The sequence below is a fragment of the Paenibacillus sp. sgz302114 genome, assembly GCF_056120345.1.
On sequence record NZ_JBVYOI010000020.1, the window covers coordinates 1 to 57548 of the forward strand.

A 57548-nucleotide genomic window follows, 5' to 3' on the forward strand; every position below is an offset into this window, starting at 1 on the left:
ATCTAAGCGTGAAGCCCCCCTCAAGATGAGATTTCCCAGTATGTAAGACCCCTGAAAGACGATCAGGTTGATAGGTTCGAGGTGGAAGCGCGGCAACGTGTGCAGCTGACGAATACTAATCGGTCGAGGGCTTATCCTAAACAAGTGAAATCCAGCTAAGCAAGAAACCTTCGCAAAGGTTCGTATCCAGTTTTCAAGGCGTAAGGCCTTGTATATAGAGTCTCGCTAACGCGGCTCACCGTTTGGTGGCGATGGCGGAGGGGAACCACGCGTACCCATCCCGAACACGACCGTTAAGCCCTCCAGCGCCGATGGTACTTGGACCGCAGGGTCCTGGAAGAGTAGGACGTCGCCAAGCACAGATAACCGACCATATCAATATGGTCGGTTTTTTGTTGTCTGTACTTAATTGCGGGTTGTCTTTTTCACCCAGAGCTGGTCATATCTCCTTCACAACTGTGCGAGCAAGCGGGCACATACTACTGACAACGCAGTCATTCTTTGTGACGGAGGTGGTAACGAGTGATGGTGGACGGTGTGAGAACAAAGGCATTTGCTATAATGACAGCGCTTCTTGTATGTACGGGCTGTGGGAGCTCGACGCAGCTGCAAGAAGCGAGCTTACCTCCATTAAAAAATCAGATGAAGCCACCAAATTTCAATGCACATGTAAATGTTCCACATACTTTTTCTGCCGCGATTAAGTCACAGCAGTCACAACCACGAACTGCCAGAGTACGTAGACCGTCTGTGCCTAAAGAGCCTGTAAAAGGCATCTACGTGTCCGGTTGGGTAGCAGGCAGCAAGAAGCGGCTTGATCGGCTCATCCAGCTTGTTGACCTTACTGACCTCAATGCGATGGTCATCGATGTGAAGAACGAATATGGCCAGCTTACCTACAAGTCTTCGCTGCCTGAAGTAAACGCCATTGGTGCGGACAGGCACGCAGCGATAGGTGACGTACAGGCGCTGCTGCGCAGGCTGAAGGATAAGCATATTTATGTGATCGGGCGTATTGTGACTTTCAAAGACCCGTTATACGCTAAATCACATCCGAGCCTAGCTCTTCAGCGGAAAAGTGGAGGGGTATGGCGGGATGTGCAAGGTAAAGTGTGGCTGGATCCTTTTCAGCAGCAGGTTCGTGTTTATAATGCAGCTATTGCGCAAGAAGCGGCTGCAATTGGCTTTGATGAGATTCAATTTGATTATGTACGATTTCCGGATAACGGGTCGAAGGTTGATCGAGAAGTTCAGTACAGCAGCAGCCGGGGTGGAAAATCAAAGTCACAAGTTATCGCCCAGTTTCTTAAAGAAGCTAAAGGAGGCGTACATGCAGCAGGTGCAAGGGTATCGGCAGATGTCTTTGGACTCGTGACCTCATCAACGAATGACATGGGTATTGGCCAATCATGGCGTTCCATATCGAACGCTGTTGATGTCATCTCCCCGATGACCTATCCTTCTCATTATTCTACAGGCATGTATGGGGTAAAGCAGCCAGATCTTAGCCCTTACGCAATTATCCGCCATGCCATGATGGATGCGAATCACCGTAATAATTTGATTAGTAGCGGAAGTGATCAGAAACCTGCGACTATTCGACCATGGCTGCAAAGCTTCACTGCGAAGTGGGTGCACCCACATCAGCAGTACGGGGCAGAACAGGTGAATAAGCAAATCCAAGCAGCCAAGGAACAGGGGGTTCATGAGTTTCTACTGTGGAGCTCGAATTGCAAGTATGATTATCGTTCTTAATATCGACAAAATCCCCCTGCCGTCGTTATCTTGACAGCCCTATACCCCTCTGATACTATTGCAATAATATACGCGGACCTCTTGATTTTACTGGGATTTTTACGATAATTCCGACAATTCAAGGGAGAAGCAAATCGTTTGGGGAGGAACAAATCTGTGTGGGAAAATAAATTCGCCAAAGAAGGCTTAACCTTCGATGACGTACTGCTCGTGCCTCGTAAATCGGAAGTATTGCCTAGGGAAGTTGATGTTTCGATCACACTAAGTCCTAGCGTCAAACTTAACATTCCACTCATCAGTGCAGGTATGGATACTGTTACGGAAGCTAAGCTCGCGATCGCTATGGCACGTGAGGGCGGCATCGGCATCATTCACAAGAACATGTCCATCGCTCAGCAAGCGGAAGAGGTAGACCGTGTTAAGCGTTCGGAAAGCGGCGTTATTACGAACCCGTTCTCGCTTACAGCTGACCACCACGTGTATGACGCTGAGGAATTGATGGGCAAATACCGGATTTCTGGCGTTCCAGTTGTGGATGGCGATAAGAAGCTTGTCGGTATCATTACGAACCGCGATCTTCGCTTCATCCATGATTATTCGATGAAAATCAGCGAAGTCATGACGAAGGACAATCTCGTCACAGCCCCGGTAGGTACAACTTTGCAGCAGGCAGAGGTTGTTCTCCAGAAGCATAAGATCGAGAAGCTGCCGCTCGTTGATGACACGAATACACTTAAAGGTCTTATTACGATTAAAGACATCGAGAAAGCAATCCAGTTCCCGAGTGCGGCGAAAGACCCTCAAGGCCGTCTGCTTTGCGGCGCTGCAGTCGGTATTGCGAAGGATACTCCAGAGCGTGCGGAAGCGCTGGTTAACGCAGGCGTTGACGTACTCGTCATTGATACGGCTCACGGACATCAGAAGAACGTAATAGAGATGGTTCGATTGCTGCGCAACAATTACCCGGATCTTACAATTATTGCGGGTAACGTAGCGACTGGTGAAGGTACACGCGAGCTGATCCAAGCCGGCGCGTCCGTTATCAAAGTCGGTATGGGTCCCGGTTCGATCTGTACAACTCGTATTATTGCTGGTATCGGCGTACCGCAAATTACAGCGATTTATGACTGTGCTTCGGTTGCGCGTGAATACAATGTTCCAATTATCGCTGACGGTGGTATCAAGTACTCCGGCGATGTTACGAAGGCGATCGCTTCTGGCGCAAGTGCGATTATGATCGGCAGCTTGTTCGCAGGCACGGAAGAGAGCCCGGGCGAGTCGGAAATTTACCAAGGTCGCCGCTTCAAGGTTTACCGCGGTATGGGCTCCATCGGCGCAATGAAGGAAGGCAGCAAGGACCGTTACTTCCAAGAGAACGAGAACAAGCTCGTTCCGGAAGGCATTGAAGGCCGTGTTGCTTACAAAGGACCGCTTGCAGATACCGTGCATCAGCTAATCGGCGGCTTACGTTCCGGTATGGGATATTGTGGTACGGCAAGTATCGAAGAGCTGAAGAACGATACGCAATTCGTTCGTATTACAAATGCGGGTCTGCGCGAAAGCCATCCGCATGATGTTCAAATTACGAAAGAAGCGCCAAACTACTCGCTGTAATCATTACTAATGCTGCAGCATAAATGAAATAATGACGGACCTGGCAGGAAGATGGTGGGAATCACCGTTTTCCTGTCTTTCTTTTTTTAGAAACGATGTGCTTTGTGTTACAATAACTAGAGTAGATGATAGAAGAGGAGAGAGAATGTTGAAACGGAAAAAGGGACTGGTACGCTTCGTACCGACCATCTGTGCAGCTGTTATTGCAACGATGCTTACAACGACTCTAGGCACTTATAAGGCTCATGCGGATTCGTCAGAATTCACACCGAACTCGCTAGGAATTGAGGTGCGTTCAGCAGTTTTAATAGATGCAGATACCGGCCAGGTTCTCTATGCGGTCAATGCCGACAAAGCTTATCCGCCGGCAAGCATGACAAAGCTGATGACCGAGTACCTTGTGCTTGAAGAGGTTACTGCTGGACGTTTGAAAATGACGGATGTGGTTACTGTTTCGAAGGAAGCAGCTGATATTCCTCCTGACGGCTCCGCAATCTATCTGGCAGAGGGCGACAAGCATACGGTTAAAGATTTGTACATGGCGATGGCGGTTCAATCGGCTAATGACGCAACTATCGCGTTGGCAGATGCAGTTGCTGGCACGGAGCAGGGTTTCGTTGAGAAGATGAACGAAACGGCGAAGGCGCTCGGCTTGACATCGGCTCACTTCACAAGTGCGACCGGCCTTGCGGAAACGACGGTTATATCGGCAGGCGATATGGCGAAATTCGCTCGCGTGCTGATCAAGAAGCACCCTGAGTTTCTTGAGTTCGCAAGCACGCCAAGCTACAAATTCCGTGAGCGCGATAAGACGCCAATGATTAACTTGAACTGGATGCTGGAGACGAACAAGTCGATCCCATCCTTGAAGAAATATGCATATACCGGCGTTGACGGCATGAAGACGGGCTACATCGGTGCAGCGGGCTACTGTTTCACAGGAACAGCGAAGCAAGGCGATATGCGTCTGATCTCGGTCGTTATGGATGCCTCTTCGAAATCCTCGCGGTTCATCCAAACAGCGAAGCTGTTCGACTACGGCTTCCAAAATTTCGAGAAAAAGACGGTTGTAGCGCCGAAGACTGTTGTAGAAAGCGCAAAGACGGTAAAAATAAAGAAAGGCAAATCGAAAGAAGTGCCTATCATGACAGCAACAGATGTGACGTTCCTCGTGAAGAAAGGCGCTGCTCCAGACGTTAAGCTGACGAAGGTCGACGTGAAGAAGGATAACGAGCTGGTAGCTCCAATTCCAAGCGGCACTGAAGTAGGCTCGGCGACATATTCCTACAAGGATCCGGAAACCGGTCAATCCATTGATAAAACGGTTAAGCTGATCACATCCGAAGAAGTGAAGAAAGCAAGCTGGTGGCGCTTGATGTTCCGTGGACTTGGCGGCTTTATTTCGGGATTATTCCATGGGATTATGGATTTATTTTAAATAAACGGGTGGCGACAGCTATTTATGAGGTGTAAATAGTTGTCGATTAGACCGCTATGCTGTAAAATTATTGGTTAGAGTTAGTCCGGCGATTTACATGTTGGAGAAACTGCGAAAAACTTTTTGGGAGGATTTACGAACATGGAAACAGGAACTTCGCGCGTAAAACGCGGTATGGCTGAAATGCAAAAAGGCGGCGTCATTATGGACGTTATGAACGCCGAGCAAGCTAAAATTGCTGAAGCGGCTGGCGCAACAGCGGTTATGGCGCTTGAGCGTGTACCTTCTGATATTCGTGCAGCAGGCGGCGTAGCCCGTATGGCTGACCCGACAGTGCTTGAAGAAGTAATGAAGGTTGTTTCGATTCCGGTTATGGCGAAAGCACGTATCGGTCACTATGTAGAAGCACGCGTGCTCGAAGCTCTGGGTGCGGACTACATCGACGAAAGCGAAGTACTCACGCCTGCTGATGAAGTGTTCCATATCTCGAAGCGCGACTTCACAGTTCCATTCGTGTGTGGTGCGAAAGATCTTGGCGAAGCGCTCCGTCGTATTCAAGAAGGCGCTGCAATGCTTCGTACGAAAGGCGAGCCAGGAACAGGCAACATCGTTGAGGCTGTTCGCCATATGCGTCTGATTACGGGTCAAATCCGTAAAGTACAGAACCTTTCCAAGGACGAGCTTTATCATGAAGCAAAGAACCTCGGCGTACCTTACGATTTGCTTCTGGACGTTCACGAAACAGGCAAGCTTCCTGTCGTTAACTTTGCGGCCGGCGGCGTAGCAACGCCTTCCGATGCAGCGTTGATGATGCACCTGGGCGCTGACGGCGTATTCGTTGGTTCGGGTATTTTCAAATCCGAATATCCAGAGCGTTTCGCTCGTGCAATCGTTGAAGCAACAACGCACTACACAGATTACAAGCTGATCGCAGAAGTATCCAAAAACCTGGGTACACCGATGAAAGGCATTGAAATTTCGAAGCTGGCGCCTTCCGAGCGCATGCAGGACCGCGGCTTCTAGGAAGGCGGTAAAGCGATGAAGATTGGCGTACTGGCGCTGCAAGGCGCTGTAGCAGAGCATATACGTAGCATTGAAGCGGCTGGCGGAGAAGGCATTGCTGTTAAGCGGGTCGAAGAGCTGGGCGCGCTTGACGGGCTTATCATTCCCGGCGGCGAGAGCACGACGATCGGCAAGCTCATGCGCAAGTATGGCTTCATCGATGCGATTCGTGACTTCTCGCAGCAAGGCAAGCCGATCTTCGGTACTTGCGCAGGGCTGATCGTCCTGGCTGAACGTATAGAAGGCCAAGAGGATGCGCATCTGCAGCTGATGGATATGACCGTCGCGCGAAACGCATTCGGCCGTCAGCGTGAAAGCTTCGAGACGGACCTGCCGATAAAAGGCATTGATGAGCCGGTGCGTGCAGTATTCATCCGAGCACCTCTTATTAAAGAGGTAGCGCCGAGCGTCGATGTACTCTCTACGTACAACGGCGAAATCGTAACTGCAAGGCAAGGCCATCTGCTTGCTTCGTCTTATCACCCAGAGCTTACGGACGATTACCGTCTGCATGCTTATTTCCTGGACATGGCGAAGGAAGCGGCTGCGGCTAAAGCATAGCTGCATAGCATAAAAGACTGCGTAAGCAGTCTTTTTGCCGTTGTTGATGCTGGGTGGGGCACTCCGATAGTGCTCGCATTCACCGACATTCTGATGGTCTCTCCCGTGGTGCTTCGCACCAAAGTCGTTCCCATTCAGAATGTCGGTTTTTCGCTCAACTTCGTCGTGTTTTTATAAATTTTCAAAAAAAGAAGGGGGCGTTCCTTTCGTGTTGGATGTTAAATTGTTGCGTAATGATTACGCTAAAGTAGAGCAAGCTTTGCTGAACCGTGGCAAGTCGCTGGAGCTCATCTCGAACTTCCCGGCGCTCGATGGCAAATGGCGGGACATGCTTCAAGAGACAGAGCAGCTGAAGAACCGTCGTAATACCGTTTCGCAGGAGGTTGCGAAGCTGAAGAAGAGCGGCGGGGACGCAGAAGCGCTGATTCTGGAGATGCGTGAGGTAGGCGACCGCATTAAAGTGCTTGATGAGGAGATTCGCGTCGTTGAAGCAGAGACTGCAGAGCTGATGCTGGCGATTCCGAACGTGCCGAACGAGTCGGTTCCTGTTGGCTCTTCTGAAGACGATAACGTGGAGATTCGCCGTCATGGCGAGGTGCCGTCGTTCGCATTTGAACCGAAGGCGCATTTTGAAGTGGCACAGGATTTGGGCATTCTTGATTTCGAGCGTGCTGCGAAAGTAACTGGCTCGCGCTTCGTGTTCTATCGTGGCCTTGGCGCGCGTCTGGAGCGTGCGCTTATTAACTTTATGATGGATCTACATAGCGATGAGCATGGCTATGAAGAGATGCTCCCGCCGTACATCGTTAATCGCGACAGCCTGATCGGAACGGGTCAGCTGCCGAAGTTCGAAGAGGACCTGTTCAAAATAGCGGACACGGAGTACTATCTTATTCCGACTGCGGAAGTGCCGGTGACGAACTTTCATCGTGAAGAGATTCTGTCGGCGGAAGAGCTGCCAAAGAATTTCGTTGCATACAGCGCATGCTTCCGTTCAGAAGCGGGATCTGCCGGCCGTGACACGCGCGGATTGATCCGCCAGCACCAATTCAACAAGATTGAGCTGGTGAAGCTGGTGAAGCCGGAGGATTCGTATGCAGAGCTCGAGAAGCTCACTGCTAACGCCGAGAAGGTATTGCAGCTGCTTGGCTTGCCTTATCGCGTTCTAACGCTCTGTACGGGCGATATGGGCTTCACATCCGCGAAGACGTATGATCTTGAAGTGTGGATTCCAAGCGGCGGTACGTACCGTGAAATCTCGTCCTGTTCGAATTTCGAGGATTTCCAAGCTCGCCGTGCGAATATTCGCTTCCGTCCGGAACCGAAGAGCAAGCCAGAATTCGTTCATACATTGAACGGTTCAGGCCTTGCAGTAGGTCGTACGGTTGCTGCGATTCTGGAGAACTTCCAGCAAGCTGACGGTTCAGTCGTTGTACCGGAAGTGCTGCGTCCTTACATGGGCGGCCTTGAGGTTATAAGCGCTCGATAAATAATGTTGTGGCCATAGGGTGAATTTGGAGTTGCGAATCTGAATTCCCCTGTGGTATAATACATCTTGTGACCTTTGGAAAAGGGTCGTTTCATCATTCGGAGAGGTACCGAAGCGGTCATAACGGGGCGGTCTTGAAAACCGTTAGGGGGCAACTCCACGTGGGTTCGAATCCCACCCTCTCCGCCATATAATAAACTACAAGCCGCTTCCCGAATGGGTAGTGGCTTTTTTGTGCAATGGCGGAGATGGGATTCGAACGGGCCGTTAAGCAAACACATCGTGTTTGTAGGCCCCGGCGTGATAGTCGCCCTAACAGCGTCCGAATGGACGCTGTGCGACGGAGCGAATCCCACCCTCTCCGCCATAAAACAAACTACAAGCCGTTTCCTGAATGGGAAACGGCTTTTCTGTGCCATGACGGAGATGGGATCCGCCACTAATTCTCATAACGGCGCTCAAGCGAACAATCGCTTGGGTGCTTTTTTGCATTCGCTTTGCGTCACGGCAGCCGCATAAAAACACCGCCAAAACCGCATATTATCGGCATGGAGGTGGTAAGCGATGAGCAAGCACGATGAGCTCGCAATTGATCAGCAACAGCTGACGTTAGCGTGGCAGCAAACACTGCCAACGACGATTAATGAAGCCGATCGCGCGCAGGTGCTGGCTGATGAAGCGGATCCGTCAGCTCTGCGCATTACGATACATGCGGCTGGGCACCAGATGTATGATTTTGATTTTAAGGTCGCCTATGTGGATGGCCGTGAAGTGCAAACGACACTAATTGATGTGGAGAAGGACGGCCGCTCGATCGACGAGAGGACGGAGATCGTTCAGGAGCTGGTGCAGGATTACACACGTCATATTCATGAATGCGCACAAGCGCTGCACGATCTGACACATCCATAGCTCCCGCCGTTATAGCTGTAGCCGTACACACGTATAAGGAAAGGCAGGCGAAGCTAAATTTATGACAAAGGTTAAAGAAACTGCGGATAAGAACTTGAGCAATGTCGTAGAGGATCTGGATAAAAATCCAGTGAACAGCCATCATGCCCAGCAACTGCAGCAGGATACGAATGATCGCCGACATCAGGATGATCTGAATCACGACGAGCCGTCAGATTTGTTCCATTCGCGCAGTTAGTGAATTTCTAATAAAGAGGTGTATTGAGTATGGGCGGCAAGTCCAAGAGCGTTCCTGTATCCAATCCGGATGAGCAGCGTGCCAGATCGCGTTCGGATAATGATTCGCATCAACCGGTAGCTCACTCGGGCTCGAAGAAAACGAAACAGGCCAATCATGTGAGTCATAATAACCCGCAAGGATAAGCATAATTGGAGTATGAAGCAAGCCCTCTGAGATGGAGCAGCATCCGTCGACAGGGGGCTTTTTTGGCATAGGGCTATGGAACTGAAGATGAAAGTGCCATCATTTAATTCTTCCGATTGATCCGAGGATCAGGTAAAATGAAAGGTGCTCGCTTCATTGTGGGCTCGTTTCGTTAAAGGGAGAGGAGTTTTTTTATAATGAAATTCGTGAAGCTAAGCACAATTCTGCTGCTCGTTGCAGCATTAGTCGTCTTAAGCGGCTGCAGCAGCTCCAAAACTGCGAAGGAAACGATGCTGGACGCAATGGCTAACAATCAAGATGCAAAAAGCATGGCATATACAGGAAAAATTACGCTAGGTGAGCTGTCGCTGCCTCAAAAGGAATTAGCGGATGGCAAAGTGCCGGCTGTGGCTCCGCTTATTTTGTCGATGTTGAAAGGTGCGGTTATTAACTTCCACGGTAAGGTGCAGAAGTCGCCTGCGCGTGCTGAGCTTGTGATGGATATGACACTTGGCAGCGGTGATGTGAAGCTGAATGTATCGCTCCCGATGATTATTACAGCAGATAAAGTATGGATAAAGGTACCACATATACCAGGCTACCCGATGCTTGATGCGCTCTCGGGAAAATTCGTGGAAATGGATGCGAAGAAATTGGCGCAGGAGCAAGGCGTCGGTGATCTTACCGCTTCGCAGAACATCGGTCAAGATCTGCTTAAAGCGCTGCTAGATAGTCTGGATGAGAAAACGTTCTTCTCCGAGCCGAAGGCTGCAGATATTAATGGACTGCCGGAAGGGCAGGAGGCTGACAAGTTCGTACGCTTCGCTGTGGATGGGTCGAACAAAGATGCTGCGCTGACGGCGGTGATGGAGAAGGGAGCGCCGCAAATCATTGATATCTTGCTTAGCAATGAGTCGTATATGAAGACTCTTCAGCTGAAAAAAGAACAGCTGGAGGCGGCGAAAAAACAACTCGCCGGCGGTAACACGGGCAAAGCGAAGGATGCAGTTGATACGTTCAAGAAGAGTGTGAAGATTGGCCAGCTCGAGGTAACCGGCGGCATTAAGGATGATTACTTGACGTACGGAGGGCTGAACGTGAAGCTTGAGTCTACTGACGCTGCTGCTGGCGGGCTTAAGTTAGACATGCATTACGAGATGTCGATCTCGGATATTAATAAAGATGTGAAGTTCGAATATGAATTGCCGAAGGATGCGATTCCAGTCGAGCAGCTGCAAGGAATGCTCGGGCTGCCAAGCGGATCATAATCATAAAGAAGAAGAAGCGTCCACTCCGCGATGGAGGGACGCTTCTTTGCATGATCAAGAAGGTTAGAACTTGAAGCTTGCTGCCGATTGCGTCAAGTTGTTCGCCAAGCTGTACAGTGCTTGTGAATTGGCTGCTGTCTGCTCTGAGCCTGCAGAGGCTTCTTGACTGAACGCGGCGATCCCTTCTATGGAGTTCAGCACATCCTTGGTCTGGATGGACTGCTGCTCGCTCGCAGAGGCGATATCGGTAACTTGCTTGGTCATTTCGTTGATTTTGTGCGTAATGGTCTGGAACGATTGCTCGGTGCGCTTGGAATATTCCATGGCGCTCGTCGCGGCTTGGACGCTTTCTGTGCTGTAATTCTGCATATCGTGAATGATGCGTGTAATTTGCATGGCAGCTTCACTGCTGCGCTCAGCCAGTCTGCGTACTTCGTCTGCTACGACAGAGAAGCCGCGGCCCTGCTCGCCTGCGCGGGCTGCTTCAATGGCTGCATTAAGCGCCAGCAGGTTGGTTTGCTGAGCAATCTCGTCGATGACCTCGATGATCTCTCCAATTCGCATTGAGGCGTCTTGCAAGGTCGTCATTTTGCTGCTTAGGGCGATCATACTGTCGATGGAGAGCTGAACAACCCGGCTGCTCTCATCGGAAATTTGCTTCGTATCCATGCAGAGATGCGACGTATTCTCCGCATTGCGAGCGACGAGATTGATTGCGGCAGCCTGCTGCATGAGCAGCTCGTTCATCTCCAGTGTGGAGCGGGCTTGCTCGCTGCTTCCCCTTGCAATCTCTTCTGTACTCTGAGAAATATCCTTGGACGCATTGGAGACGGAGACGGCGCTCTCTTTCATATGGCTGATTACGGTTCGTAAGCTTGCGACCATATGGTTGAAGGATTTGGTGAAGGCGCCGATCTCGTCCCGAGGCGCATAATCGCTCGTGACGGATAGGTCTCCGCTCGCGATGGAACGCGATAACTTCTCCAGATTGGTCAGCGCGCTGACAGTCGAGATGCAGAAGGCAATGGCGAGATAGAGAGCGAGCGCCAGCAAAGCTGCGATGAAGATAATGGCTTGGTAGAGCTGGGAAGTGAAGCTGCCGATACGCTCGTGCAGCAGCTGATCCAGAACAGGCGCTGCTTGATCAGATAGCTTGTAGATGGATGCGGTCGCCGCTCTGGACAGACTTGTGAAATTGGCTGAGGTAGACGAAATTTGACCGCCTTCGCCTAGCAGTTGTTCATTGAATTGCTTCTCTAGCTGCTGGATAAGGCTTGAAGTCTCCGCCAGCTGATTGCTAAGGAGCGGCTTGATCGCCGGATTGCTGGTGAAGGCGGTCTGAAGATCGGATTGCGCGGTGTCCATGTCATATTGAAGCAGCGTCATGTAGCGCAGCAGCTGTGTACGAGCTTCGAGCGAGAGCTGGTTACTGCGGCTTGCTTCCTCCGCAATCGTAAGGGATAAGCTGAGCAAGTTCGACACGGCAGGAAGCTTCACTTGCGTGATGTCCATAATATAATAGCTGTCGAGATCGGGGTCGAGGATCAGATTCGAATTGTTGGCGACAAGCTCTGTCAGCTTGAGAAGGTCTTCGACGAGCGTCAGATGTTTATTATATTGGGGATCAGTGGTGCTTGATTGCAGCACTGTACTCTTATTGGACTGCCATTCAGACTTGATGCGGCTCCAAGCCTCGCTCGTCCCGAGTGTCTTGCCTAGATCAGCGTCGAGCTTATCTTGCGCTGCGATTGCAGTGTCCATCTGCTGCTGCAAGCGTGTAATTGCGATCGATGCAGTAGCATCACCGTGGCTGCTGCGGTATGTATTAGTCTGTTCACGCAGCTCCTCTGCAGTGCGCAGCAGCTTGGTAACGCCGGCATTATACTGACTGCCGAGCAGTTCTTGTTTGCCGAAATGAATGCCGACATTCTTCGATGAAATGTAGAAATACATAAGAAACACGATGGGAATGACGAGGACGATGCCGATCAGCATAAATTTCTTCGCATAGTTCTGACGGTCAAGCAGCTTGATGGCGAGGGAGAAGAAAGGCATTTTCATAGGTAGCACGTTCCCTTCATAGATGTTAGATAACCTAACAAATGAGTTCGGCAAAATATGTTAAAACCCTTCTTGTGTGAGTCGTTATACCTAAAATAAAAAGAACCGCGCCCAAGGACGCGGTTCTCCTGTGTGAGGTTAGCTCTGTTGATGCAGCGCTCGCCATTCGCTCAAGTATGGAGCATAACCGAGATCTTGCGGCTCATCTGGCAGCCAGGCGATAAACTCCAGCTCATTGCCGTCCGGATCGTTGAAGTAAACGGCAGCTGCAGGCATCCACGTGTGGACAATCGGTTCGATTGGCTCGCGGCCAAGCACAGGAACTGGGGATAACCCTCTGGCGCGCAGCCATTCGATGGATTTCTCTAATTGTGCTAGATCCGTACCGAACGCAAAATGCCTTGTGCGAACTTCAGTGCCCGCAGGTACTTCCCATACGCCCAGCATCTGCCGATCTTTGCCTATATAGAAAAAAGCGACGCGGCGCTCCTCAACGACAAGGGACAATTCTAATCCAAGGTCCTTGTAGAAAGCGATGGAGGCTTGCAGATCTTGCACTTGAATATGAGTTTCGTATAGATTCTGAATCATCATCCCGACCATCCTCCTGATATAAAGAATAAACCCTTGAGTATCAAGGGTTTGCAGTGCATCCGTTTAATTGTGTTCGGATATAATGGCGAAGATCTGATGGTCTTCCCATTGTCCATTAATCTGTACACCTTTTCGTTCGATGCCTTCCTTATGAAGGCCTGCTTTCTCAAGTACACGCATGGAGCCTCCATTGCTTAGCATAACGCCTGCATCAATGCGATGCAGCCGTAATTCATTAAACGCATATGCGACAGCTAGGGAGACGGCCTCCGTCGTTAATCCTCTACCGTTATATTGCGCATCCAATTGATAACCAATCATGCCCCGTTGAAGCGGGCCCCGATAGATGTGGTTCAGAGATACACTGCCAATCAGCTTGGCGTTCTCTCTCAAAAAGATGCCAAAGCTATATTTCTTATCGTCATCGCGCTGCTGGAGTGCATCGCTTATATACTTGCGTTTCGACTCAAGCGTGTAAAAGTCATCTGCAATAGTAGGCGAGTACTTCTGAAATAACTCGCGGTTGTCCACATGCAAATCGAGTAATGCTTCTGCATCTTCATCCTCAAAGAAGCGGATATATACATTGTCTCCTGTCATAATCATGTCCATTATGCCTCCGTTAAAAAACAAAAAACCTTGCCATAACAAGGTTTGTAATCAAATGGCGCGCCCGATACGATTCGAACGTACGACCTGCAGTTTAGGAAACTGTCGCTCTATCCTGCTGAGCTACGGGCGCCCGGTAAGGATAATAATAGCATGTTTGGCGCGATTGGCGCAACGTAGCAATGTGGATATCGTGGGGATGATGTGGGTAGATCGCAGTCAATAAGATATCCACATCTGAATAACTACTGAGAGAGACCAAAGACCTATTCGAATACTTATCAACTGTGAATAAAGGACTGGAAACGACTGTTTTGTGCAGAGTGTTGTCGAAAGTTTAAGCGCATTCACGGTCATATTGTCGACAAGGTATTACAAACAGATTCGAACTTAGCGTATATAATAATAGATGACTTATTAAACTTCCTTTAACAATTAGACATCCACGATTCCCGCACATATCGTTGCACCCTTAACCCTAATTGAATGTGATAGGAGCTGTCTCTAAGCCGCCATGAATGACAAAATGATTCTTCTCCATGAGCTGCAGATGCTTCGAATAAAGCTGTTTGAAATAGCTGAAGCCCGCGGCAGTTTAACCGACCCAGAAGTCATCGCCATAAGTGAAGCTGCTGACGAAGTCATTGTGACGCTGCAACAGCTCCATAAGGAAGAACAGGCGAAATATAGTACTAGGTGCGCCCTCGCAATCGACGGAAGAATTGAGTCAGCAGCTGTGCACACTCTTGCTGCAGAAGGCCTCCGAGCAGCTCCGTTTCGTGATTGAAGCGCGGCTCCTGCAGCAAATTCATCAACGTTCCGGCACAGCCCGCCTTCGGGTCGGTTGTGCCGAAGACGACTTTTTGAATTCTCCCCTGCACGAGCGCTCCCGCGCACATCGGACAAGGCTCCAGCGTCACGTACAGCGTACAGCCGAGCAAGCGCCATGCGCCGAGATGCTGGCTTGCTTCCCGAATAGCGATCATCTCCGCGTGTGCGGTCGGATCCAGGTTCGTCTCCCTCAGATTGTACCCTCGACCAATGATTTCACCGTCCTTCACGATAACAGCGCCAATTGGCACTTCCCCAATCTCTTCTGCTTTCCGCGCTTCGGCAATCGCCTCTTGCATCCACTTATAATCTTCCTCGCGAAAATAATCCGTTTCTGTCGTTATCATCTTAATACGCCTCCAGTCCCAGTAAATCCGGTTTTATGCAGCTGCGACATGAATCGACTGTCGAATTGTGCCACGAACAAATATTCGTTGTTAACAGGTTGTGCATAGAATTGTGGATAAGTAGGATTTACTCACAGTTATGTACACAAATTATTCAATCGCCCTGTGAATATGGGGAAAATCCTGTGTATAAGTTGTGAGCCATCCTCCATCTATCAGATGTAACTTCGGTTTCCTCCATAATATTGGTGCTGCAGATTGCTTTCATTTTATGACAATTATGATATGATCCAAGTAAGATGTCCACAAGCTGCCTTAAAGGGTGTGTCACATATTGTCGGTCAAGACGAAGTTGTCTTTTATGATCTCATTGCTTGTATTTATCATGCTTGCATTTCATGTAATTTTGAGTGAATATTCGACACGCGTCAATTTACGCTCTGACGTAGAGGCGAATATGATGGCCATTAGCCAGCAAATTGCAGTTAATGTCATGCAGAATTCAAGGGAACATACATTTATACATACGATGCTGACGGAGAAGCTGAAGGCGGTTTCGCTCGAGGCAGCGGACCAGCTTCCAGAATCCTCGCTTCTCGTTACGGATCAGAAATTGGCGTATTTAGCAGATAAGCTTGGCGTTACTCGAATATCCACGATGATCCTTGATGGATCCAATTATATTACTGTTCATTCATCTGATCCCTCAGAGATCGGGCTGGAGCGGGATGCATTGCAGTTCTTGCTTTCGGGCAACACGTTCTGGACGCCGCCATTTGTCGCATCTCTCAATGACAAAGAAACGATGGGGGAAGGCAGCTACTTTGCAGTGAGCGGGCGCAATTATGTCATTCATTGTTATATGCAAAGCGATCAGCTAAGCGATTATGAGGAAATCGCGCATACGACATCATTTTTGACGGAAATGAAAGCAGGCAACCCCACCATACTCGAAGTGACGGGGTTTGACCCGGCAACATTTGCAAAAATACCGGAGTCGCAAGCGCCGGATTACGTCAACAGCACGGAGTCCATGAGCAATTCAATCCCGTTCGGCAGTTATGGCTACCGAGAAATCGAGCAAGATAAGAAGAGCGTGAAGGAAGCGCTGAAGGGCAAGCAGGTGTTCCGCTATACGGATATAAACAACAGATCGGTAATCAAGAGCTTTGTCGCAGTAAACCAGCCTCTCCCTTACGTCATTGGGCTTGTATTCGATAAGAGACCGATGCTCGAGCTGATGGCGGAGCAGCGCAACAATCAGATTATGATTTCCGTATTGCTGCTCGTATTCGTCATCTTCTGCAGCTACTGGCTCTCGGGCCTCCTTTTCCGACCGGTAAGCTCGATTCTATGGAAAATAAACGAAGTATCCTTCGGCCGATTCGACAATTCAATTGAAGTAAAGCGCAAGGATGAGCTGGGTCAGCTGGCGCAGCGAGTGAATGCGATGTCGAAGAACCTCGGCATCTACATGACGAAGCTGAAGATGGCGTTTGAAGAGAACCGATCTATGAAAGAATATTTGGAATCATTCATTAATCATACAACCGATGCGATCCATGTTGTCGACCTGGAAGGACGTACGACGCAAGTGAACCGTGCGTTCGAGCAGTTGTTCGGCTATGAGGCGGAAGTCGCAGTCGGTCAGGTCCTGCCGCTCGTACCGGAGCATTTGATCGAGGAAGAGCAGAAGTACTTGGAGCAGCTGCGAAGCGGCAAGACGCTGACTGCACGCGAAACGCTGCTGGTAACGAGCGAAGGCGAGTGGATCGCGGTTAGTGCGACAACGTCGCCAATACGCGACAAACACGGCGAGATTCGTGCGATTGCGACCATTACGCGGGATATGACAAGCCGCAATAAGATGGATGAGCTGCTCCGCAGGTCTGAGAAGCTGACGACAGTTGGCCAGCTTGCTGCCGGCGTCGCGCACGAAATTCGTAATCCGCTGACGACGCTTCGCGGATTTCTGCAGCTGCAGCTCGAGACGTCTAAGCTGAATACGATGCATGTCGATCTCATGCTGTCGGAGATTGACCGGATCAATCTCATTGTCGGTGAGTTTCTAATTCTGGCGAAGCCGCAAGCGGCACGGTTCGAAGAGAAGGATGTCCGCTTCATTCTCGGCGATGTCATCTCGCTCCTCGACAGCCAGGCGCATCTATGCAATATTGAATTTCTTACCGCATTCGAGCAAGCGGAGTGCATCATTTCCTGTGAGGAGAATCAGCTGAAGCAAGTATTTATTAATGTAATCAAAAATGCGATCGAAGCGATGCCGGAAGGCGGACAAATAACGATCGAGGTCAAGCGTGATATGCCACATCACGTAAAAGTCGTGATTATTGATGATGGGATTGGCATTCCGGAGGATCGCATTCCAATGCTCGGCAACCCGTTCTATACCGATAAAGATAAAGGAACGGGACTCGGCATCATGGTGAGCCAGCGCATTATTCAGAGCCATCAAGGAGCGCTCGAGATAAAGAGCAAGGTTGGGGTAGGTACGAAAGTGATGATCACGCTCCCATTATTGAAATCATAACGGCATCATGTACAATACATACCGAGGAGTGACCGGACATGAATGAAGCAAGCCGCGGCTATCGCTCGTTGGTGCTTGGTGCTACAGGGCTGGTCGGCTCGGCGTTGCTTGGGCAGCTGCTCGCTGATCCGCAGTGTACGGCGGTGACGATTCTGGCGCGCAGGCCGCTGCGTCCATCGCCGGATATGCTGCAAGCCTATGGCAGCAAGCTTACTGTTCTAACCGCCGACCTCGATCGGATGGAAGAGGCGCTAACCGGAGTGGAAGTCGATATCGTGTTCTGCACGCTCGGCACCACGATTAAGAAGGCCGGCTCACAGGAGGCTTTTCGCGTGGTCGATCTAGAGTACCCGGTAAGGCTTGGGGAATGGGCGAAGACGCATGGCGCATCCAAATATATTGTGGTCTCCGCGATGGGCGCCAATGCGTCGTCCTCGATCTTCTACAACCGGGTCAAAGGGGAAATGGAAGCCCGCCTAACGGAAATTGGCTTGCCGGAGCTGCATATCCTTCGTCCCTCGCTGCTGCTCGGGAAGCGTGAAGAATTCCGCCTAGGCGAGAAGGCGGCGATTCTGCTAAGTCCGCTCATGAAGCTGTTGATGGTTGGTCGGCTGCGTATGTACCGTCCCGTACAGGCTGCCGCAGTGGCCGCTAAGATGGTGAAATGCGCCCATGCGGGGCAAGTGGCCTTGGGCGGGCGCCCGATCACGCAGATATATGAGAATGATGCAATTACTGCTACAATAATAGATGAATAACGATAGGTGCGGGGTGAACAAGTCAGTTGAGGATTAACAAGTTTATTAGCGAAACCGGCTATTGCTCAAGACGCGAGGCGGACAAACTGGTTGAATCGGGCCGCGTATCTATTAACGGCGTAACAGCCGAGCTTGGCAGCCAAGCGGAGCTTAGCGATGACGTTCGCGTCGATGGCCGCCGAATTGGAGAGCAGCGTTCCCACGTCTACATCGTGCTGAACAAGCCTATAGGCATCACGAGCACGACCGAATCGCATGTTGGCGGCAATATTGTAGATTACATCGGACATTCGGAGCGGATTTTTCCGATTGGACGCTTGGACAAGGATTCGGAAGGGCTCATTCTGCTGACCAATGACGGAGATATTGTGAACCGGATATTGCGTGCGGAGGGCAAGCATGAGAAGGAGTACGTCGTTACGGTTGATCGTCCAGTGACACCGCGTTTTCTTCAGGCGATGAGCGAAGGCGTTCGTATCTTGGGCGCGATGACCTTGCCGTGCAAGGTGGTGCGGGAAGGCGACCGGGTATTCCGGATTACGCTGACGGAAGGGAAGAATCGTCAAATTCGACGTATGTGCCAAACATTCGGCTACAACGTGAACAAGCTGCGCCGTGTTCGGATTATGAATATTCATCTCGGACAGCTTGGTTACGGGAAGTGGCGGGATCTGACGAAGGACGAGCTGAGCGAATTGTTTACGATGCTCGACTATAAGTAGTAAGCAGGGACGAGGCTTCAAGAGGAGCTTTTCCCGGGAAATAATACAATAGCAGTAAAGCGAAAGATCAGAGAGAATCGGCTTTAATGAGGCGCCTCTGATCTTTTTGCATGGAAAACAAACATTTGTAATCCTAGAAAACATGAAGTAAAATTATAAAGGATTGTAGGCACTTTGCATAGAGGAAACTGTAAAATAATTGCGTTTAAGCAGGACGCCGCAACGGGTAATGAGTTGGACAAGCCCGGCAGCGCTAGCTGCGAGTTAGTGGACATCCACATCATTTCATGGGCGGAAGGGACTTATTCCATGACTAAATTACGAGAGCTGCTCCAAGAGACAGCTATTATCGATACTTATCAGGCAGCCGTAGATTCTATGATGATCTCCGGCATTGCTTATCATTCGGGTAAAGTGCAAGAGGGTAACCTCTTCGTCTGTATTACCGGTTACGCGACCGATGGGCACAAGTATTTGCGCGACGCTGTGGCGAAAGGTGCGGTAGCGGCAATCGTGGAGCGCGTGCAAGACGATGTCAACGTGCCGCAATATGTCGTGCCGAACAGCCGGATTGCCCTTGCCCAGCTTGGCAGCGCGTATTATGGTCATCCGTCAGAGAAGCTGAAGATGATCGGCATTACGGCGACGAATGGTAAAACGACGACGACCTATATGACCAACGCGATTCTAGAGCAGCATGGGCTGAAGACAGGGCTCATCGGTACAGTTGTTATTAAGATCGACGATTCGGAGATCCCATCGGAGCTGACGACACCGGAGTCGCTTGATCTGCAGTCTTATCTGGCACAGATGGCGGAACGGGGCGTATCCCATGTGAGCATGGAAGTGTCCTCGGCGGCGCTCGAGTCCCATCGGGTGGAGACGGTTGATTATGATATCGTCTGCTTCAATAACTTGGGCCGTGAGCATATAGATTCGCATGGCACGTTTGAGAACTATTTTGCGGCAAAAGCAAGCTTGATCAAGCGCGCCAGTGAACACAGCTACGCTGTGCTTAACCTCGATGACGAGTATGCGGCATCCCTCGTTACGGAGACGGCGGCGCAGGTCATTACGTTCGGCATGAAGAGCAGCGAAGGCACGCTCCACTGCAAGGATCTAGATCTCTCAACAGGCCGCGCCAAGTTTACGGTCGAGATCAAGAAGCCGTTCAAAGCGGGCGGGATCGAGTATACGCCGGGCGAGTTCCGCGTGGAGCTGCGCATTCCGGGGCTGCATTCCGTTTACAACTCGATGGCGGCTATTACGGTGGCGCTGCTGTGCGGCATTCCGATCGCGACCATTCAAGAGGCGCTGCGTACGTTCGGCGGCGTGGAGCGCAGATTCGAGTTCATCCATGAGGATGAGTTCATTATCATCGACGACCATTTTGCTAATCCGGGCAATATTAATGTAACGCTTGAGACGATGCGCTATATGGACTATGAGAAGTTCCATCTCGTGTATGCGATACGCGGTCATCGCGGACCGGTCATTAACCGCGAGAACGCAGAGGCGATCGTGGAGTGGCTGAACAGGCTGGAGATGCGCGAGATCATCGCTACGCGAAGCGAGTCGCATGTGAACAAGAACAATACCGTTTCCGATGAGGAAGCAGAGGTGTTCCTGGAAGTAATGAAGGAAGCGAACATTGATGTACAGCTGTACCGTGAGCTACCGGATGCCATTGCGACTGCGCTGTCTAAGGCGGGCCGCGGTGATCTGATTCTGCTCGCAGGCTGCCAAGGGATGGACCCTGGCGCTGAGATTGCGCTGAAGCAGCTGGAAGAGCAACGCAACAACCGATAACGGATTAACGGATAAAGTAGGTAGAATGATGATGGAGCATAAAAGGCGGTTAGGTGTTCTTGGCGGGATGGGGCCGAAGGCGACGTCCGTATTTATTGATCAAATTATAGAGGCAACAGTAGCCGACATAGATCAGGATCATATTGATATGATTATCTTGAATCATGCTTCCTTGCCGGATCGGACCCATGTCATTCTGGAGAATAACCCGGGGCCGTTTCTCCGTGAGATCGAGAAGGACATTCGACTTTTGGAGCATGCCGATGTCGCGAATATTGCGATGCCTTGCAATACGGCGCATTATTATATCGAGGAAATGCAGCAGATGACGCCGATTCCGATCATTGACATGGTGGAAGAGACGATGAAGGAGATCCATGCGCAGCATGGCGACGGCTGCAAAGTCGGCATTCTGGCGACGAACGGCACGCTGCACAGCGGAATCTACAGCAAATCGGCGCTTAAGTATAACTTGGTGCCGCATGTGCCGGAGCCTAAGGTCCAGCAGCAGGTGATGAATATCATCTACAAGGATATTAAGGGCGGCGTCCAGATTGACCCGAAGGAAACGGAAGAAATCATTCATAACTTGGTTACAGTAGATGGCTGTCAGTGCGTTATCATCGCATGCACGGAGCTCTCGATTATTCCGTTCAGCGCCGAGGCGAAGCGGGTCAGCATTGATGCGATGGACGTACTCGTACGCAAATCAATTGAGCTGTCACTGCCGCGCGACTAGATGAATCATATAGATAGGCATAAAGAAAACCCGTCAAGCTTCATTAGAGCCTGACGGGTTTTGTTGCATTACTTCTTCGTGGGGTCGACCGGAATCGTCACGAATTTCGTGCTATCGGCGTATTTCCGGATAATGGACACTTCAACCCGGCGGTTCTTCGCACGTCCTTGCGCGGTTTTGTTATCCGCAATAGGGCGATACTCGCCATAACCGATGTTGCTGAAGTGGTGAGGGTTGAGCTTCTTGTTCTCAAGCAAAATATCGGTGAACCGGATAGCCCGAATCGAGCTAAGATCCCAGTTTGAATTGAATTCGCTGGAATTCATTGGTACATTGTCTGTGTGGCCAGAGACGACGACCTCATAGTCGTTGTATTTCTGCAGCATGTTCCCAATCGTGACGGCCAGCTTCCGGGATTCCGGCTTCACCTTCGCACTACCCGGTGCAAAGAGGGAGCTGTCGCTGATTGTAATTGTCAGCTGCGACTGATTAAGCTTCGTATTAAGCTGTGTCGTGAGGCCGTTCGACTGAATGTACTTGTCCATCTGCTTCTTCAGCTTCTCAAGATCCTCTTGTTCCTTCTTAATCAGCGAGTCGAGCTGATCCTGCGTCGGAGCGCCGCTCTTCTTCAGGGACTGATTGTCTTCATTATTAACCTCGGTTGTGTTAACCACTTGTTCAAGCGGATTGACGAGCGAGGCTTGATCTAGCACGCCAGTGCCGCTGTTTAGCGCAACATTGAAGGCTTTGCTCATCTCTTCAAACTTCTTGGAATCGGAGGTGCTCATCGCATAAAGCACGATAAACAACGCAAGCAGCAGAGTCAGCAAATCGGCATAAGGGATGAGCCACGTTTCGTCAGCATGCTCCTCGTGGTGTTCGGCTTTATGCTTTTTGCTCAACGGCCTCTGCCCCCTTCTGGCTCAGTTGCAGACGTTCTGTCGGCGTTAAGAAGACAGACAGCTTCTGATTAATAGCGACCGTAGATACGCCAGACTGAATGGAGAGCAAGCCTTCTACCATCATGAGACGCAGCTCGACTTCACGCTTCGAAAGTCGTTTCAGCTTATTGGCAATCGGGTGCCACAATACATAACCTGTGAATATACCTAAAAGAGTGGCAACGAAAGCCGCTCCAATCGCGTGCGCGAGTTTTCCCATATCACTCATATCAGCGAGAGCGGCGATCAGACCGATTACGGCCCCGAGCACCCCTAGCGTTGGCGCGTACATGCCGGCTTGGGAGAAGATGAGCGCGCCGGCGCGATGACGCTCTTCCGTTGCAGCGATATCCTCGAGCAGAACGTCGCGAACGAGATCCTGGTCGTTACCGTCAATGATCATCCGCATGCCATTACGAAGGAACAGGTCTTCAATCTCGTCGACCTTCGACTCCAGTGCTAGAAGACCTTCGCGGCGTGTAATTGTTGCCCACTCCATGAAGAGGGCGATTACTTCTTCGCGGGGAAGAAGCTTTTGTACGACAAAAATCATTTTGATCAGTTTCGGGAACTTCTTCAGTTCAGAAATTGGGAAACCGATGAATAACGAGGCTGCAGTACCGACGATAATGATTACAAAAGCGGCCGGATTGATGAGAGCCTCAATCGGAGCGCCTTTGAGCGTCATACCTAGCAGAACTGCGATAAGCCCAAGAACAATACCAATGACAGTAGATTTTTCCATGACACACCTCAACTAGTTAAGAATATTAGGATACAATTGTAAACGGCAGGGCCGTATAAGCCTGATGTAATCTCAATCCGCGCACCTCATGTGGATGCGACGTCGAGAAAGGAAGCAGACGGCTGACCGCTGTGTCATTATGACAAAATGGACCTCGTTTCGACAGACCTACCTCTATATTATTTATCGGCAAAAGGTGCGTTCAGATTAGAGCGAATTGGATGTTTTAGTCGTTTTCATCCGATTTCGTGTAGAATAGTAGATATTCTGTCTCAAAATTGTGCGGAAGGCGAGGAAATGAGAATGGGAGTTAAGCATGCAAGGGAGTACGTCGATATTCTGGGCGAGCTGAAGGAGGCGTTGAACTCGATAGGGGATGGGTATATCTTCTTCGAGATGGAGACCGAGGATTGGGAGCAGCTTGAAGAGCCGCAGCGGCTCGAATTAATGGAAGCACTCGCGGACGATGTGTTCTATGCCCTTGGCGAGGATCCAGTCATTCATGTCGGCGGGGGAATTGTCACGTACCGTCCGAAGCATCATATTATTGAAGTTTCGGTGGATGAGAAGGAAAGCAGAATCATTCGGCTCATCTAATATGACTTGGTAGAGGCGGGGGTTTCCTTGGCGAAAATGGAAAAAATGGCGCTGGACGCTGTGGATGCTGCAATCGCAGCGCTTGCCGGCTGGTCGCGCCAGGATGAGAAATGGATGCAAGGAAGCTACCGGTTCAGCACGTTTCCGGCTGCGATTGCGTTCGTAGATCGCGTGGCGGAGATTGCGGAAGCGATGAATCACCATCCTTTCATCGCTATTGATTACAAGAAAGTGACGCTGCGCCTAACCACTTGGCATTCGGGCGGCTTGACGGAGCTCGACGTGGAGTCGGCCCGGCGCTATAACGAAACGTATGAGACGTCGATTCCCGAACGCGGGTAATCGGCGTTTCTTTTTATTTGTGGGGGAGGGAAAAGAAAGGCATTAAAAGAGCCCGCCGAGCGCTCAATGGAGCGCGCAGCGGGCTTGAACATAGCGTGTGAAGTGTGCAGCCTGAACGGACCGTCAGTCCTCTGTTGCCACCTTGGCGAAGAACGATAGGCTGTATAGTGCCGCCAAGCCCACAATAATGTAGACGACCTTGGCGCCGACGGAATCCTGACCGTCGAAAATCTCCGATACGACATCGTACTCAAACAGACCAATGACAAGCCAGTTCAACCCGCCGAGAATGAGGATCAGTAAGCTCACAATATTGAGCGCCTTCATGAAGACCCGCCTCCTTTGAGTAATAGTGACTCGTGACACTACTACGGATATGCGGGAGAGAATGCTTTTAGCACGATAAAAATGTAAGCGCTTTGTAAAGGGACCATTCGCGGGCGATAGGTGAGCGCTAGTCCATCGCTTGTGGCGTATAGCACATACAGTGAACATCAACCATGCCGGCTGCGGTAGTCTTGGCATAGGTGTCGGTGATCACGAAGCCCACACGCTCATAGGTGCGGATTGCACGCTCGTTCCAGACGTGGACCTCCAGATCGATCTCGTCGGCGGGCGCCTGCCGTTCTGCCTCAGCTACGATCGCCCGAACGAGCGCAAGCCCGAGCCCCCGCCCGCACAGATCCGGACGCAAGCCGAGCCCAAGCCGTGTCACGCCGAGCAAAGGGAAGAATTGCGCGAAGCCGATCATCTCGCCTGCTTCATTCGTCACCGCGCGATACTGCTGATCTCGCACGATTGGATCGCCAAACTCCATGCCAAGCTGCTGCATGACTTTCCAGGAGGACCAGTTATAGAAATCAAAGGGCGGTTCATAGCGCCAGCTTGCCAGCTGCTCGGCGAGGCAGTCCGTTAGCGGGATGACAGCGAGCTTGTTGGTCGGGGCTTTAATTGGTGCGGTCACGAGTGAGGTCTCCTTTGTGCGCAAACGTGTAGATTCTAGATGTCTATAATATCGGCAATGCTAGCTGTCGCTATGAATAAGGTCAAGAAATGACCCCGTGCTTGTGAAAATGTGGTCAGGCTCGATCTCAAAGGTTGCGCTCTGGTAAGTAGAAAGCCACTGGACACCGTAAGTGCGCATGCCAGCGGACTTGCCTGCTCGAATATCGGCGTTGCTGTCGCCAAGGAAGACGGCTTCATCCAAGCGTGAGCCAAGCATTTGCAGCGCTTTATGGATGCCTTCGGGATGCGGCTTCGGCTGCTCCACGTCGTCCCCGGTGATTACAACATCGAAGAAAGAAGAGAGCTGCAGCGCTTCGGATGAGATGAGGAAGGCTTTCTTGCTTTTGCCTGTAATAACGCCGATCTTCATGCCTTGCTCTCGGAGCGTGGCAAGCATCTGTGTGATGTCGGATGGAAGCGGGCCTTCGTCATTGAAGTGGCCGTTTCTATAAATTTCGTAATAGAGTGCGGTCGCTTCCTGCACCGCGGCTTGGTTGTTCAAATTGCGGGCAATAATGCCGTCTTCCGTCGGTCCGAACATGGCGACAATCTCTTCCTCGGATACGTTACGGTTGTCGTATTGCTGGAACACGGCCTTGAATGCTTCGAACGACAAGGGCAGCGTATCGGCAAGCGTGCCGTCGAAGTCGAATAACACGGTACGGGTAGGCAAATCTTCCACACTCCTTACTGGCGAGAGAATACTAGTAGTATACTATAGGAATAATCTGGATTATAGCGGAGGATGATCATGTGCTGCATGTGGAGAGCCGAGCAAGCTTGCCAATCGAGGGGAAAATGGAGCAGCTTCGCGGCTGTCTGGAGCAAATGTTTGGCGAGAATCGTGTGGAGCTTATATCCGTGATGTGTGAGGACTTGGTCAGTGGATCACTGAACTTTACGACGGCGGGCATTTACCGTGTGCACGGATTCGCTCATGTTCGTGGCGAGGAGCGGTCCTGGTCGCTCGTGGTGAAGGTATCAAAGCCGGATAGCGACGATGAGAAGGGCGATGAACAGCATCATAACTATTGGCGGCGAGAGGCGCTGCTCCTCGAATCCGGGCTGCTGAATGAGCTACCCCAGATGATTCATGCGCCGAAGAGCTACCTGGTTGAGGAACAGCCGGACGGCACGATATGGCTGTGGATGGAGCATGTTAGGCAAGGGAAATATTCGCAAACGCAGAATCAGCTGGATTTTATCGCGTATCAGCTTGGCCGGTTTAACGGGGAGTATCTTACGGGCCGCCGGGAGCTTCCGAATGAACCTTGGATCTGTCGAAGGTGGCTGAAGTCGTGGACGGTCGGGAGCCGGAAGTACGTACCCGACCCGCATCCTTACGTTAATCAGCTGCATAAGCAGAATGAGCGCAGCATGTGGGCGTGGTTCCGGAGGTTGGAGCGGGATGAGGAACAATTATTGGCTGCGCTCGACCGCCTGCCCCGTGTGCTGGCCCATCAGGATCTGAGCCATAAGAACATCCTGCTCGTTCGGGATGAGCATGGTGCAGGCGCTGAACAAGTTGTGCTTATTGACTGGCAGTTTATGAGTATCTCCGGCGTAGGCGAGGACCTTGCGAAGCTGTTCGGGGTACATATGAGTACGGGTGTCATTCCACCTGAGAGGTATCGTGATTATCGAGCGTCGCTTTTTGACTCCTACGTTGATGGATTGCGGGCGGCTGGTTGGGAAGGTGATGTGGCATTTGCAAGATATGGCTTCTGTGCTGCAACTGCGCTTCGGAGCGTCTGGGAAGTGCCGAGATACTTGGCGTGGGCGGCTCAGCTAGAAGAAAATCCGCAGGATGAGCAGTTGGGAAAACGAATGGAGCGGCTTGAGCAGATTATTTCCATTCATATGGAAATGGACTCGGAAGCTAGAACATTGCTTAATATTTAAAAAGCTGCGAAAACGCTTCATAATGGCAGGGAAGTCCCTTTTTAGAGAAGATCTCTGTCTTTTTTTACATATGAATCGATTTCCATTTTGCTTCCTGCAGTAGGTACAATAGAAGAAAGAAGAATGAGAAAAGGGAGTCCTGAACCTTGAACTTTCTGAAGCCGTACTTTCGCCAATTTGGTAAACCGTTCGCAGCAGCTATTCTGTTTCTCATGCTTGAAGCGTTCTGTGATTTGCTTCAGCCGACGCTCATGTCGCGCATTGTGGATGTCGGGGTCGCGAATAAGGAGCTGGACTACGTGTTCCGGTTTGGCGGCTATATGCTGCTCATTACCGCTATTGGGGCTACTGGCGCGACGCTGCGGAACATTATCTCCAGCCACGTCTCCCTGAACTTTGGTACCCGGCTCCGCTCGGACTTGTTCCGGCAAATTCAGACGATGTCGGCAGGCAGTATTGACAAGTTCGACCGTGCTTCGCTCGTGACTCGATTGACGAACGACGTGACCCAGATTCAGAACTTTACGAACGGACTAATGCGCATCTTCGTAAAGGCGCCGCTTATCTGTATCGGTAGTCTCATTATGGCGGTTCGCCTTAATCCGCCGCTATCTCTCGTGCTCGCCGTTGTGGTGCCGCTCGTTGCGGTGCTTATTGTGTTCAATATGCGTATCGGGTTTCCGCTCTTTACGCGTGTGCAGCAGGCGCTTGATCGGGTGAACGGCGTATCGCGGGAGTATCTGTCCGGCGTTCGGGTGGTCAAGGCATTCAATCGGTTCGATTACGAGACCGAGAAATTCGGCGATGTGAATGACGCGTACCGCCAGGCATCCACTCGTGCGATGCGCATGCTTTCCATCTTCAGCCCGGGCATTATGCTGACCGTCAACTTTGGTATCGCCGCGGTCATCTGGATCGGCGGCTTGCGGGTCGATGCCGGCCATATGCAGGTCGGCCACATCATCGCGTTCATTAACTACATGACGCAGATTCTGTTCTCGCTGCTTATGATCTCCAACGTCTTCACCATGTTCGTCCGGGCAAAAGCTTCGGCGGAGCGCATTGGCGAGGTATTCGCGGAGAAGGATGCGATGTCGTGGAAGGAGGATGTGGCGCTCGGCGAGCGAACAGCAGCAGCGGCTGGTTCTGATACTCGTACTGGAGCTGGAGCTGGGAGTGTCGAGTTTAAGCAGGTTTCTTTTGCCTATGCCCAGTCAGAGACGGTGATTCGCGATATTACGCTGAGCTGTAAGCCTGGCGAGACGGTTGGCATTATCGGTTCAACGGGCTCGGGCAAAAGCACGCTCGTCCATCTCATTCCGCGCTTCTACGACGTCACGAGCGGGACGATTGAAGTGGACGGTGAAGATATTCGTCATATTGAGCCGAGGCTGCTGCGTGAGCGGATCGCTATTGTGCCGCAGAAGACGGTGCTGTTCACCGGCTCGATCCGTGACAATCTGCTGTGGGGCAAGGAAGGCGCGAGCGATGCGGAGATGGAGCGGGCGGCGCGCATGGCGCAGGCGCATGAATTCATTATGGATACGCCCGAAGGCTATAACGCGCTGCTTGGACAAGGCGGCGTGAATCTGTCGGGCGGTCAGAAGCAGCGGCTGTCCATTGCGCGAGCGCTCGTCCGCCAGCCTTCGATCTTGATTCTGGACGATTGCACGAGTGCCGTTGATACATCGACGGAGTCGAACATTAAGGAAGCGCTGCGGGAATATGCGCAGGGACTGACCTGTATATTGATCGCGCAGCGGATGTCCTCGGTCATGGATGCGGATCGCATCATCGTGCTGGACGGCGGGGAGATCGTCGGCTCGGGCACGCATGATGAGCTCATGCGAGGCTGCACGGCGTATCAGGAAATTTATCGGTCGCAGACCGGCAAGGAGGCGCATGCGAATGTCTGAGTCTGAGCAAAAGAAACGCGGAGAGCAGACCGCAGCTAACGCATCTGCGCCGCCAGTGGTGAACGTGCAAGGCAGAGGCGGATTCATGCAACGCGGTCAAGTCGTGAAGCCGAAGAACATGGGGGCGACTGTGCGGCGTCTGTGGTCGTATCTTGGCAAGGAGCGCGGACTGCTATCGGTCATATTCGTTATCGTGTTGGTAGACTCGCTTATTACACTGTCGGGCCCGTATTTGATCGGGCGGGCGGTTGATGCGATGGCCACGACCGGTGCGGCCGGCGGCAGTGCCGTTGATTTTGGCTTGCTGGAGTTTGTGCTCATTGCGCTTGTTGTGTCCTATATTGCCGACGGCGGACTGACGCTCTTGCAGGGCTGGTTAATGGCGGGCGTATCGCAGCGCATCGTCGGGCGGCTGCGGGAGTCGCTGTTCGCGAAGCTGCATAAGCTGCCAATCCGATTCTTCGATACGCGGACGCATGGCGAGCTGATGAGCCGAATGTCCAACGATATCGACAACGTCAGCAATACGATTGCTCAGTCGGCCGTGCAGATCATGACAGGCTCGGTCGCTATTACGGGCGCGCTTATCATGATGCTCATCCTCAGTCCGCTGCTCACGCTGGCCAGCTTAATTACGGTGCCGGCTGTGTTCCTGCTAACGCGGACGATCGCACGGGCGACGGGACCTCTGTTCAAAGCGCAGCAGAACAAGCTTGGCATCCTTAACGGTCATATCGAGGAGACGATCTCGGGTATCCAGATCGTGAAGGCGTTCAACCGCGAGGAGAAGGCGATCTCCGAGTTCGAAGAGGTCAATAACGAGCTGCGCACAATTGGAATCAAGGCGCAGATTCGCTCTGGATTCTTGATGCCGATTATGAACGTCATCAATAACGTGGGCTTTGCGGCGGTCGCCATTGTGGGCGGCATCCTGGCGGTGAACGGGCATATTACGGTCGGGGTCATAGCCAGCTTCCTGAGCTATTCGCGCCAATTCGTCCGTCCGCTTATTGAGCTGGCGAACCTCTTCAACACGCTGCAGTCCGGCGTGGCAGGCGCGGAGCGGGTGTTCGAGGTGCTCGATGAAGAGGAAGAGCCGGCCGATCCGCAAGGAGCTGTGCGGCTGGCGAATCCGCGCGGGCACGTCGTCTTCGACAACGTGTCGTTCGGCTACCGCGCCGATATGCCGATCCTGCGCGGCGTGAGCTTCGACTCCGCCGAAGGCACGAGCACAGCGCTTATCGGGCCGACCGGAGCGGGCAAGACGACCATCGTGAACCTGCTCACGCGGTTCTACGATGTGACGGGCGGTTCGATCCGCATCGATGGGCGCGATATTCGCGACTATACGAAAGACAGCCTGCGGCAGGCGTTCGGCATCGTGCTGCAGGATACGTATCTGTTCTCCGGCACCATTCGGGAGAACATCAAGTACGGCAAGCCGGACGCGACCGACGCCGAGATGGAGCACTCGGCTAGGCTTGCGAATGCCGCACCGTTCATTCGCAAGCTGCCGCTTCGGTACGATACCGTGCTCGCGGAGAATGGATCCAATCTTAGCCAAGGGCAACGGCAGCTGCTCGCCATTGCGAGGGTCATCTTGGCCGACCCGTCGATTCTGATCCTCGATGAGGCAACGAGTAGCATTGATACGCGGACGGAGCTGCACATTCAAGACGCGCTGCGCGGCGTGCTGCATGGGCGGACCAGCTTCCTCATCGCGCACCGCTTGAATACGATTCGCGATGCCGACACTATTATGGTCATTGACCACGGCAATATTGTGGAGCGGGGCTCCCATGAAGAGCTGCTGGACCGGCAAGGCGTGTATCATCGCATGTTTACGAACCAGTTCGGGGCTATTTTGGGCGAGGGGTAATGGCTGGGCTAACGGTTGTGAGCGGCCTTATCTGGCGAGAAAGGGCGCTAGTTTTCCGCTAATGGTTGCCAGCGCCGTTATTTGGCTGAGAACGGGCCATTAAGTGATTAATTCGAAGGAATAGCCTCCATAACAACCGTTAGCGCCAAAATGAGCTGGAAAATAGGGATATAAGCGCTGTAGCAACCGTTACAATTTTGCCCCAAACACAAAGAAGGAAGGAGCTATAGCTCCTTCCCGATCCTTTGGGACCGCCTTGTTGGGCGGTCTCTTCTGCGTGTGTATAGACTGCAGTTAAGCTTGCTGAGTTGCCAGGTAATCCTCGAGCTGCTTGAACGTGCCGCCGAATCCCTGCTGCATGGACTCGTGCATCGCTTTGAAGAACGCATGCTGGGCTTCGCCCGCGTTGTGCGGCCCGCCTTGGAGCGTAATGGCCGTCTTGCCATCTTGCTCGGTCAACGTCAGCGTGTTCATTACTTCCGTTGGGAATTCGTCCGAGAATGGAGGCTGGATCGTATTGCCCTCTGCGTCGGCAAAGGAGTTTGTGAATACGAGCTTCTCCGGTGCTGCGATCTCATAATAAACGAATTTGCCATACATCTTGTTGCCGTCAGGAGCTGTCATGCCAAAGTGGAAAATACCTCCCGGTTTCACATCCAGCTTAATGACTTCCAGCTCAAGGCCAGCTGGTCCCCACCAGTGCTTCAAATGCTCGGCTTCCGTCCATACCTTGAACACCAGCTCGCGCGGTGCGTCGAACGTACGTGTAATGAGTAGTCCACTCTCGTTGGTTGCTTGATTATTCGTCGTCATTCGTTATCTATGCCTCCATTTGGCGTGTTTTCTTTCTTATTCTTAAATTGCAGGATGAATAGCTTGTTTCTTATTTCTGTGCCGCCAAGTAAACTTCAAGCTGATCGAATATGCTTCCGAAGCCTTGCTGCATCGAATCAAACAAGGACTGATAGAAGGCCCGCTGAGCTGTGTTCGCCTGATGAGCGGCGCTCTGAAGCGTAAGAATAGTCTGGCCGTTGCTCTCCGCGAACGTCAGCGTGCATGAATGGTACGTGTAATGACAAGCAGCTCTTGGTTCGTTGTTTCATGATTCGCCATTGCTATTCCTCCTGAAAGTGAAGTCCTGACTTGAATATACCCTAATAGGAATATTCCTGTCAAGGAATACAAGGGGGCGATTTCTGGCCGGTTTATCGGTTTAATGCGGCAGCGGCCAACCGAAGGTGCATTGCTATTCAAGCAGAATCAATGTCGCGAGCGTCTTCAGCAGCGGCTTTTGCTCGCACTGGTCATGAACGGATATGTAGACGATCTCTCGAAGGCGGTTTCTTTTCTCTGGATGATCTGAAGCTTCGGCATCACGCTCGTTGCGGTGTTCGCGCTGCTGCTGGTGCCTGTCCTGTTCCTGACCTATTATGTGCGGAATGGGTTGTCCGTACCCGGCGGCAAGGCTGAAGGGGCTGAGCTTAAGAACTCGGTACAGGGCGCAGCTTGAAGTTGGCTGGAGCTTGTATTTTTGTGTGGGTGAGTGATCCGCATGAGAGGCGAAGAGGGGCTCCGTTGTTGTATAATCTAGTTATTCGATTTTTGAGGATCTAGAGGAGGCGGTAAAGCTCTATGAAAAATATCGTATCGTTAAAATGGTTGCTCGCTCGCATGTATGAATCGGATATCGTTATCGTCGATTGCCGTTTCCAGCTTGGGAAGCCGGAGTCGGGTCGTGAGGCGTATACGGAATCGCATATTCCAGGCGCTGTATACTTGGATCTGGAGAAGGACTTGTCCGCTCCGATCGAGGAGCATGGCGGACGCCATCCGCTGCCGGACATTGCGGAGCTGACCGTCACGCTGAGCCGTGCGGGTATTGGCAACGCATCGCGCGTCATTGCGTATGACGACCAAGGCGGGGCAATGGCTTCGCGTCTGTGGTGGCTGCTCAAGTACATGGGCCATGAAGAGGTTTATGTTCTTGATGAAGGTTTTACAGCTTGGAAGAATGCGGAGTTCCCTGTAACAGCGGATCAGAAAGTGCTTATCCCTGCGCAGTTCTTGGCGACGGTACAGCATAACCTACTGGTAGAAGCCGACGAGGTGCGGGAGAAGCTGGGGGATGCAGCAGTGACCCTGATCGACTCGCGCGAAGGTGCACGCTACCGCGGCGAGGTCGAGCCAATCGACCGCGTAGCCGGTCATATCCCAGGCGCGATCAACCGCTTCTGGGCGGAAGGCCGCGACGCGGACGGAAAGTATAAGAGTGCAGAGGGACAAGCTGCTCGCTTCGAAGGGCTGCCGCAAGACGGCGAGTTCATTGTCTACTGCGGCTCCGGTGTAACTGCGTGCCCGAACGTGCTGGCGCTGCAGGAAGCGGGCTTCGCGAATGTGAGGCTGTATGCGGGAAGCTGGAGTGACTGGATTACTTACGCATCTAACCCAATCGCTACCGGAGACGAAGAGAAGATTAAGGGAGAATAACAGTACATCGATTTTAAATACAGAGTATGGTTAGCTAAATGCCATGGCTCTGTATTTTTTATGGCTTGAAGTTTGTGATCCGAAAAGGAAGCTATTTTATTATTTCAATTGTTAGTAACTTTCTAATATATGGAAATCTTCACTGGGCAGGAGGCGGTGTATCGAGGAAATCAATGTATAGCGCATGGTGGATTTATTTACAGTAACGAAGTGCCAATACCTGTAGAATTTACGGTTTACACAAATAGTACAACGAGATAAATTGTTGGTGCCGGTATTGAATATTACAGGCTTTTACCTGAACGCCTTGGACATTTTTTCAAATAAACCACACTCCTCCTAAAATAAAGAAGCCCACGGACCTGACACAGCCGTGGGCTTCCTCTTGAAAAATAAAGCCGCGAGTTCTTGGCGGCTACGCTAGGTTAACCCAGATCGATGGCAACTTGGCCGTCAACCGGATTCTGCAATGCTTCCAGAACCGCCTGTGCACGATAGCCATCAATAAAGTCAAATATCGTACCCTGCTCGCCTCTTAACCTGCGAATAATGTGACCGATAACCGGCAGCAGGTTGTCTGCATCGTCCACGGAAACGGTCTGCAACGCGCCGCCGGCTTCGCCCATGAACAAGTTGCTCCAATTCTCCAACGAAAGGATGCCTTGGTCGCCGTGAATAACCATCGAGATACGCTCCTTGTCAGCGTTTGTCGTACCGGATAAATGGATATTCACGCCGTTATGAAGCGTCAAGGTTGCCTCGGCCCCGGTTTCACTGGCACCGGAATCCTCCGGATAGCTGACGTTGCTCCGAACATGCGTAATTGGACCGAATATCGTTTGGATCAAGTGAATCCAATGAATGCCCACTTCCAGAAGAAACCCGCCTTCACGCCTCGATGCAATCCATGGGTTGTTTTGCCATGCCCTTGGCCATTGCGTGAATTGCAGAATCAGATCGATTGACGTCACCCTGCCAATCTCGCCTTCAGCCAACAGTCTTTGCAGCTTTACGGAAGATGGGGATAGCGGATTTAAGAAATGGACCGCATGCAGCACCCCAGTTTGAACCGCCGCATGCATCATATGCTTCGCTTCTTCCAAACTGCTGGCCAGCGGCTTCTCGCAGAACACATGAATACGCTTGCTAAACGCGGTGAGGACAACCTCGTAGTGCTTGGAAGGCGGCACGGCGATATAAAGCAGGTCTATCTTCTCCTCTTCCAGCAGTTTCTTGTAGTCGTTGTACGTCCGAACGTTAGGATTAGCCTCGGCAAATAAACGAAGCGTTTCTGCGTTTGATTCACAGACTGCAATGAGCTCTATATCATCCGGATACTTGTAAAAATGATCATAAATCATACTTTGCCCCATAATGCCAAGTCCAATTGCAGCTGTCCTTATCTTGGTCACGCTTCCACTCCCATTCGCTTGTTATTTCTCTCTATTATGTTTCAAAATCCGATATAAAGGAAGCGCATAACTAATGGCCTCCCCCTCCGGAAGGCATTATAATTGCTAACGCTATTCTTGCCACTCTTTACAATTTCTTATAATAAATATAAAATTTATGTGTATTTGCGAGGAGTTGATTGTATTTGTTTGCAAATGAACGTCGTGCAAAGATCATTGATATGCTAGAGAAGCAATCGTCGGTTGCAGTGGCGGACCTGATGATGCGGTTCCAAGTGTCCATCGAAACGGTTCGGAGGGATTTGGAATTTCTTGAGAAGCAGCAAGCGTTGAAGCGTGTACACGGCGGGGCTGTGTCGATCTTGAAGATGAAGAAGCTGGACAAGCTCGAAAGTCGTTTGTCGGAGAATAACTCCCTGAAACAGAACCTTTCAAAAATCGCGGTTCGTTTTGTCAGAGAGAATGATACGATTGCGATCGACTCGGGCAGCACCGCGTTGGAACTGGCACCCTTGCTTAAGGAGAATTTCCGTCATCTTACCGTCGTGACCAATTCCCCGGAAGTATTTGAGATCGTGTCCGAGGCCAAGGATTTTAAGGTCATTCAAATAGGCGGCCAATTTTTGCGCGAGGAGCAGGCATTTTACGGTCATCTGGCGCTGGATGCGGTTCAGCGTCTGCATTTTTCCAAAGCGTTTGTGTTTCCCAATACGATTTCTTTGCGTCAAGGAGCAGGCGTATTCGTTCATGAGTTATTCGATATTCAGCGTGCTTTTATTCAGAATACGGACGAAGTGTTTCTCCTTGCAGACAGTTCAAAGTTTGAAACAACCGCCAGCATCAAGCTATGCGATTTATTGCCATCGTATCGAATCATCACGGACTCCAATCTGCCAGACGATCTGCGGCAGCTTTACAGGAGAAGAGGAGTTCAGATTTATAATTCTGAGGAGGGGTTAAATTGAGTGAAAAAGTATTGCTAATCTCGATAGACGGGATGCGTGCCGACAGTCTGGAGAAGGCGAAGCATCCATTTATTGCAAGAATGATGAACGATGGAAGCTATACATTACAAGCGCAGACGGTCATGCCCAGTGTAACGCTGCCCTGCCACATGTCCATGTTTCATAGTGTTCCGCCGGAGCGTCACGGCATTACGACGAATATCTATACTCCCCAGGTGAGACCGATCGACGGGCTTTGCGAACATCTCCGAGCCCACGGTAAAATATGCGGCTTCTTTCATAATTGGTCGGAGCTTCGCGATTTGACGCGCCCAGGCTCCCTGGCTTTCAGCTGCTATAGCTCTGGTGATATCGACTATGAGAAGTCGAATCAATTTCTGACCGATTCCGCGATGGACTATATGAATAAGGAAAAGCCGGATTTCACGTTCTTATACCTTGGTAATGTGGATGAAGTTGGTCATAAATACGGCTGGATGTCCGATGAATATATTGCGTCCGTTTATGAATCATGGGCATGTGTAGAGCGGATTGCGGGCGCCATCCCAGAAGACTATACCGTTATCGTCACGTCCGATCATGGCGGACATGGGCGTGGACATGGGACAGATAAGCCGGAGGATATGACCATTCCCATCCTGATTCAAGGGAGGACCACAGTCCCAGGACAAGAGATCGGTCCTGCGAGCATTCTTGATATTGCGCCTACTGTTGCATCTCTGCTTGGGTTGCAAAGCAATAAGGACTGGGAGGGTACATGCCTGCTCTAAAAAGATCGGCCAAACTAACAAAAAAACAAGTTTATATACTCAGCCTTTTGTGCTGCTTGGTATACGGCACGAGTTATCTTACGCGATATAATTTTATGGCAGCCGTCTCTGCCATCGCAGACTCCTTAGAGGTGTCGAATCAGCTTGCCGGTTTGGCCGTGATCGGCAGCTTTATTGCCTATGGGATCGGTCAGCCAATATTCGGCGTGCTAGGGGACCGCTTTCATCCGCGCATTCTTATTTTTAGCGGGCTGTTATCAACGGCCATTTGCAATGCTCTCATTTCTCTTATGAACGATATGGCAGCTTTGATCGTCATTTGGTTTCTTAATGGTATTTTTCAATCGATGCTTTGGCCACCGCTTGTCCGAATCATGTCGCAGAATCTTACCAGGGAACAATATAGAAAGGTGAGTGTTGGGGTTACAACGGCTTCCTCCATTGGCACCATTGCCGTTTATTTGCTGGTGCCTTTAAGTATTATGGTGTCCAGTTGGCGCTTATCTTTTGCGCTTCCCGCGCTTATAGGGATGTTGGTGGCTTTTATCTGGCTCTTCGGGACCCGAGAATTTGGAGATAGGGCTAAAATCGAAGAGCAGGAAACCTCCTCTCAGCAGGGAAAATCTAGGGGAACCAACATGCCTGCCGGCAATAACGGGCTTAGAGCGCTTATCGCCGCTTCGGGGATAGGTCCTATCATGTTAGTGGTTGTGTTTCAAGGGGCATTGCGTGACGGGATTACGACATGGATGCCGTCCTATATCCAGGACGTTTATCACATCAAAACCTCGATATCGATTTTGACCGCCATTATTTTACCTGTTTTTTCCATACTGAGTGTGTCCATCGCAGCGCACGTTCAACGTTACGTTGCTAACGAGATAAAGACTACCGTGTATTTGTGGATGATTGTCGTAGCTGCCGCTTTGGCGCTCGGGATGGTATTCGCTTCGAATGCCATTGGTTCCGTGTTGTTGATGGCGATTCTGATAGGATGCGTTCACGGCATCAATCTGATGCTGATCAGTCTCGTGCCTACGCATTTTTCAAATTATGGGAAAGTGTCGACAGTTTCAGGATTAGTGAATGCATTCGCTTATTTGGGAAGCGCGGTATCCATTTACGGAATTGCGGCGTTAACTGAATGGTCTAGCTGGGGATTTACCATTCTCGTCTTGGGATTCATTTCCATAATAGGTCTGGTTGTCAGTATGTTGTGCGTGAGGAAGTGGGGAGCATTTGCGCGATTATCAGAAGCTGCGCATACGAGAATCTGACTTTAAAGACAAGACGCATTGCTCTGTCGCTGGCGTGTAGCAGAAGAGTGAGAGTTAAAGCAGGTGTAAGTCGAAGGAGATCAATGTTAGGTTTGAAGACAGCAGCTGATCATAAGGAGATTTGTGAATGCCAAGCGGGAGCAGCTTGGGGGAGAGAGGAGATTTAATGACGATGGCATATGAAGCAAATGAAGCGCGCTACAACGGTTCGATGATTTACAACCGGACAGGGCGATCCGGACTTAAGCTGCCGGCGCTTTCTCTCGGAATGTGGCACAACTTCGGGGGCGTCGACGCCTATGAAAACGGTAGAGCAATGGTACGTCGTGCGTTTGATTTGGGAATAACCCATTTTGATCTTGCCAACATGTACGGTCCCCCTCGGGGCTCTACCGAGGAAATGTTCGGTCGTCTGCTTGCTGCCGATCTTGCCCCCTATCGGGATGAACTAATTATATCTAGCAAGGCGGGTTATGGGCTGTGGCCTGGACCTTACGGTGATTGGGGCTCCAAGAAGTATTTGATTGCCAGCCTGGATCAAAGCCTAAAAAAAATGGGACTGGATTACGTCGATATTTTTTACTCGCACCGCCCTGACCCGGAAACGCCACTCGAAGAAACATTAGCTGCACTTGACTTAATGGTCAGACAAGGTAAAGCGTTGTATGTCGGTATTTCCAACTACACTGCCGAGCAAACGAAGGAAGCCATTCGGATTCTAGATGAACTGGGCACGCCGCTGCTTATTCATCAACCTAGCTATTCCATGCTGAATCGCTGGATCGAAGACGGCCTGCAGGACGTGCTAGCGGAAGCAGGAACAGGCACCATCGTCTTCTCTCCACTGGCGCAAGGACTGCTGACAGACAAGTATTTGTCCGGCATTCCATCAAACTCCCGTGCTGCAAAGCAATCCGGCAATCTGCAAGAGAAGGATGTCACTGAAGAGAAGCTGGACAAAATCGGCAAGCTGAATGAGTTGGCGAAGCGCCGCGGTCAAACGCTCTCCCAAATGTCACTTGCTTGGGTGCTGCGAGGCAATCGCATAACATCTGCTTTGATTGGCGCAAGCAGCGTAAGTCAAATTGATGAGAACGTTGCCGCACTGCAAAATTTAACCTTTAGCACTGAAGAGTTGGAATCGATTGATGCAATCTTAGGGTAACCTGGTTGGAAGGATGTTTCGAGTCCACATAGAGGCTTATCGTTGAAGAAGTGAGAGCCAAAGGCGGTACAATCGGAACGGAACCGATTGAGTATTACGAAGATGAATGGGACTTTATCAACGCGCGAATTGTGGACCCAGATGGATACAGCATTATTGTTGGAGGCATGAGATGCCCAAAGGCTCTGGCGATGTATTTTTTAATGGGCACGAGGCTCACAGCTGCATGCTCGCAGGATAGCCTGGTAATACTTTGTGACACTAACTTGATCGTAGTTACTCAATAGGATGACGGTGTGCCCGGTGGTTAGCATTCGCACCAGCTTGGAGCAGTAGCCGTCGATGCCGCCATCATGGTACACAATGGTCTGGGTAGTGCCGTTAATGGTCTGCGCTTCAATATGGACGCCCAGTCCATAGCCGTGTAAAAGCGGTGTAAGCATGACGCGCAGCGCTTCTTCGGGCAGGAGGTTCCCCTCGAAGAGAGCTGTGCTCCACTTGAATAGATCCACAGCCGTGGATAGTATGCCGCCTGCGGCAAAAGGAATCACCGGTGCAAGCACCCGCGCAGGCACGGGCTGGGGTTGCAGCGCTGCGTAGCCCCGTGCCTTGTTTGGACTATCCATGACCATCGGTGCATAGAACGTTCTATTCATGCCAAGAGGCGCAAAGATACGCTTACTCAAAAACTCGCCATACGTTTGGCCGGATACGGCTTCAATCAGCATCCCCAGCAGGATGTAGTTCGAGTTGCAATAGTTGTACACCGTCCCTGGCACGGCTTCCAGATCCATATCTTTGAAATACATAAACAAGTGATCGGGCGTCGTAATCGCATCAAGATTGTTCCAAAATTCAGGGAGCGATACATGCTCCGGGATGCCGGACGTATGGGTCAGAAGCTCGAAGATCGTAACGTGGCTCCCTTTTTCATACTGTGGGATGTACTTGCCAATGGGGTCAGTGAGCGAAATGCGATGCTCTTGAACGAGCAAAAGAATGCACGTGGCTGTAAATTGCTTGGTGATAGAGGCAATATAAAAGAGAGTATCTTCGTCATGTTGTCGACCGGATGCAAAATCTGCCATTCCGTAACTGCGGCTGACTAATATATCGTGATTTTTTGCAATTAGGATACTGCCGTTGAACGTTCCGAATAACGGGTCAGTACGGTGCAGCTCATCGATGCTGCGGATCAGTGCCAGATCAGACATAACATGACTCCTATCTTGTGAATTGATAAGCGTACAGGTGTCGCTACGGTTTGAACATAGCATACTATCCCCTATGAATCTATCCAGTAATAATATAATGCAGCGAATCTCTAGGTTTGGACGGCCCCCACTTTTTACCTGGAAGGTATTTCTAACTACACGCAGAACTCTATTAATGAACGGACATAATCTTCATTCAATTATTGATGCAGTACTTGAGAGTGGGGGATGAGAAGATGACCGTTAAAGAGCAGACAATTTTTAATTCGTGTGGAAAGACAATCAAGACGACAGATAAAGAGATTCATATTATCGGCAGAATTGACGAACCGCTTATAATGATATTGGAAAATGTCTTAAGTCACGAAGAATGTGATGTACTAATTGATTTAGCTAAGAACAGATTACAGCGTGCTAAAATCGGCGGCAAATCTCATGTGCAAAGCGATATTAGGACAAGTAGCAGCATGTTCTTCGAAGAAAACGAAAATGAGTGCATTCATAAAGTGGAAACCAGAGTTTCTGAACTGATGAATATACCGGTTTCTCATGCCGAACCGTTGCAAATTTTACATTATAAATCCGGTGAGCAGTATCATCCACACGTTGACTATTTCACATCCGGAAATGTGGTCAACAATCGCATTAGCACAATGGTCATGTATTTAAATGACGTGGAGGAAGGCGGCGAAACGTATTTTCCTTCGCTTCGATTCTCGGTAACGCCAAAAAAGGGCAGTGCTGTTTATTTTGAATATTTTTATAACGATCACCATTTAAATGAACTAACGCTGCATGCGGGAAATCCCGTCGTCATCGGGGGGAAATGGGTAGCCACCCAGTGGATGAGAAGACAAAGCCATCGCCTTACTTAATAAAGATTGATACAGAGTACGACATGAATATGTCGGTGCTCTGTATTTTTTTTGCATCTAAGTCAACGCGGATCAATGATAACATTCACTCATTTTTAACGATTCAAGTAGTTGCAAAGTACTACTAATAATAGTACCGTTTATTGGTAGGAGAAAACACGAAATGAGGGGAAAAGTTGTCTAACCATTCGAATGCAGTTGCTACCGAAGAAGGCGCGCCATTCTCTATGAAAGCAATTATGGGCCCGCTTATGGCGATCGTCATCGGAATGATTATGGTCATTCTCGACAGCACGGTCATGAACATTGCTTTGCCGACTTTAATGGACGATTTTAAAGCCTCCGTTAATACGATGCAATGGTCGATTACGGCTTACACGCTGGCGCTTTCCGCAGTCATTCCGCTCGCCGGCTGGCTGACGGATCGATTCGGCGCCAAACAAATTTTTCTGATTACGATTTTTTTGTTTGCGGCGGGCTCACTTCTATGTTCGTTTGCCACGACGCCTGAACAGCTGATTATCTATCGCATTATTCAAGGAATCGGCGGAGGCATGGTGCAGCCGATCGGGATGGCGATCATCTTCAAGCTGGCTCCACCTAACAAGCAAGGCGCGGTCATGGGGATGCTCGGCATACCGATGATGCTCGGACCGGCGCTCGGACCCGTACTGGGCGGTTATTTGCTGGAATACGCGACTTGGCACTGGATCTTCTTGATTAACTTGCCGATTGGCGTTATCGCAATCCTGGTCGGTCTCCGCTATTTGCCGAAAGTGGAACGCAGAAGCGTGCCGGCGCTAGACTTCTGGGGCATGCTGCTTGCGCCTATCGCGTTCGCTACGCTTTCTTATGCGGTCAGCGAAGGCGGCAAGGATTGGGGATCTATGAATACGATCGTCAGCTTAATTGTGGGCAGTATCGCTTTGGTGCTATTCATCTTCGTTGAGTTCAACCATAAACAACCGTTATTGGAGCTGCGTGTGTTTAGATCCACGGACTTCACAATCGGTATCATTACGTCTTGGTTAATGTTTATGGCGTTGTTCGGCTCGTTCTTGTTCGTTCCGATGTACATGCAGCAGGTGTTTCATTATGCGCCTTTGAAGACCGGCTTTATGATTCTGCCGCAAGTCGCGATGACGGGCGTATTCATGCCAATCGGCGGCAAGCTGTTTGACAAATTCGGAGCCCGACTCGTTTGCGTGGTCGGGATCGCTTTTGTCGCGGCAGGCATGTTCTACATGTCGCAAATTCAGGCTGATTCTGGCGCGGGATACGTAATCACGGCGACGATGATTATGGGCGTAGGCATGGGGCTGTCCATGATGCCGGTGAATACGCACATCCTCAAAGCCGCTCCTCGTAGGCTCGTAGACCGGGTAACGCCGCTTACTTCGGCTGCTCAGCAAGTCGTGGTTTCGTTCGCCGTAGCGGGATTGGCAAGTTACCTGAGTACGCGAGTCGCGGATCATATGGCCGATTCGAAAGGAGATCAAGGCGTCTCGCTCGTTGCTGCCTTCGGGGATACGTTCTTCATCGCGGGCTGCATCGCGGTTGCCGGCGCTTTATTGGCAATTGCATTGCGGAAGCCAAAAACCTCGGAAGAAGACGGCACGGAGGGAGTCCACGCTCCTGTCATGATGCACTAATACCGATAACAGTTTGCAATCTTCAATACAGAGCACGGCATGAGTGATGCCGATGCTCTGTTTTTTTTATTTCTCGGAATCAACATGGATTCAACCGGAATTCCGCCTAGCTTACATTTACGACAATAAGGTGGATCCCGGTTTTTGTGTTCGTGATGCCACCGTCCTGAAACGCCTTATTTATGCGCTCTGTTCTTGCCCTAGGCACTTCAATCGCGATATGCTGTACATAGTAGGATAACTAATTTATTCGATAGGAATTGAACCTCTATGAGACTTGGTTTTTTTGATTCCGGAATTGGCGGACTTACGGTTTTGGCGGAGTCGCTTAGGCTTCTTCCTGCCGAGGAGTATCTCTATATGGCTGATACGACGCACGTTCCGTACGGAACCAAGTCGCAGGAAGAGGTACGGACCTTCGTCTTTGAAGCTGTGGAGACGATGATTCAACAAGGCATCGATGCGCTTGTTATTGCATGCAACACGGCGACTAGCATTGCAATTAATGAGCTGAGAGAGACGTATTCGCTGCCCATTATCGGCATGGAGCCCGCTGTCAAACCTGCCGTGGAGATGAACCGAAATACAGGTAAGAGAGTACTTGTTTTTGCTACGCCTCTTACACTGCAAATGCCTAAATATTATGCGCTTGTATCTCGCGTGGATGAGAATGGAATTGTGGATTCATTGCCGCTGCCTGAGCTTGTCAAATATTGCGAATCTCTTCAGTTCGATAAACACATCATGGGGGAGTACTTCCGAGCCAAGCTTGCTCCTTATGATTTAGACAAATACGGCATTATCGTATTAGGATGCACCCACTATCCCTTTTATACGGATATTCTTCGCGACATGCTTCCGCCCCACATCCAGATTATCAATGGAAATGCGGGGACCATTCGTAGATTGTCGGCGCTGCTTACTCGTTATGGGATCGATACTGGCTTGGGGAGCGGGAATGTAAAGTTCATGTGTACCGGTGGAGAAGCCGCGTATATAGAGAAGATGAGGCTGGCACTGGCCCTCCTCAGATAATCAGTTCAATACAGAGCACGGCAATAGATGCTGTTGCTCTTTTTTATTAGGTCATGCATAAAAAAATATTTTCCCGGGTGAGAAATTTCAAAGTAGCGGCATCTAACATAATGTGGGCAAAAAAGGAGGGGAGGATGTTGCAATCGGAACAGCAGACAGCATACGATAAGGACCTTGTAGCCAGGGCCAGGGAGGGTGATCCGGACGCCTTCGGCGAACTTGTTCGTCGGCACGAGCGAGGGCGATGGGCACGGCGCAGTCGCTGACCCAGGATTGGCATATGGCCGAGGATATCGTGCAGGAAGCGTTGGTTAAGGCATTCCTTAAGCTCGGCTCACTGGTGGAAGGGGAGCGCTTCTCTAGGTGGCTATCGCGAATTGTGCGGTCCTCATGGTAAGGAGCGACCGTGGCTTTCGAGCGACGGACCGCCGATCCTTTCGGCAATGCCGTCAATACAGGCAAAGTGTGCGATGCGCGCGAGTTCGCTGTGGCGTTTCTTCGGGAAATAGCGCAGGAATGGAAGACCGAGGACGAACCTTTGAGCAGATTGGCTTACGAAGCGGCGGAAAAGTATGAAATCGTAGCTGGCAATCTATCAGTGATGCGCGATATGTTCCCCTTCCCACATGGAGGCAATCCTGGGAACGATGCAGAAGCGGAGCGGGCCATCGCATTGCTGAAGGAAGCTAAGGAAGCGGAAATACAGGCCATCGCATTGCTGGCTCAAATGCTGGAGCAGCTTGAGCAAGTAACAATAGCGGGTGCATAAATTATGCAACGCTATTCTACAGCTGGAGTGATTGAGTTGCGTATAGCGAGAATGGGTCGACAACTGACAATAAAACTCGGGAAGCTAATCCCGGGTTTTTTGCGTTTATATGTACCTCATTCCGCCGAGCACCTAACTCTGCATATACATAAAGAAGGCCGGCAGTCCAACTCCTTTAGTGGCTCCGGCTATTTTTTTGTGTGACGGCCGAGCGCAGGCTTTTACTCAACAATTGCAAGTATCCGTAAAACCCGGGCAAGGTTACCAACATAGCTCCAACGTTTTTATGGTACAATGATTCGGGTAAATCGAGAATTTGCAAGTTGTAGTTCAGGTGCATACATGAATGGAGATAAAGAAAAATGAGTTTGTTGACAGTGGAGCAATTATCGCATACGTTTGGCGACCGGGTCTTGTTTAAGAACGTGTCTTTCCGTTTGCTTGAGGGCGAACGCGTCGGGCTGGTTGGTGCGAATGGTACGGGGAAATCCACGCTTATGAATATTTTGACAGGCAAACTGTTGAAGGACGAAGGTAAAGTGGAATGGACGCCTCGCGTTCGCTACGGTTACTTGGACCAGCATACAAAGCTTGAAGCAGGTAAAACTATTCGTGACGTGTTGAAGGATGCTTTCTTGCCCTTGCTTGTCTTAGAAGAGGAACTTAATGATATTGCCACTCAAATGGGCGATGCTGACCCGGATACATTGGATCAATTGCTGGTGCGTATGGGAGAGATCCAAGAAGAGCTTGAAATCGGCGATTTCTATTTAATTGATGTAAAAGTCGATGAGATGGCCAATGGTCTGGGTCTTAATGTGATCGGGCTGGACCGCGAAGTTACGGCGCTTAGCGGCGGACAGCGGACGAAGGTACTGCTCGCCAAGCTGCTGCTTGAGAAACCAGGCGTCCTATTGCTGGATGAGCCGACGAACTATCTGGATGAAGAACATATTAATTGGTTGACGAATTATTTGAAAAATTATCCTCATGCACTTATTCTAATTTCTCATGAAACAGGTTTTATGAATCAAGTCGTCGACGTGATCTATCATCTTGAGTTCACGAAGCTGACCAGGTACTCGGCCAATTACGAGAAGTTTCTGGAGATGTCTGAGCTGAACAAAGCGCAGCATATTGACGCTTACGAGAAGCAAAAGGATTACATTAAGAAGCAAGAGGAATTCATTAATAAAAACAAGGCGCGCGCTTCCACCTCCGGACGCGCAAAGAGCCGCGAGAAGCAGCTCGACCGTATCGATCGCATCGACAAGCCGGAGGAAGCGGCAAAGCCGACTTTTAATTTCAAAGAGTCCCGTACAAGCGGCAAGACTGTATTTGAGGCAGTGGGAATGGTTATCGGCTACAGTAAGCCGCTCCTGCCTAAGATGGATATGGTCATTGAGCGGGGCGAGAAGATTGCTATCGTAGGGTGCAATGGCGTCGGTAAATCCACGCTTCTAAAGTCGATCCTTGGCGTTATTCCGCCACTGGACGGCAAGACTTATCTCGGCGATTATTTATCTCCTGCTTACTTCGAGCAGGAATCCAAAGCGCCGACGATGACTCCGCTTGAGGATGTATGGGATGAATTCTCCTCTATGAACCAGCATGAGGTCCGGGCCGCGCTTGCCCGCTGCGGTTTGAAGAACGAGCATATTACACGTCCTCTTAATCAGCTCAGCGGCGGAGAGCAGGCGAAGGTTCGTCTTTGCAAGCTGATGATGCGGGAAAGCAACTGGATTTTGTTCGATGAGCCGACGAACCATTTGGACATCGTCGCCAAAGCCGAATTGAAGCGAGCGTTGAAAGCTTATAAGGGCACCGTCGTGCTTGTCTCTCACGAGCCTGAATTTTATGAAGATTGGGTAACCAAAACGTGGGATGTGGAAGCTTGGGCTATGCAAAGCCAAAGGTAATGCGTAAGTCGAAGGTCCGCCTAGCCGGATATTGACATATAAAGAAGAGGGTTCGGGGGCTGTGACAGGTGGTGAGCAAGTGACCTGTTGCGAGGCCCCCGAGCCAATTTGGTTATGGTTCCTTGGTTGTAGATGATACCGTCACACTCGATTCTTATATACTCTCATTGCGAAGAAATACGCTACGATTAGAATTCCGACGCACCATGCAAGAGCGGTCCAAATATCGTTGCCCACCGGCTGGCCTGACAGAAGCGCACGGATGGCTTCGACGATTGAGGTTACCGGCTGGTTTTCGGCAAAGACTCGAACAGCCTTCGGCATCGATTCGGTTGGCACGAACGCGGAGCTGATGAACGGCAGGAAGATGAGCGGATAGGAAAAGGCGCTTGCGCCATCTACTGATTTGGCGGACAGTCCGGCAATGGCAGCGACCCAGGTTAATGCGAGCGTAAACAGCGCGAGTATGCCAGCTACTGCAAGCCATGGCAGTACGCCTGCCGACGATCGAAAGCCCATAATTAACGCGACGAGAATGATGACAACAACGGAGATGGCGTTAGATACAAGCGAGGTTAGTACGTGTCCCCACAATAAGGTGGAGCGTGAGATTGGCATGGAGTGGAACCGCTCGAATATGCCCCGCTGTACATCAGTAAACAAGCGGAAAGCCGTGTAGGAAATGCCGCTAGCAATCGCAATTAATAATATGCCGGGCAACAGGTAATTCACATAGTTATCCATACCCGATTGAATGGCGCCGCCGAATACATAGACGAACAGCAGCATCATCGCGATTGGCATGATGGTGACCGTGACGATGGTATCCATACTGCGCGAAATATGGCGCATGGAACGTCCGAGCATTACGCTTAGATCGCTGAAGAAGTGTTTTTTTACTACCTCCATTTATTTCGCCTCCTGCTTACCGATAATTGCGAGGAAGATTTCCTCGAGTGTCGGCTGTTTTTCAACGTACTCCACCTTGGTGGAGGGGAACAGTTTCTTCAGATCCGAAAGCGTGCCGCTGGCGATAATCTTACCCTCATGAAGAATGGCGATTCGGTCGGCAAGCTGCTCAGCTTCTTCTAAATACTGCGTAGTCAGGAATACCGTCGTGCCGCCTTCCGCAAGCTCTTTTACAATCTTCCAAACCTCAATACGTGCCTCGGGATCAAGGCCAGTGGTTGGCTCGTCGAGGAAAATAATCTGCGGTTTTCCTACAAGGCTGAGGGCGATGTCGAGTCTGCGGCGCATACCGCCCGAATAAGTGGCCACTCTGCGGTCTGCGGCATCTGTCAGGCCGAAGCGCTTTAACATATCGTCCGCGACCTGACGCGGATTGCTCAAGTAACGCAGCTTTGCAATCATGATCAGATTTTCCCGTCCGGTCAATATTTCGTCCACGGCGGCAAACTGGCCGGTCAAACTGATCGCCTGCCGTACATGGTCGGGTTTCGCTGCAACATCGAATCCGTTTACGATGGCGGTCCCGCCGTCTTTCTGGAGCAGCGTGGTGAGGATTCTAACCACCGTTGTTTTACCCGCCCCGTTGGAGCCGAGCAGAGCGAATATGCTGCCTTTCTCCACCTCGAAGTCTACGCCCTTTAGCACTTGCAGCTGCTTGTAGGATTTCTGCAGCCCAGTTACTTGAATGGATTTAGCTGACATTACTAATCCCTCCTTATCGAACAGTAACGTTGGACAAATTAGCACCCATGCCTTTAAGCGAAGCGTAGGTCAGTTTATCCATGATTGCTCCGTCAAAGCAAATGGTTGCGATAGAACGGTAATACTTATTGGTTAACGAGAAATACGCTTTGAAAGAAACATTTTTGAGCGTAGCGCCCTTAAACGAAACTTCGTTTACTGCCGATTTGTCAAACTTAACTCCGATAAAGGTTTGCCCGTCAAAATTTTGACCGCTCAGGTCGGAGTAATCGAAGACTACGCCGTCAAAGATACAGCCTTCAAAAGTTGTTTTTCTAAGGTCGGTCTTGGAGAAAGTGACATCGGTTAGTCTCGCGCCTTTGAATTTGGTTCCTTCTAATCCCGAAACGTTGATGTTGGTGCGCACAAGAGTCGATTTATTGAAGCTTGCATTCGCAAGTGTAACAGAGCTAAGGGTGCAGTCAGTCAGATTCGCACCGTCAAAGTTTGCTTCGCTTACGTCGCTCGCCTTGAACGTACTGCCAGTCAAGTCTGCGCCTTTGAAGTTCGAACCGCGTAACGCGCTAGCATTAAATTGTCCCTTATGCGCTGTAACGCCAGCAAAGTCGCTCTGTGGCAAGTGGCTCGCGCTGAAGTTCGTCACTACTTGCCGCTCCAATGAACGGGAGAGATTAGCAACCTCGAGTATCGTTTCCTCGATGTCGCCGATACCCTCAATGGTCATGTTAAACGCTGTTTCTTCGTCCTTGCCCTCGGCTTTGAGCTCACGGTACTTCTCCTGTAAGTCGGATAGCAGGTCAGCCTTTAGTTCAGTGACGCTTTTTACTCCATCGTACGATGCGAAGACACCATTCAAATAGTTAGTCAGTTTCTCGCTCATAACTCAACACTCCTCATAATAAGTTTTCAAGTACGCGCTTTGAGTACTCCCAATTGCTTTTGTTACGGTCATACGTTTCTTTTCCCTTTTCGGTAATCCTGAAATACTTACGTCGTCCTCCCTGAGATTCATCGCCCCAATACCACTCGATATCACCGTCGACCTCAAGCCTTCGGACGCTGGAGTACATCGTGGCTTCCTTTAATTCGTAGTCCCCGTCCGAGCGCTCGGCAATCAGCTTGACGATCTCGTACCCGTAGCGGTCAGCTTCAGATAAGAGCCGTAATATCATCGTATCGGTATGTCCGCGCAGTAGGTCGGATGTAAGTTTGTTCTCGCTCATATAATCACCCCGCATCTGTATAATACGATATAGTACTGTGACAGTCAAGGTAGTATTTTAAATATATTACCTTGTTTGATGAAAATCCGCATGTGCCCAGCAGTGTGATGCAAAAAAAGACCCCTAAAAGGGGACTTGGCTCTAAAGCACGAATTTATTCATGCACCAAACAATGGGCGATTATGAGTGCAGAGGTAACTTCGGGAGGTTGAAGAAACCAGTGATCAATACAATGGACCGAATGTGGGGGTAAAGTCGCTACATGTCTCCAGAAAAGCTTGGAGCCAAGCTATAGGCGGAGTGGTGTAGTTTAAAAAAGCCGTGCCTAACCCAAAGGTTAGCAGCACGGCTTTATTCATTCTTATAACTCTGCTTCGCCTTCGGCGTGCAAATACTTCTCCGTCAAGATCGAGAGCAGCCGGATGCCGACCTCGTTCTGCCCGCCCTCGGGGAGGATGACGTCGGCGTATTTTTTGGATGGTTCGATGAATGCTTCGTGCATGGGCTTAACGGTTTGCAAATATTGATCGTGGACGGATTGGATCGACCGACCGCGCTCTTCGATATCGCGCAGCACACGGCGCAGTATGCGCACGTCGGGATCGGTGTCGACGAACACCTTAATATCGAGCATTGCCCGAAGATTCTCATCAGATAGCACGTGAAGACCCTCAATAATGACGATGTTGTACGGCATGAGCTTCTCGGTCTTATCCTTGAAACGGGAATGCGTCGTGAAATCGTATATCGGTGCGTAGACCGTTTCTCCGGCCTTCAACATCTTTAAATGCTCGACCAGAAGCTCGTTCTCGAACACGAGCGGATGGTCGTAGTTCAGCAGCTCACGTTCAGCGAATGTGAGATGGGCATGGTCCTTGTAATAGTTGTCTTGCGATATAAACGTCACTTTGTCGGATCCGTGATGATCGATGACCGAGCGTGCAACGGTCGTTTTTCCCGACCCCGTGCCGCCTGCAATTCCGATGATAAGCATGGGTGTAAAATGTCCTCCCTGATGTTAAACCTTAATTTCAGTATTGTAGCATAGTGAAAGAACAATACGCCAACCTGGGCAGCCCAAAGAGGCATCCGAGGGTGAAACCCGAACGCCTCGCGAGGGATGGATGATTCTATGTTATGGAATGACTGGTGTTGCTGGAGCCATTTTGGTGACATCCCATGCCGACTTGACCAAGGCGTTTAGCGAGCCGTCCGGTTTCTGAGAAGAATAGCCGATGGAGATAATGCCGTAGGCGAGCGATATGGATTCGACGGTATCGTCGAAAGAGTAGTTGCTGATGTACACATTGCTGAGGTTAATGGTTAGAAACTTGACGGGAGTAGGCGCTTGTTTAACAAAAACCAATGTTGCGCTCTTGATCGCCTTTCCTTGCACAGACGTGAGGAAAATAGGCATGGAGGCGGAGTCGAATAACTTCGAGAAAGAGAGTCCGTCGAATTGAGGCTTGCCGGTACCGGAACCTGCGGCAGCTAGTGACAGCGGAACCTCTACGCCAAAGTGGACGTCGGATATCGGAATCCACTGCTCATAGCCCTTAACGACGGATTCCCCCGGAATGGCGTCGAGCTTCAGATATACTTGGAAGTTCCCCGGCGAAGATACTGCTTCTGCGGACGAACCTCCAAGCGATGTGGTCGCTAACAGAACAGCGCCAACGAGCAGAGCGGTTAATACTCTTTTGAACGAAACGGCCAATGAATGTGAAATAGGAATCCCTCCAAAATAGGTTTGATTGTTCCCTATGTACATAGCTCGATGTCAATACGTATTGTATCATAAGGCGCGTGGTAAGTAATACAAATTGTAGTTAAAAATCAACCGTCTAGCGCTCATGCTTTCCTTCTCGTCAACATGACAAAAATGTCACTTTCGATGCGGTAATATTGATGGTTGACGGGCAAATTAGTCCGTATAGTGGATTGTTGCAATTCGGTGCCGAGCACTTGCCGAACGAAAAAGGGGAATATCTGGTTGAGATATCCCCTTCTCTATACCAAATCCTCAGAAACTTGACCGGCTTTACTCACGGTTTGACGAAAGTAAGCGCCGCGCTCGCTGTCATATAGCTTATGTATTAAGTAGGTAATCGAAGTAAAACCGTGCCTAACCAATAATACTTACTTAATGTGGACGTATATACAAAGCCTTTATCGGATTGTACTCTGTACCAAGCATATTTACCGGTGCCGATAGCGGTGGTAGGAACTGCATTTGCATTGAAGTCAACGGACATTTCTTTAATGTAGATGGTTGTTCCTTTTTTGATTGTGCCTGCATACAAGAGTTGATCGGTATAAGGGCTATCAAAATACATGAGGTCTTTATCGTGCACAGCTCATTCTGGAAGCGCTGCGCAATCCAGTTGCCGGTGGAGTGTCTATCCATCTCGCATAATGAAAGGTCCATCAGGTGGCTTCTGGACACTAGCAGCATTCAAATGACAGAACGCGGTACTTACACCGCGGCTCTGTTTTTTCTTTTCCACACTCTGAAGATCGCTTCCGGTAAAACGAGAAGCAGCGCGATCGCCCCGTATAGCCCAATGATATAGCTAGTTACATAGGTGATGCCGATTAACTGGTGCAACACGAAAGTGAACAGATGGATCAACAGATTCGTAAAGCAGAAAGCATAGCTTCGAACCATCCAGCGGCGATGCTGTACGATCCTTTTTTTTCGGATATGGACAATCGCGGTCACCGTTATGGCTATCCAGATCATATTAAGCAGATTGAAGCCCATGCTGCTCATCTTCCCTCCAGTGGCGAAGGGGGCCATATAGCCAGAGGAAAGATCAACTAGAGCTACGGATAAGACATAGACGTAACCGGTCAGTCGGTGAAACCGGCGGTGCTTCTCATAATTGCGGCTAACCAAATTAACGAGACCTGATGCCATCGCGACACAAGCAAAGCCGACATGGATGCCCATTACCTTTAAACAAATTCCCGGTTTAACCTCGTGCTCTGATCCGGTTTTGTGACTTAGAAAAGCTTCAGCTCCAGGATGAACGAGGAGATTAATAACGAGCGCATATAGAATATAGATCACGCACAAGAATGCGAACAACTTGTACATCGATTGCCGCCAAACCATGATAATAAGTATTCTCCTTTCTTAGGCTGCCGGACGAACCAGGCACAAAAATAATACCCTTTCGGAGATGGTTTAGTCTACCGCTTGCGCCACGGCGCAATTCTATCAGGATGGATTCCCGCCGAGACGGTTTCGTTGTCGAAACATTGTTAATACTAGACTTGAAGAGCACATGGTATATTATTTGGGAGCATAGAAAAGGAGAGATGGGAATGTCCTACACCGTTGATTTTAAAAATGTATCTACCGTTGGCTTGGAGTCTTCGCCCGTAGCTGATGCGCTTGCTGGTTTGCGTGCGAATGAGGCGCGTTACTTTATGAACAAATACAAGCATGCCTTCACGGTTGTGCCAGCTAGCGAAAGTCAGGATACGCTTGATTATGTGAACCGAGTACTGCAAGAGCGTAATATTGAGTTTGCGGCAAAGCCTCTGGAAACGTCGCGTTTTCAAGTGGAAAATATTAAGTTCGCCTACGTCTTCTACGAGGATGGACTCTCGATCAATGTCATGTACACCGTTGATGATGCGAAGAAGCGGGCTGTTGGCTTCAAGCTTTCGGAGGGGATGGAGATCCCGAAGGAGTTGGAAACGAAGTTTAAGTTTGCGAGACAGAAGTCTGCGCTTGCCGGAACAATCCGAGGCTCGTTCTTTGTCGTTAAAGGCGAATATTAATAAGATGAAGGGTCGGTTTGCCCCGCATTAGCGGTGTCGCGAGCTCGGCCCTTTCTTATAAGAAGGTGATGACGTTGCGGGGTCATGCGGCATTGTCTCCTTCCTGTCTTACAAGCTGCTTGCGGACGTAGCAAAACTGCAAGAGGGGGATAAGGTGCTCATTCACTCTGCCTCTGGAGGAGTGGGAACAACAGCGATTCAAGTCGCAAAGGCATTAGGTGCAGGAGCTATTATAGGAACCGTGGGTCATACTGCCAAGATTCCTACGGCATTAGAAGCCGGGGCGGATCATGTCATATGCTACGACAAGGAAGACTTGGCAAAGACCGTTAATGAATTAACGGACGGTAAAGGTGTCCCTATTATATTGGATTCCATTGGCGGGGAGATTACAGCGCAAAGCATGAAATGTCTATCCAACTATGGCCGCTTAGTCGTTTTCGGAAATTCCAGTGGTGCATATGGACAGCTTCAAACAGGCGATCTTCACTCAAGCTGTCGTTCTGTGCTCGGGTTTAGTTTGGGAACAACAAGAAAAGAACAGCCAGAAGTGTTAAAAGATACTTCCACACACGTATTTCGCATGTTAGAAAGCGAGCAAATACAAATAAAGATCAGTGAGAAGCTGCCTTTGAAAGAGGCTGCAATCGCTCATCAACGTATAGAAAGCAGGAATAGCACGGGGAAGATTCTTTTGTATACAGAGAACTCATAAGGCGACCCGAATTATCCGATAAAATAGGAGAATGGCACGAATGAAGCGCTCAGGTACATCGACATCCAAGACTGGAAGGAGAGATTCATGCATGCACTACCAGTTTTGCCAGCGGGTTACGATTGTGGATATGGATGATGAAATTATTTCGGAAGTCGTATTCGAGCACGGACAGTATGAGACGGCCGCCTTGGCGATCGGTTCCTCCGTCCTTACGCATCAATTGGGATTGAAGGAGTTTGACGTCGTCTACGACCGAAGAGAGGGCAAAATCACTCGTTATAAGGTTGCGGATATCGAGATTGATCTGATTACGCAGCCTGTAGTTACTAGAGTGTATCTGGAACCGGCCAAGCTTATCGTCGGCCAGCACGACATCGGGGAATTTGCTTAATTATTAAATACAGAGTGCGGTGTGAAAGATGCCGCGGCTCTGTATTTTTTTTAACAGGAAAGCAGTCGACGCCTTCTTTGTGCTGCAAAGGGATTATTTCAGCAGAGAAGTATGATTGTAGGCTATCCCGCACGAACACCGTTGCGTACCGAATTGTGCATTATAGGACGGAGGGAATTCACGGTTGACGCGAATGACCTCGCGAGCGAATTCATGTTGATCCTTCGGTATTTTGCGCAGCGAGTCGGCCTTCGCCTGCGTGTCGATATGCGCGCCGGGCGGAACGAATCGGTTAGGCGCAACTCGAACGCCATTCGTCACGACGGCGTCCATGGAAACAAAGGAGCCGCGGCCTACAGTCGCATTGAAGACAATGGATTTGAATCCGACGAAAACTTCATCCTCGATTAAACAAGGGCCATGAATAAGAGCGCCGTGGGCAATGGATACATTTTCGCCAATATAGATGGAATACCGCGCCTGACCAACTTGAACGTATTCATGAGCTAGTCCATGCAGAATGACGCCATCCTGAATATTCGTGTTTGAACCAATAGAGAAAGGTGAACCTTCATCTGCCCGAAGGGTGGCACTCGGTGCGACGAAAACACGTTTGTTAATAGTGACATCGCCAATGATACTCGTAAACGGGCTTAGAAACGCGCCCTCACTTATATTAGGGGATTGTTCGACGGAATTAATGGAAGTTCTCGGGTTAGGTCCGATAAAGCGTACGAATGCATTCATGGGCCCTTTGGGCAGCTTCCAAACCTTAAAAATCTTCTTCATGCCTTACTCTCCTCGCAAACCATATTTAGGCTTATAACCCAAGGTATTCGGCGTAGTGGCAATTGTGATTTGTCGAATGTACAGCATAATGGCCCGGACCGTATCTGCCCCCTTACTTTTCTGTATAATGTAGGTAGTTTTAAGACAGCTGCCTGAGGGGGACGACATAATCGTGCTGAAATATAGAATGGCAAGGCCGGATGAACGCGAAGAATATATTGATTTAGCTAACTATGCCTTCAAAATTGATGCGGAGTCCTTACTGCCCAAAATGTACAGCAAGGACATCGATTCTTCGGGTATGCACATGGTCGCAGCAGATGAGCGGGGCCGGTTGCGCGCGCAGGTTGCGGTTTACCCGGAGCCGATGCATGTTGGCGGTTTCCCGCTGCGGGTCGGATACTTGGGGATTGTGTCGGTTCATCCAAGAGCACGCGGAGAAGGGCACATGAAGGTGCTCATGAACAAGTGGCTAGAAGAGGCGCCTGCTTCGTACGACATGCTTGTCTTGTACGGACAGCGGCAGCGGTACGAGTATTTCGATTTTACTCTCGGTGGAGTGAAGATCAAGTACTCGGTGGGAGAAGTCAATGCTCGCCATGCTTTGCAGGGCGTGAACGTAGAAGGGCTGTCCATAAGGCCGCTGTTTGAGATAGAAGGAGCGGCAGCCTTTGCACAGCAGTTGAACGAGGCTCGGCATTCATTCGTTCAGCGCGATGCGCAGCAGATGTCGGACATCTTGACGGGTCTAGAGCAGCAGCCGCTTGGCGTGTTCGATAAGGACAAGCTGATTGGCTACCTGGTAGTCAGCAAAACAGGTAAGGAAATGACCGAGCTTGCCATGGCGAATACAGCCGACATTCCACGCGCAATTAAGGCCTATTTGTCGCATTCGGGAGCTGATTGGATCGCGGTTTATGCCCCTGAGTACGAGACGGAGCTGAACGCTTCGTTAAGCAGCTTCGCAGAGAATTACGCGATTGAGACGTCCGACATGTACCATATCGTAGACTTTGCCCGCGTGTTGGAAGCTTATTTGACGGTTAAGCATCGGACAATTGGGCTTGCGCCGGGTGAATTCTCAGCAGTGCTGGATGGTCAGCCTGTTACCGCTCGGGTGGACGAGAATGGCGTGATGGTCGAAAGGTCGGCTAAGCCAGGCGCGGTGGAGCTGGATAGGAAGCAGGCACAGACGCTTCTGCTGACGCCGCATGGTCGTTACATGGAAGCGGGAGCGCAGATTCCTGCCGGATGGTTTCCGCTTCCGATCTTCTGGTATATAGCGGACAAGTTTTAATTAGGCGATCAAGAGGAGACAGAGGCTATGGACAATAAACGCGGCATACTTATTCTTCCCGAGGAGGTCGGTCCCTATTGGGCGGACCTCATTGCTCGTTCAGGCATTGATTTGGTGGGCATCCACCCGGGTTGGGGAGCGGGAGCGCTCGAGGAGCTTGAGAAAACGCTGGAGTTCGTGAAGAAGCCGGTCTATATACAGTTTGTGGAGCAGATGAAGGAGCTTAACGTGGATATCGAGTTCGAAGCGCATGCTATGTCATGGCTCGTTCCGCGCGCCCTCTTCTCCGAGCATCCTGACTGGTTCCGGATGGATGAGACAGGGAAGCGGAATGCGGACTTTAACTTGTGCGCGACGAACGCGGAGGCGCTTGCGTATCTGGAGCTGCGGTCGGAAGAACTGGCCAGAGCTTTGCCTTCGTTAACGGGACGATACTACTTCTGGATCGACGATGTGACAGGAAGCGCTTGCCACTGCGAGAGCTGCCGAACGCTGACCGCCTCCGACCAGGCGATGAGCTTCTACAATCGCATTCTGCAGGGTATCAGGCGATTTGATCCAGAAGCGCAGCACTGCTATTTGGCCTATCAGGATAACATCCAAGCTCCGGCGAAGGTGCAGCCTGATGCTGGTATTTTTCTGGAGTACGCTCCTATCTACCGCGATTCGGCTAAGCCGATCAACGATCCGGATTGCCCGGAGAACTTCAAGGAGCTCGAGCATTTGCCGGGTCTGCTGCAGCTGTTCGGGCAGGAGGGCGCTCAAATTCTCGAGTACTGGATGGACAATTCCCGGTTTCTGAAATGGCAGAAGCCGCTCCAGCCGCTGCCGTTCTACGAAGAAGTGATTCGCCGGGATGCGGAGTATTACCGTAGCCTCGGTTTCAATCGACTGACCAGCTTCGGCGTATGGCTAGGCGAGGGCTACGCGCAGTTGTTCGGCGAGCCGCCGATCTTGGCATATACGAAGGCGATTGGATCATGATAAAGTGATGGAAAACGGTACGTAGTAAGGTGAGGTGACGTGAACCCGTGGAATTAACCTATCTGAGGACTTTCCGCGAAGTGGCAAAATGGGGCAGCTTCACAAAAGCTGCGGCAACGCTAGGATATGCCCAGTCGAGCATAACGACGCAGATTCAGAAGCTGGAGGAGTCCTATGGCACCGTTCTCTTGGAGCGCTACGGCAGAAAGATGGTGCTCACGATGGCGGGCGAAGCGCTGCTGAAGTATGCGAACGATATATGCAGGCTGCATGAT

Annotated in this window: 58 protein-coding genes, 2 tRNA genes and 2 rRNA genes (1 of these 62 running past the window's edge); 41 read left to right on the forward strand and 21 right to left on the reverse strand. The window is 50.5% G+C overall.

The window, feature by feature from the left end; genetic code table 11:
• The 13 genes from AC0LWF_RS26260 to AC0LWF_RS26320 all read left to right on the forward strand — a co-directional run.
• Positions 1-139, forward strand: a 23S ribosomal RNA gene (locus AC0LWF_RS26260); the annotation flags it as partial.
• 102 nt (positions 140-241) lie between these two features.
• Positions 242-358, forward strand: a 5S ribosomal RNA gene (gene rrf, locus AC0LWF_RS26265).
• 392 nt (positions 359-750) lie between these two features.
• Positions 751-1755 carry a putative glycoside hydrolase gene (locus AC0LWF_RS26270; protein WP_474654452.1) on the forward strand — a complete coding sequence of 335 codons (1005 nt, stop codon included), beginning with the start codon at positions 751-753 and terminating at the stop codon, positions 1753-1755.
• A gap of 156 nt (positions 1756-1911) precedes the next feature.
• On the forward strand, positions 1912-3369 hold the full coding sequence (gene guaB, locus AC0LWF_RS26275) for an IMP dehydrogenase (protein WP_474654453.1): 1458 nt from the start codon (positions 1912-1914) through the stop codon (positions 3367-3369).
• A 145-nt stretch (positions 3370-3514) separates the two neighbouring features.
• Entirely contained in the window at positions 3515-4807 is a 1293-nt protein-coding gene (locus AC0LWF_RS26280; protein WP_474654454.1) for a D-alanyl-D-alanine carboxypeptidase family protein, read from the forward strand.
• A gap of 141 nt (positions 4808-4948) precedes the next feature.
• Complete coding sequence (gene pdxS, locus AC0LWF_RS26285; protein WP_126012716.1) at positions 4949-5830, forward strand: pyridoxal 5'-phosphate synthase lyase subunit PdxS; 882 nt, start codon at positions 4949-4951, stop codon at positions 5828-5830.
• 15 nt (positions 5831-5845) lie between these two features.
• Positions 5846-6430 (forward strand): pyridoxal 5'-phosphate synthase glutaminase subunit PdxT, encoded by a 585-nt coding sequence (gene pdxT, locus AC0LWF_RS26290; RefSeq protein ID WP_474654455.1) that lies wholly within the window; start codon positions 5846-5848, stop codon positions 6428-6430.
• 208 nt (positions 6431-6638) lie between these two features.
• On the forward strand, positions 6639-7919 hold the full coding sequence (gene serS / locus AC0LWF_RS26295) for a serine--tRNA ligase (RefSeq protein WP_474654456.1): 1281 nt from the start codon (positions 6639-6641) through the stop codon (positions 7917-7919).
• A 100-nt stretch (positions 7920-8019) separates the two neighbouring features.
• Positions 8020-8108: transfer RNA gene (locus tag AC0LWF_RS26300), tRNA-Ser, on the forward strand.
• 375 nt (positions 8109-8483) lie between these two features.
• Positions 8484-8831, forward strand: a complete 348-nt coding sequence (locus AC0LWF_RS26305) for a hypothetical protein (RefSeq protein ID WP_090581768.1) — start codon at positions 8484-8486, stop codon at positions 8829-8831.
• 61 nt (positions 8832-8892) lie between these two features.
• Positions 8893-9069, forward strand: a complete 177-nt coding sequence (locus tag AC0LWF_RS26310) for a hypothetical protein (RefSeq protein ID WP_474654457.1) — start codon at positions 8893-8895, stop codon at positions 9067-9069.
• 29 nt (positions 9070-9098) lie between these two features.
• Positions 9099-9254 carry a small acid-soluble spore protein P gene (locus AC0LWF_RS26315; protein ID WP_474654458.1) on the forward strand — a complete coding sequence of 52 codons (156 nt, stop codon included), beginning with the start codon at positions 9099-9101 and terminating at the stop codon, positions 9252-9254.
• A 198-nt stretch (positions 9255-9452) separates the two neighbouring features.
• Positions 9453-10523, forward strand: a complete 1071-nt coding sequence (locus tag AC0LWF_RS26320) for a hypothetical protein (protein ID WP_474654459.1) — start codon at positions 9453-9455, stop codon at positions 10521-10523.
• A 63-nt stretch (positions 10524-10586) separates the two neighbouring features.
• On the opposite strand, the gene AC0LWF_RS26325 is transcribed toward AC0LWF_RS26320, so the two are convergent.
• The 4 genes from AC0LWF_RS26325 to AC0LWF_RS26340 form a co-directional block, all read right to left on the reverse strand.
• Entirely contained in the window at positions 10587-12584 is a 1998-nt protein-coding gene (locus AC0LWF_RS26325; protein ID WP_474654460.1) for a methyl-accepting chemotaxis protein, read from the reverse strand.
• A gap of 138 nt (positions 12585-12722) precedes the next feature.
• A complete protein-coding gene (locus AC0LWF_RS26330) occupies positions 12723-13175 on the reverse strand; it encodes a VOC family protein (protein ID WP_474654505.1) in 453 nt (150 codons plus the stop codon).
• 66 nt (positions 13176-13241) lie between these two features.
• Positions 13242-13781 (reverse strand): GNAT family N-acetyltransferase, encoded by a 540-nt coding sequence (locus AC0LWF_RS26335; protein ID WP_474654506.1) that lies wholly within the window; start codon positions 13779-13781, stop codon positions 13242-13244.
• Positions 13782-13843: 62 nt separating this feature from the next.
• Positions 13844-13920 (reverse strand) — tRNA-Arg (locus AC0LWF_RS26340).
• A 393-nt stretch (positions 13921-14313) separates the two neighbouring features.
• Between AC0LWF_RS26340 and AC0LWF_RS26345 the strand changes: the two genes are divergently transcribed.
• The gene (locus AC0LWF_RS26345) at positions 14314-14574 is read left to right on the forward strand and encodes a Spo0E family sporulation regulatory protein-aspartic acid phosphatase (RefSeq protein WP_474654507.1); all 261 of its coding nucleotides are present in this window, start codon (positions 14314-14316) and stop codon (positions 14572-14574) included.
• On the opposite strand, the gene tadA is transcribed toward AC0LWF_RS26345, so the two are convergent.
• Positions 14480-14965, reverse strand: coding sequence for a tRNA adenosine(34) deaminase TadA (gene tadA / locus AC0LWF_RS26350; protein ID WP_474654461.1), 486 nt, complete (start codon positions 14963-14965; stop codon positions 14480-14482). The two genes, AC0LWF_RS26345 and tadA, sit on opposite strands and share 95 nt — an antisense overlap.
• Positions 14966-15422: 457 nt before the next feature.
• Between tadA and AC0LWF_RS26355 the strand changes: the two genes are divergently transcribed.
• The 5 genes from AC0LWF_RS26355 (at position 15423) to cuyB (ending at position 21541) form a co-directional block, all read left to right on the forward strand.
• Positions 15423-17513, forward strand: a complete 2091-nt coding sequence (locus AC0LWF_RS26355; RefSeq protein WP_474654462.1) for an ATP-binding protein — start codon at positions 15423-15425, stop codon at positions 17511-17513.
• Positions 17514-17551: 38 nt separating this feature from the next.
• Complete coding sequence (locus AC0LWF_RS26360; protein WP_474654463.1) at positions 17552-18271, forward strand: NAD(P)H-binding protein; 720 nt, start codon at positions 17552-17554, stop codon at positions 18269-18271.
• Between the two features lie 26 nt (positions 18272-18297).
• The gene (gene rluF / locus AC0LWF_RS26365) at positions 18298-18993 is read left to right on the forward strand and encodes a 23S rRNA pseudouridine(2604) synthase RluF (protein ID WP_474654464.1); all 696 of its coding nucleotides are present in this window, start codon (positions 18298-18300) and stop codon (positions 18991-18993) included.
• A 309-nt stretch (positions 18994-19302) separates the two neighbouring features.
• Complete coding sequence (locus AC0LWF_RS26370; protein WP_474654465.1) at positions 19303-20802, forward strand: Mur ligase family protein; 1500 nt, start codon at positions 19303-19305, stop codon at positions 20800-20802.
• A 25-nt stretch (positions 20803-20827) separates the two neighbouring features.
• The gene (gene cuyB, locus AC0LWF_RS26375) at positions 20828-21541 is read left to right on the forward strand and encodes a cysteate racemase (RefSeq protein ID WP_474654466.1); all 714 of its coding nucleotides are present in this window, start codon (positions 20828-20830) and stop codon (positions 21539-21541) included.
• Between the two features lie 68 nt (positions 21542-21609).
• Here the strand turns inward: cuyB and motB are convergent, their stop codons facing one another.
• Together motB and motA are read right to left on the reverse strand one after the other, a co-directional pair.
• Positions 21610-22443, reverse strand: coding sequence for a flagellar motor protein MotB (gene motB / locus AC0LWF_RS26380; RefSeq protein ID WP_474654467.1), 834 nt, complete (start codon positions 22441-22443; stop codon positions 21610-21612).
• A complete protein-coding gene (motA, locus tag AC0LWF_RS26385) occupies positions 22427-23227 on the reverse strand; it encodes a flagellar motor stator protein MotA (protein WP_474654468.1) in 801 nt (266 codons plus the stop codon). Before motA ends, motB begins: the two co-directional genes overlap by 17 nt.
• A 297-nt stretch (positions 23228-23524) precedes the next feature.
• Here motA and AC0LWF_RS26390 point away from each other — a divergent pair, with 297 nt between their 5' ends.
• Positions 23525-23824, forward strand: a complete 300-nt coding sequence (locus AC0LWF_RS26390; protein WP_474654469.1) for a hypothetical protein — start codon at positions 23525-23527, stop codon at positions 23822-23824.
• A gap of 36 nt (positions 23825-23860) precedes the next feature.
• On the forward strand, positions 23861-24166 hold the full coding sequence (locus AC0LWF_RS26395; protein ID WP_474654508.1) for a 4a-hydroxytetrahydrobiopterin dehydratase: 306 nt from the start codon (positions 23861-23863) through the stop codon (positions 24164-24166).
• 123 nt (positions 24167-24289) lie between these two features.
• Here AC0LWF_RS26395 and AC0LWF_RS26400 read toward each other — a convergent pair whose 3' ends face one another.
• The 3 genes from AC0LWF_RS26400 to AC0LWF_RS26410 form a co-directional block, all read right to left on the reverse strand.
• Positions 24290-24493, reverse strand: a complete 204-nt coding sequence (locus AC0LWF_RS26400; RefSeq protein WP_474654470.1) for a DUF378 domain-containing protein — start codon at positions 24491-24493, stop codon at positions 24290-24292.
• A gap of 127 nt (positions 24494-24620) precedes the next feature.
• The gene (locus tag AC0LWF_RS26405) at positions 24621-25130 is read right to left on the reverse strand and encodes a GNAT family N-acetyltransferase (RefSeq protein ID WP_474654471.1); all 510 of its coding nucleotides are present in this window, start codon (positions 25128-25130) and stop codon (positions 24621-24623) included.
• Between the two features lie 60 nt (positions 25131-25190).
• Complete coding sequence (locus AC0LWF_RS26410; RefSeq protein ID WP_474654472.1) at positions 25191-25844, reverse strand: HAD family hydrolase; 654 nt, start codon at positions 25842-25844, stop codon at positions 25191-25193.
• An 80-nt stretch (positions 25845-25924) separates the two neighbouring features.
• Between AC0LWF_RS26410 and AC0LWF_RS26415 the strand changes: the two genes are divergently transcribed.
• From AC0LWF_RS26415 to AC0LWF_RS26425, 3 genes are all read left to right on the forward strand, one after another.
• Positions 25925-27073 carry a phosphotransferase gene (locus AC0LWF_RS26415; RefSeq protein ID WP_474654473.1) on the forward strand — a complete coding sequence of 383 codons (1149 nt, stop codon included), beginning with the start codon at positions 25925-25927 and terminating at the stop codon, positions 27071-27073.
• A gap of 146 nt (positions 27074-27219) precedes the next feature.
• Positions 27220-28989, forward strand: coding sequence for an ABC transporter ATP-binding protein (locus AC0LWF_RS26420; RefSeq protein WP_474654474.1), 1770 nt, complete (start codon positions 27220-27222; stop codon positions 28987-28989).
• Positions 28982-30868 (forward strand): ABC transporter ATP-binding protein, encoded by a 1887-nt coding sequence (locus AC0LWF_RS26425; protein ID WP_474654475.1) that lies wholly within the window; start codon positions 28982-28984, stop codon positions 30866-30868. The genes AC0LWF_RS26420 and AC0LWF_RS26425 overlap by 8 nt, the downstream gene beginning before the upstream one ends.
• Positions 30869-31162: 294 nt before the next feature.
• On the opposite strand, the gene AC0LWF_RS26430 is transcribed toward AC0LWF_RS26425, so the two are convergent.
• The gene (locus AC0LWF_RS26430; RefSeq protein ID WP_474654476.1) at positions 31163-31681 is read right to left on the reverse strand and encodes an SRPBCC family protein; all 519 of its coding nucleotides are present in this window, start codon (positions 31679-31681) and stop codon (positions 31163-31165) included.
• A gap of 819 nt (positions 31682-32500) precedes the next feature.
• Here AC0LWF_RS26430 and AC0LWF_RS26435 point away from each other — a divergent pair.
• Positions 32501-33355 carry a sulfurtransferase gene (locus AC0LWF_RS26435; protein WP_474654477.1) on the forward strand — a complete coding sequence of 285 codons (855 nt, stop codon included), beginning with the start codon at positions 32501-32503 and terminating at the stop codon, positions 33353-33355.
• A 425-nt stretch (positions 33356-33780) separates the two neighbouring features.
• On the opposite strand, the gene AC0LWF_RS26440 is transcribed toward AC0LWF_RS26435, so the two are convergent.
• Positions 33781-34767, reverse strand: a complete 987-nt coding sequence (locus AC0LWF_RS26440) for a Gfo/Idh/MocA family protein (protein WP_474654478.1) — start codon at positions 34765-34767, stop codon at positions 33781-33783.
• Positions 34768-34952: 185 nt separating this feature from the next.
• Between AC0LWF_RS26440 and AC0LWF_RS26445 the strand changes: the two genes are divergently transcribed.
• From AC0LWF_RS26445 to mgrA, 4 genes are all read left to right on the forward strand, one after another.
• Complete coding sequence (locus AC0LWF_RS26445; RefSeq protein ID WP_474654479.1) at positions 34953-35732, forward strand: DeoR/GlpR family DNA-binding transcription regulator; 780 nt, start codon at positions 34953-34955, stop codon at positions 35730-35732.
• Positions 35729-36502, forward strand: coding sequence for an alkaline phosphatase family protein (locus AC0LWF_RS26450; RefSeq protein WP_474654480.1), 774 nt, complete (start codon positions 35729-35731; stop codon positions 36500-36502). The genes AC0LWF_RS26445 and AC0LWF_RS26450 overlap by 4 nt, the downstream gene beginning before the upstream one ends.
• Positions 36490-37779, forward strand: a complete 1290-nt coding sequence (locus AC0LWF_RS26455; protein ID WP_474654481.1) for an MFS transporter — start codon at positions 36490-36492, stop codon at positions 37777-37779. Before AC0LWF_RS26450 ends, AC0LWF_RS26455 begins: the two co-directional genes overlap by 13 nt.
• Positions 37780-37951: 172 nt before the next feature.
• Positions 37952-38944: an L-glyceraldehyde 3-phosphate reductase gene (gene mgrA, locus AC0LWF_RS26460; RefSeq protein WP_474654482.1), complete on the forward strand. Its 993-nt coding sequence runs from the start codon at positions 37952-37954 to the stop codon at positions 38942-38944.
• Between the two features lie 200 nt (positions 38945-39144).
• Here mgrA and AC0LWF_RS26465 read toward each other — a convergent pair whose 3' ends face one another.
• Positions 39145-40158: a serine hydrolase domain-containing protein gene (locus AC0LWF_RS26465; protein ID WP_474654483.1), complete on the reverse strand. Its 1014-nt coding sequence runs from the start codon at positions 40156-40158 to the stop codon at positions 39145-39147.
• Between the two features lie 236 nt (positions 40159-40394).
• On the opposite strand from AC0LWF_RS26465, the gene AC0LWF_RS26470 reads away from it, so the two are divergent.
• The 6 genes from AC0LWF_RS26470 (at position 40395) to AC0LWF_RS26495 (ending at position 46408) form a co-directional block, all read left to right on the forward strand.
• On the forward strand, positions 40395-41033 hold the full coding sequence (locus AC0LWF_RS26470; RefSeq protein WP_474654484.1) for a 2OG-Fe(II) oxygenase: 639 nt from the start codon (positions 40395-40397) through the stop codon (positions 41031-41033).
• A gap of 176 nt (positions 41034-41209) precedes the next feature.
• Positions 41210-42685: a DHA2 family efflux MFS transporter permease subunit gene (locus tag AC0LWF_RS26475; protein ID WP_474654485.1), complete on the forward strand. Its 1476-nt coding sequence runs from the start codon at positions 41210-41212 to the stop codon at positions 42683-42685.
• A gap of 270 nt (positions 42686-42955) precedes the next feature.
• Positions 42956-43720, forward strand: a complete 765-nt coding sequence (gene murI, locus AC0LWF_RS26480) for a glutamate racemase (RefSeq protein WP_474654486.1) — start codon at positions 42956-42958, stop codon at positions 43718-43720.
• Positions 43721-44000: 280 nt separating this feature from the next.
• Positions 44001-44117, forward strand: a complete 117-nt coding sequence (locus AC0LWF_RS26485; RefSeq protein WP_474654509.1) for a sigma factor — start codon at positions 44001-44003, stop codon at positions 44115-44117.
• A 9-nt stretch (positions 44118-44126) separates the two neighbouring features.
• Complete coding sequence (locus AC0LWF_RS26490) at positions 44127-44489, forward strand: hypothetical protein (protein WP_474654487.1); 363 nt, start codon at positions 44127-44129, stop codon at positions 44487-44489.
• 362 nt (positions 44490-44851) lie between these two features.
• Positions 44852-46408, forward strand: coding sequence for an ABC-F family ATP-binding cassette domain-containing protein (locus AC0LWF_RS26495; RefSeq protein WP_474654488.1), 1557 nt, complete (start codon positions 44852-44854; stop codon positions 46406-46408).
• Between the two features lie 141 nt (positions 46409-46549).
• Here the strand turns inward: AC0LWF_RS26495 and AC0LWF_RS26500 are convergent, their stop codons facing one another.
• The 7 genes from AC0LWF_RS26500 to AC0LWF_RS26530 form a co-directional block, all read right to left on the reverse strand.
• A complete protein-coding gene (locus AC0LWF_RS26500) occupies positions 46550-47317 on the reverse strand; it encodes an ABC transporter permease (protein ID WP_474654489.1) in 768 nt (255 codons plus the stop codon).
• Positions 47318-48079 carry an ABC transporter ATP-binding protein gene (locus AC0LWF_RS26505; RefSeq protein WP_474654490.1) on the reverse strand — a complete coding sequence of 254 codons (762 nt, stop codon included), beginning with the start codon at positions 48077-48079 and terminating at the stop codon, positions 47318-47320.
• A 13-nt stretch (positions 48080-48092) separates the two neighbouring features.
• Positions 48093-48959, reverse strand: a complete 867-nt coding sequence (locus AC0LWF_RS26510; RefSeq protein ID WP_474654491.1) for a pentapeptide repeat-containing protein — start codon at positions 48957-48959, stop codon at positions 48093-48095.
• 13 nt (positions 48960-48972) lie between these two features.
• Entirely contained in the window at positions 48973-49302 is a 330-nt protein-coding gene (locus AC0LWF_RS26515; RefSeq protein WP_090581837.1) for a PadR family transcriptional regulator, read from the reverse strand.
• Positions 49303-49663: 361 nt separating this feature from the next.
• Positions 49664-50296 carry a uridine kinase gene (gene udk, locus AC0LWF_RS26520; protein WP_474654492.1) on the reverse strand — a complete coding sequence of 211 codons (633 nt, stop codon included), beginning with the start codon at positions 50294-50296 and terminating at the stop codon, positions 49664-49666.
• Between the two features lie 141 nt (positions 50297-50437).
• Positions 50438-51073, reverse strand: a complete 636-nt coding sequence (locus tag AC0LWF_RS26525; RefSeq protein ID WP_474654493.1) for an Hcp family type VI secretion system effector — start codon at positions 51071-51073, stop codon at positions 50438-50440.
• 705 nt (positions 51074-51778) lie between these two features.
• Positions 51779-52420, reverse strand: a complete 642-nt coding sequence (locus AC0LWF_RS26530) for a DUF2306 domain-containing protein (RefSeq protein ID WP_474654494.1) — start codon at positions 52418-52420, stop codon at positions 51779-51781.
• Positions 52421-52632: 212 nt separating this feature from the next.
• On the opposite strand from AC0LWF_RS26530, the gene AC0LWF_RS26535 reads away from it, so the two are divergent.
• From AC0LWF_RS26535 to AC0LWF_RS26545, 3 genes are all read left to right on the forward strand, one after another.
• Positions 52633-53094: a DUF8821 family protein gene (locus AC0LWF_RS26535; protein WP_474654495.1), complete on the forward strand. Its 462-nt coding sequence runs from the start codon at positions 52633-52635 to the stop codon at positions 53092-53094.
• Positions 53095-53248: 154 nt separating this feature from the next.
• The gene (locus tag AC0LWF_RS26540; protein ID WP_474654496.1) at positions 53249-53809 is read left to right on the forward strand and encodes a quinone oxidoreductase family protein; all 561 of its coding nucleotides are present in this window, start codon (positions 53249-53251) and stop codon (positions 53807-53809) included.
• Positions 53810-53900: 91 nt separating this feature from the next.
• Complete coding sequence (locus AC0LWF_RS26545) at positions 53901-54203, forward strand: hypothetical protein (RefSeq protein ID WP_474654497.1); 303 nt, start codon at positions 53901-53903, stop codon at positions 54201-54203.
• A 93-nt stretch (positions 54204-54296) separates the two neighbouring features.
• Here the strand turns inward: AC0LWF_RS26545 and AC0LWF_RS26550 are convergent, their stop codons facing one another.
• Positions 54297-54992 (reverse strand): LbetaH domain-containing protein, encoded by a 696-nt coding sequence (locus tag AC0LWF_RS26550; protein WP_474654498.1) that lies wholly within the window; start codon positions 54990-54992, stop codon positions 54297-54299.
• A 172-nt stretch (positions 54993-55164) separates the two neighbouring features.
• Between AC0LWF_RS26550 and AC0LWF_RS26555 the strand changes: the two genes are divergently transcribed.
• The 3 genes in view from AC0LWF_RS26555 to AC0LWF_RS26565 are tightly spaced (at most 47 nt apart) and all read left to right on the forward strand, a layout consistent with a single transcriptional unit that may run on beyond the window.
• Positions 55165-56289 (forward strand): GNAT family N-acetyltransferase, encoded by a 1125-nt coding sequence (locus AC0LWF_RS26555; RefSeq protein ID WP_474654499.1) that lies wholly within the window; start codon positions 55165-55167, stop codon positions 56287-56289.
• Between the two features lie 27 nt (positions 56290-56316).
• Positions 56317-57273: a DUF4838 domain-containing protein gene (locus AC0LWF_RS26560; protein ID WP_474654500.1), complete on the forward strand. Its 957-nt coding sequence runs from the start codon at positions 56317-56319 to the stop codon at positions 57271-57273.
• A 47-nt stretch (positions 57274-57320) separates the two neighbouring features.
• Positions 57321-57548: the beginning of a LysR family transcriptional regulator gene (locus tag AC0LWF_RS26565; RefSeq protein WP_474654501.1), read on the forward strand. It continues 663 nt past the right edge of the window; the window shows 228 of its 891 coding nt (coding positions 1-228); it begins with the start codon at positions 57321-57323; its stop codon lies beyond the right edge, outside the window.

Excerpts from the sequence above, each read along its gene's own strand:
- AC0LWF_RS26360 (WP_474654463.1), top strand. The coding sequence starts at position 17,552 with ATGAATGAAGCAAGCCGCGGCTATCGCTCGTTGGTGCTTGGTGCTACA.
- AC0LWF_RS26320 (WP_474654459.1), top strand. The coding sequence starts at position 9,453 with ATGAAATTCGTGAAGCTAAGCACAATTCTGCTGCTCGTTGCAGCATTA.
- AC0LWF_RS26510 (WP_474654491.1), bottom strand. The coding sequence starts at position 48,959 with ATGAGCGAGAAACTGACTAACTATTTGAATGGTGTCTTCGCATCGTAC.
- AC0LWF_RS26280 (WP_474654454.1), top strand. The coding sequence starts at position 3,515 with ATGTTGAAACGGAAAAAGGGACTGGTACGCTTCGTACCGACCATCTGT.
- AC0LWF_RS26530 (WP_474654494.1), bottom strand. The coding sequence starts at position 52,420 with ATGGTTTGGCGGCAATCGATGTACAAGTTGTTCGCATTCTTGTGCGTG.
- AC0LWF_RS26330 (WP_474654505.1), bottom strand. The coding sequence starts at position 13,175 with ATGATTCAGAATCTATACGAAACTCATATTCAAGTGCAAGATCTGCAA.
- AC0LWF_RS26425 (WP_474654475.1), top strand. The coding sequence starts at position 28,982 with ATGTCTGAGTCTGAGCAAAAGAAACGCGGAGAGCAGACCGCAGCTAAC.
- tadA (WP_474654461.1), bottom strand. The coding sequence starts at position 14,965 with ATGATAACGACAGAAACGGATTATTTTCGCGAGGAAGATTATAAGTGG.
- AC0LWF_RS26525 (WP_474654493.1), bottom strand. The coding sequence starts at position 51,073 with ATGTACATAGGGAACAATCAAACCTATTTTGGAGGGATTCCTATTTCA.
- AC0LWF_RS26455 (WP_474654481.1), top strand. The coding sequence starts at position 36,490 with ATGCCTGCTCTAAAAAGATCGGCCAAACTAACAAAAAAACAAGTTTAT.
- AC0LWF_RS26515 (WP_090581837.1), bottom strand. The coding sequence starts at position 49,302 with ATGAGCGAGAACAAACTTACATCCGACCTACTGCGCGGACATACCGAT.
- AC0LWF_RS26395 (WP_474654508.1), top strand. The coding sequence starts at position 23,861 with ATGGAAAAAATGGCGCTGGACGCTGTGGATGCTGCAATCGCAGCGCTT.
- motA (WP_474654468.1), bottom strand. The coding sequence starts at position 23,227 with ATGGAAAAATCTACTGTCATTGGTATTGTTCTTGGGCTTATCGCAGTT.
- AC0LWF_RS26355 (WP_474654462.1), top strand. The coding sequence starts at position 15,423 with ATGATGGCCATTAGCCAGCAAATTGCAGTTAATGTCATGCAGAATTCA.
- AC0LWF_RS26325 (WP_474654460.1), bottom strand. The coding sequence starts at position 12,584 with ATGAAAATGCCTTTCTTCTCCCTCGCCATCAAGCTGCTTGACCGTCAG.
- AC0LWF_RS26505 (WP_474654490.1), bottom strand. The coding sequence starts at position 48,079 with ATGTCAGCTAAATCCATTCAAGTAACTGGGCTGCAGAAATCCTACAAG.
- AC0LWF_RS26470 (WP_474654484.1), top strand. The coding sequence starts at position 40,395 with ATGACCGTTAAAGAGCAGACAATTTTTAATTCGTGTGGAAAGACAATC.
- AC0LWF_RS26495 (WP_474654488.1), top strand. The coding sequence starts at position 44,852 with ATGAGTTTGTTGACAGTGGAGCAATTATCGCATACGTTTGGCGACCGG.
- mgrA (WP_474654482.1), top strand. The coding sequence starts at position 37,952 with ATGGCATATGAAGCAAATGAAGCGCGCTACAACGGTTCGATGATTTAC.
- murI (WP_474654486.1), top strand. The coding sequence starts at position 42,956 with ATGAGACTTGGTTTTTTTGATTCCGGAATTGGCGGACTTACGGTTTTG.
- AC0LWF_RS26435 (WP_474654477.1), top strand. The coding sequence starts at position 32,501 with ATGAAAAATATCGTATCGTTAAAATGGTTGCTCGCTCGCATGTATGAA.
- AC0LWF_RS26305 (WP_090581768.1), top strand. The coding sequence starts at position 8,484 with ATGAGCAAGCACGATGAGCTCGCAATTGATCAGCAACAGCTGACGTTA.
- udk (WP_474654492.1), bottom strand. The coding sequence starts at position 50,296 with ATGCTTATCATCGGAATTGCAGGCGGCACGGGGTCGGGAAAAACGACC.
- AC0LWF_RS26390 (WP_474654469.1), top strand. The coding sequence starts at position 23,525 with ATGAGAATGGGAGTTAAGCATGCAAGGGAGTACGTCGATATTCTGGGC.
- AC0LWF_RS26500 (WP_474654489.1), bottom strand. The coding sequence starts at position 47,317 with ATGGAGGTAGTAAAAAAACACTTCTTCAGCGATCTAAGCGTAATGCTC.
- AC0LWF_RS26560 (WP_474654500.1), top strand. The coding sequence starts at position 56,317 with ATGGACAATAAACGCGGCATACTTATTCTTCCCGAGGAGGTCGGTCCC.
- AC0LWF_RS26310 (WP_474654457.1), top strand. The coding sequence starts at position 8,893 with ATGACAAAGGTTAAAGAAACTGCGGATAAGAACTTGAGCAATGTCGTA.
- AC0LWF_RS26485 (WP_474654509.1), top strand. The coding sequence starts at position 44,001 with ATGGCCGAGGATATCGTGCAGGAAGCGTTGGTTAAGGCATTCCTTAAG.
- AC0LWF_RS26400 (WP_474654470.1), bottom strand. The coding sequence starts at position 24,493 with ATGAAGGCGCTCAATATTGTGAGCTTACTGATCCTCATTCTCGGCGGG.
- AC0LWF_RS26370 (WP_474654465.1), top strand. The coding sequence starts at position 19,303 with ATGACTAAATTACGAGAGCTGCTCCAAGAGACAGCTATTATCGATACT.
- AC0LWF_RS26345 (WP_474654507.1), top strand. The coding sequence starts at position 14,314 with ATGATTCTTCTCCATGAGCTGCAGATGCTTCGAATAAAGCTGTTTGAA.
- AC0LWF_RS26465 (WP_474654483.1), bottom strand. The coding sequence starts at position 40,158 with ATGTCTGATCTGGCACTGATCCGCAGCATCGATGAGCTGCACCGTACT.
- AC0LWF_RS26315 (WP_474654458.1), top strand. The coding sequence starts at position 9,099 with ATGGGCGGCAAGTCCAAGAGCGTTCCTGTATCCAATCCGGATGAGCAG.
- pdxS (WP_126012716.1), top strand. The coding sequence starts at position 4,949 with ATGGAAACAGGAACTTCGCGCGTAAAACGCGGTATGGCTGAAATGCAA.
- AC0LWF_RS26535 (WP_474654495.1), top strand. The coding sequence starts at position 52,633 with ATGTCCTACACCGTTGATTTTAAAAATGTATCTACCGTTGGCTTGGAG.
- pdxT (WP_474654455.1), top strand. The coding sequence starts at position 5,846 with ATGAAGATTGGCGTACTGGCGCTGCAAGGCGCTGTAGCAGAGCATATA.
- AC0LWF_RS26550 (WP_474654498.1), bottom strand. The coding sequence starts at position 54,992 with ATGAAGAAGATTTTTAAGGTTTGGAAGCTGCCCAAAGGGCCCATGAAT.
- AC0LWF_RS26545 (WP_474654497.1), top strand. The coding sequence starts at position 53,901 with ATGCACTACCAGTTTTGCCAGCGGGTTACGATTGTGGATATGGATGAT.
- cuyB (WP_474654466.1), top strand. The coding sequence starts at position 20,828 with ATGATGATGGAGCATAAAAGGCGGTTAGGTGTTCTTGGCGGGATGGGG.
- AC0LWF_RS26430 (WP_474654476.1), bottom strand. The coding sequence starts at position 31,681 with ATGACGACGAATAATCAAGCAACCAACGAGAGTGGACTACTCATTACA.